Origin of the sequence: Hylemonella sp. W303a, from assembly GCF_046452315.1 — a bacterium.
In the GTDB taxonomy this organism is placed as follows: domain Bacteria; phylum Pseudomonadota; class Gammaproteobacteria; order Burkholderiales; family Burkholderiaceae_C; genus Hylemonella.
Genome location: NZ_JBKFDG010000002.1, coordinates 1 through 56,175, shown reverse-complemented (window position 1 = coordinate 56,175; position 56,175 = coordinate 1). Strand labels below are relative to the sequence as shown.

Genomic DNA, 56,175 nt, shown 5'->3' with positions numbered 1-56,175 from the left:
GTGCTGCTGGATGCAGGCGCGGGGCCGGACTGGTCTTATCAGGAAGCGGGCGGCGGGCCTGGCAACGCACCCGCCGTTTATGCGCGCTCAGAAGGCCTGGGCGTGGCGAGCTTCCATGCCTTCATGGCGGGGCTCTTCTCCAGCGACCACGACCATCCCTTGCAAGCCGATGCCGTCGGATTGCAGCGTGTGACGGCCGAGACCCTGGGCGCCGCCTTCCAGGTGTCCGAGCGCAACCCCTTGGTTGGACTGGAAGGCCGCGCCGCCTTGCTGCGTCGCCTGGGCGAGGTCATGGCGGCCAACCCAGCCGTGTTCAATGCGCCGGTGAAGTCGGGCGCGGCGAGCATCTCCAGCGTCCCTGCATTCATGGCCCGCCCGGGCGGTCTGTTCGATCTGCTGATGACGCAGAAGAACGGCCAGGTCCAAGCCCATGACATCCTGAGCGCCCTGCTCGCGCACCTGTCCCCCATCTGGCCCGCGCAAAATCGCATCGGCGCCATCGCCCTGGGCGATTGCTGGCGGCACCCGGGTGTGGACGGTCCGGGACGCAGCCACGGTTGGATGCCTTTCCACAAGCTTTCGCAATGGCTCACCTATTCGCTGCTGGAGCCCTTTGAATGGGCCGGGGTCACCGTGACCGGACTGGATGCCTTGACCGGCCTGCCCGAGTACCGCAACGGCGGCTTGCTGTTGGACGCAGGCGTGCTTCAGCCCCGCGCCAGCGTGCCTACCAGCCGCGCCTGGCAAGCGGGGGATGAATTCATCGTCGAGTGGCGCGCCCTGACAGTGGCCTTGCTGGACGAACTGGCCCCGCGCGTGCGCGACGTGCTGGGCCTCACCCCAGCACAAATGCCGCTGGCCTGCGTGCTCGAGGGCGGAACCTGGGCAGCAGGCCGGGTACTGGCACGGCGCTTGCGGGAAGGTGGCACGCCACCGCTTAACATCGTGAGTGACGGCACCGTCTTTTAAGCATCAACGAGAGCACAGAACCATGAGCACGCCCAGCGCCCTTCCCGACAACGTTCACCTGATCACGCACCCCCTGGTCCAGCACAAGCTCACGCTGATGCGCAAGAAGGAGGCCAGCACCAACAGCTTTCGCCGCCTGTTGGGCGAACTGGCCAGCCTGATGGCCTACGAGGTCACGCGCGACATGCCCTTGCAGGACGTCGAGATTGAAACCCCGCTGGAAACCACCATCGGCAAGGTCATCGACGGCAAGAAGCTGGTCTTCGTCTCCATCTTGCGTGCTGGCAACGGCTTGCTGGATGGCATGCTCAACGTCGTGCCCGGCGCACGCGTGGGCCACATCGGCCTGTACCGCGACCCCAAGACCCTGGTGGCGGTGGAGTACTACTTCAAGATGCCCCAGAGCATGAACGAACGCGACATCGTCGTGGTCGACCCCATGCTGGCCACCGGCAACTCCGCCATCGCCGCGCTGGATCGACTGAAGGAACTCGGGCCCAAATCCATCAAGTTCGTCTGCCTGCTGACCTGCCCCGAAGGTGCCTCCGCCCTTCACGCAGCCCACCCCGACGTGCCGATCTACACCGCCGCCGTGGACCGCGAACTCAATGACCATGGCTACATCCTGCCGGGCCTGGGCGACGCGGGCGACCGGATCTACGGTACGAAATGACGATCACCCCCAGGCTGCGCTCTCGTCGTTCGCTGCGCCACCCCCCCCTGCCGGGGGCGCTCCCAGCAGCCTGGCAAAGCCAGCTCCGCGGGAGCCCGCGAACGGGCTTTGCAGCGCTGGCCCTGGGTACCTGCAGAGGCACTGTTTTTGCTTGTCTGTTCCCCGTTCATCCCTCTCTTTGATCAGGAGCATTTCCATGTCGTTGCATCGTCGTCCCCTGTTGATCGGCGTCGCGCTGGCCGCGCTGACCGCTGTCTTGTCCACTGCCGCTTACGCCCAAGCCAAGCTCAAAGTCGCTGCGGTCTACACCGTCCCCTTCGAGCAGCAATGGGTCAGCCGCATCCACAAGGCGCTCAAGGCCGCCGAAGCGCGCGGTGAGATTGAGTACAAAGCCAGCGAGAACGTGGCCAACGCCGATTACGAACGCGTGCTGCGTGAGTACGCCACGGCGGGCAACCAGTTGATCGTCGGTGAGATCTTTGGCGTCGAGACCGCGGGCCGCAAGGTCGCCAAGGACTTCCCGAAAACGTCCTTTCTCTTCGGCTCCTCGGGCAAGGCCCAGGCACCGAACATGTCGGTGTTCGACAACTACATCCAGGAGCCTGCCTACCTGACCGGCATGATCGCGGGCGGCATGACCAAGAGCAACAAGATTGGGCTCGTGGGCGGCTTCCCCATCCCTGAAGTCAACCGCCTGATGAACGCCTTCATGGAAGGCGCCAAGGAAGTGAACCCCAAGGTTGAATTCACGGTCAGCTTCATCAACAGCTGGTTCGATCCGCCCAAGGCCAAGGAAGCCGCTTTCGCGATGATCGACAAGGGCGCGGACGTGATGTACGCGGAGCGTTTCGGTGTTTCCGACGCGGCCAAGGAACGCAAGGTGCTGGCCATCGGCAATGTGATCAACACCCAGGCGGACTACCCGGACACGGTGGTCGCCTCCGCGCTCTGGCACATGGAGCCCAGCATCGACCGCGCGATCAAGCTGGTCAAGGAAGGCAAGTTCGCCGCCGAAGACTACGGCGTCTACTCGTACATGAAGCACAAGGGCAGCTCGCTCGCGCCTCTGGGCACTTTCGAGAAGAAAGTGCCCACCGAGCTTGCGGCCAAGGTCCGCGCCAAGGAAGCCGCCATCTACGCGGGCAAGTTCGAGGTCAAGGTCAACGACGCTCAGCCCAAATCCAGCAAATAAGCTCACCCCCAGGCTGCGCGCCTCTTTGGGCGCTACGCCACCCCCCCTTGCAAGGGGGCAACAGCAGCGGACCGGCAAAGCCGGCTCCGCGGTGTCCCCCGATTGATGACCGGTACATTCGGGCGTGTCGGCGTTGAACCTTCTCATGCAGCAAACATCGACCCCAGTCCTCCGTCTCTCCGGCATCAGCAAGCGTTTCGGCGCGTTGCTTGCGAACGACCGCATCTCGTTGGAGCTGAAGGCGGGCGAGGTGCTGGCCCTGCTCGGGGAGAACGGCGCCGGCAAGTCCACCCTCGTGTCCATCCTGTTTGGGCACTACGTGGCCGATGAGGGTCACGTTGAAGTTTTGGGCCAGCGCCTGCCACCTGGCAAGCCGCGGGCGGCCCTGACGGCGGGGATCGGCATGGTGCACCAGCACTTCACGCTGGCGGACAACTTGTCGGTGCTGGACAACGTGATGCTGGGCACCGAGCCCCTGTGGCGGCTGCGCACGCGCCGTGCGGCCGCGCGGCGCAAGCTGCTGGAGACGGCCGAGCGTTTCGGCCTGCCAGTGAACCCAGAGGCCCGTGTTGGCACGCTCTCGGTCGGTGAACGCCAGCGGGTCGAGATCCTCAAAGCCTTGGTGCGCGGCGCGCGCATTCTGATCCTGGACGAGCCGACGGCCGTGCTCACGCCCCAGGAAAGCGAGGCTCTGTTCGCGACGCTCGGGCAGATGGTCGCGCAAGGCCTGTCCATCGTGTTCATCAGCCACAAGCTGGGCGAGGTGCTGCGCGTGTCCCACCGCGTGGCCGTGCTGCGTGCGGGCAAGCTGGTGGCCGAAGCGCCGACGCGTGAGACCACTCAAGCTCAGCTTGCGTCATGGATGGTCGGGCGTGACGTCGAGATCGCGAGGCGGCGTCCGGCCGCCCGCCCGGCGGGTGCGGCGATCTGCGTGCTGGACCGGGTTCACAGCCAGGACGGATTGCGCGATGTTTCGCTGCGTTTGCAGGCCGGGGAGATCGTCGCGGTCGCGGGTGTGTCTGGCAACGGGCAGGCGGCCCTGGCCGACCTGTTGTGCGGCGTGGGCCGCGCGGACCGCGGCACGGTCACACTGCGAGGCCAAGCTCTGCGACCTGAGCCAGGCTGGCTGGTGCGCCAGGGCGTGGCTCGCATTCCCGAAGACCGGCATGCGGCGGGTGTGGTCGGTGACCTGCCCTTGTGGGAAAACGCCGTCTCGGAGCGGCTGCGCGCAAGCGGCTTCAGCTGGCGCAAGTTCTGGGTGCGCCGCGGCGCGGCGCGTGCCCATGCGCGGCGATTGATCGAAACCTACGACGTGCGGGGCGGCGGTCTGGACGTGCCGGCGCGCGCGCTGTCGGGCGGCAATATGCAAAAGCTCATCCTCGGGCGCGCCCTGCTTTTGCCCGATGGCTCCGCCCGTCGCCTCTGTGCCGGGCCGCTGCAAGATGAGATCACTCCCTCGACGCGCGGCGAACCCCACGCAGCAGGGAGCATGGAGTCGCCTGTGCTGATCGTCGCTCATCAGCCCACCTGGGGACTGGACATCGGCGCGGTGGCCTATGTCCACGATCAACTCATCGCCGCGCGCGACGCGGGCGCGGCCGTGCTGCTGATGTCCGACGATCTGGACGAGGTCCTGACCCTGGGTGACCGGGTGGCCGTGATGCACGCGGGCCAATTGAGTGCAGCGCGCGCGACCGAGGACTGGACGCGTGAAGCCATCGGCCTGGCCATGGCGGGTGTGAGCGAGGAGCGGGATCGGGCATGAGACTCGAAAAACGCGTACAGGCGTCGGTCCTTGCCCTGATGCTGGCCCCTTGCGCCGCCATCGCCGTCACCCTGGCCGTCAGCAGCCTGCTGGTGCTGTGGGCCGGTGCTCCGGTGGCGCAGACGTTTGGCTTGTTGTTTCAGGGCGCCTTCGGCTCGGTCTTCGCCTGGAGCGAAACCCTGACTCGGGCGATTCCGCTGATCTTGACCGGCCTGTCGGTCACCGTGGCCTTCAAGGCGCGGCTCTTCAACATCGGCGCGGAGGGGCAGCTCTACGCCGGGGCGCTCGCGGCCATCGCCGTGGGCGGGTTGCACGGCGGCACGGGCTTCGCGCTGTCGCTGTGGCTGCTGTTCCCGCTGATGTTGCTCGCCGCGGCGTTGGCGGGCGCCCTGCTGCTGCTCGGCCCCGCGCTCATGAAGAACAAGCTGGGGGTGGACGAGGTCGTCACCACCTTGCTGCTGAACTTCATCGTGCTGCTGGGCGTTTCTGCCTTGCTCGACGGTCCGATGAAAGACCCTCTCGCCCTGGGTTGGCCGCAGAGCGTCGCCTTGCAAGGCGACCTGGAATTGGCCAAGTTGATTCCCCAGACCCGTGTTCACACCGGACTGCTGCTCGGGCTGGCGCTGGCCGGTCTGACCTGGGCGTTTTTCAAGTACACGGTGCCCGGCTTCGACATCCGCGCCGTGGGGGCCAACCCGCGCGCCGCGGCCTTCGCGGGCGTGCGTGTCACGCGCACGGTGGTGCTGACCGCCCTGCTCTCGGGCGCGCTCGCGGGCCTGGCCGGAGCGATCGAGGTGGCGGGCCGCACCAGCTACGTCACGCTCGACATGTCACCCGGCTACGGCTACAGCGGCATCGTGATCGCCATGCTGGCGGGCCTGCACCCACTGGGCGTGGTGCTCGCTAGCCTGTTTGTCGCGGGCGTGCTGGTCGGCGCGGACAGCATGAGCCGCGCCATCGCCGTGCCCACCTACATCGCTGACGTGATCGTCGCGACTGCGCTGCTGGCCGTACTCGTCGCGGCACTGTTCACGCAGTACCGAATCCGCTGGAAAACGCGGAGCACCGTCGGGCCGTCCCAAGGCTCCCGAAGCGTCACCCCGAGCGAAGCGCAGGACCAGCCTGCGCGGGGGGGCAGCGATTCACTCGCCGTGCGGGAGCGTGGGGGCTGACCATGGACCTGCTGCTGAACCCAGACTTCTGGAGCGCGGTGCTGCGCATCGCCACCCCTCTCATCTTGGGCACCTTGGGTGTGCTGCTGTGCGAACGCGCGGGCGTGCTGAACTTGGGCATCGAGGGCATCCTGGTCGCGGGCGCCTTCACGGGCTGGCTCGCTGTCTACCTGGGCGCGCCGCTGTGGGGTGGGGTACTGGTGGCCGCGCTCACAGGCATGGCCTTGGGCCTGCTGCATGCCTTGCTCACCGTGGGTTTGGCGCTGTCGCAGCATGTCTCGGGCCTGGGCATCACCTTGCTGGCAACTGCATTGAGCTATTACGGTTACCGCGTCAGTTTTCCGCAGGTCAGCACCCCACCCACGGTGACGCCGTTTGGCCCGATGCAGGATTGGCCTCTGATCGGGCAGATTCCCGCGCTGTCCGCGCAAACGCCCCTGACCTTGCTCGCCCTGGCGCTCGTCCCAGTATTGGCCTACGGCTTGTACCGCACGCCCCTGGGCCTGGCGGTGCGCATGACCGGCGAGAACCCGCAAGCCGCCGAGGGCCAGGGCATCCCTGTGTTGGCGGTGCGCACGGGCGCCATCGTGATCGGCTCAGCGCTGATGGGCGTGGCGGGCTCATTCCTGACCCTGTCCGCGTTCAACGCCTTCTACTTCAACATGGTCAACGGACGCGGCTGGATCTGCGTGGCCCTGGTCGTGTTCGCGTCGTGGCGGCCTGGCAAGGCCTTGCTCGGAGCCCTGCTGTTCGCCTTCTTCGACGCCCTGCAACTGCGCCTGCAGCAGTCCGGTGACGCCTGGTTGCCCTACCAGCTCTACCTGATGCTGCCCTACGCCCTGTCCATCCTCGCGCTGGTGCTGGTGGCGCGCAGGGCGGCTTATCCTCAGGCCTTGATGAAGCCCTACCGCAAGGGAGAGCGATGAGCAGGGCCGACACGCAAGCCAGCGCCCTGCCCACCACCGTGCTGGCGCGTTGGCAGTTCACCGCGGTCGACGACCGCAGCACCACCGTGCTGCCGGACGGCTGCCGTGACCTGATCCTGAATGTCGACGCGCTCGGTCGGCCTCAATGGCATGTCTCTGCTTTGACCGATGCCACTGTCGATGTGCCAGGCCATGCGGGTGAACATTGGCTGGGCTACCGACTGCAGCCAGGCGCCCTCCTGAATGAAGACGGGCTGTTGCGGGCAATGCGCTCCATGAGGGCTTCTGGCCATGACGGGCTTGCGCAGCGTGGTCAGCGCAAGCTCTCGTCTGAGCCATGGTCTGGCACAAGTTGGCATCCCCCCGATTGGATGAATGCCGAACTGGAGCGTCGCGTGCTGGCAGCCTTGGAGGAGCACACGCGACTAGACCCCTGCGTGCAAGAAGCGCTGCACACCCTGGCGCACGCTCACAGCGTGCGGCACGCCGTCAAGGCGCTGGGCGTCTCGCAGCGGGGCCTGGAACGGCTGACGCAGCAGGCCACCGCGCGTCCGCCACGTTTCTGGCTGGCTTTGGCGCGGGTGCGCCGGGCGGTTCGCGACCTGGGCACCGCACGGCCCTTGGCGGAGATCGCGGCGGACCATGGTTACGCCGATCAGGCACATTTCAGCCGGGAGTGTCGGCGTTGGCTGGGGCAATCCCCGTCGATGCTACGCCGTCACCCGCTAGGACTGATGACCGCGACCGAGGCCGGCTATGGCTGAAGCTAAGGCTGAGGCGGTGTTCTGGCACTACGGCGCCCCGCGTGAACAAGTCCCTGGACTGGGCTACAGACAGGGTCTTGGGCCGTGGTGTCCCAGTGCCGCGTCAAACAGCCGCTGGAGGGGCCATGGGTGTGCACAACTCGACCAAAATGCCATTCAGGTCGGCCACATAAGCCATGGTCTGCCCCCAGGGCATGCGCTGCGGCGCTTGCACCAGGCGCGCGCCAGCGTCGACGGCACGCCGCACGGCGGCAGCGACGTCGGGCGTGGTGAACGCAATTTCGAAGCTGGGCGCGTCGGCCGAGGCTGGCTGGGGGTTCTTGCCCAGCTCCCTCATCAGACGCAGGGACGAGAACGCCAGGGCGGTCGCACCGGTTTCGATCTCGCCATAGTCGCCCGCCTCATGCAGGAAGCGGCGAGTCAAGCCAAAAGCGGCCTCGTAGAAATCCAAGGTTCTGGGGACGTCTTCCACATAGAGAATGGTGTAGCCGAATTGCATGATGTTGGCTTTCGCAAAAAAATCTGGGCCCACGCGCTGACGCGAAGGATGAGCCCGCCGAGATTGGCGCCGTTCGCACCCCGTTCGCACCCCGTTGGCATGTGAGAAATGAGTGTGAACAGGCCCTAGCTTAGGCGCTTGCCGCCCACGCGTCTTGAACAAACCCGACAACGGACACCCGCCATGCTTGATCTGCTCATCACCCACGCCCGTTTGCCCGATGGGCGACAGAACGTCTCCGTTGCCGTGCACGACGGCAAGATCGTCGAGGTCAGCGAGGGGCTCAGCGCCGTCCAGGCGCCCGCGCATGAGACCGTGGACGCCGCGGGCTGGTTGCTGTCGCCGCCCTTCGTGGACCCGCATTTCCACATGGACGCCACGCTGTCTTATGGCCTGCCGCGTGTCAACGCCAGTGGAACGCTGCTGGAGGGCATCGCCCTCTGGGGCGAACTCAAGCCCCTGTTGACCGAGGAGGCCCTGGTCGAGCGCGCGCTGGCTTACTGCGATTGGGCGGTGGCGCGCGGCCTGCTGGCCATCCGCAGCCACGTCGACACCAGCGACCCCAGCCTGCTGCCCGTGCGTGCGATGCTGGAAGTCAAGAAGCGCGTCGCGTCTTACCTGGACCTGCAGCTGGTGGCCTTCCCCCAGGACGGCGTGCTGCGGACCCCGGGAGGTTTGAACAACCTTCGACGGGCGCTCGACTTGGGCGTGGACGTGGTGGGTGGCATCCCGCATTTCGAGCGCACCATGGCCGATGGCGCGGCCAGCGTGAAACTGCTGTGCGAACTCGCCGCCGAGCGCGGCCTGCTGGTGGACATGCACTGCGACGAGTCGGACGACCCGCTGTCACGGCACATCGAGACCCTGGCCTACGAGACCCATCGCCTGGGTCTGCAAGGCCGCGTGAACGGCTCGCACCTGACCTCCATGCACAGCATGGACAACTACTACGTGAGCAAGCTGATTCCGCTGATCGCGCAAAGCGGGGTGAGCGCGGTGGCCAATCCCTTGATCAACATCACGCTGCAAGGCCGACACGACAGCTATCCCAAACGACGCGGCATGACCCGCGTCCCCGAGCTGATGGCCGCGGGCGTGACCGTGGCCTTTGGCCACGACTGTGTGATGGACCCCTGGTATTCCTTGGGCAGCGCCGACATGCTGGATGTCGCCCACATGGGCCTGCACGTGGCGCAGATGACCAGCCAGGAGGGCATGCGCGCCTGCTTCGACGCGGTGACCGCGAACGCCGCCCGGGTCTTGCACCTGAGCGACTACGGGCTGGCGCCGGGGTGCGACGCCAGCTTCGTGCTGCTGCAGGCACGCGACGTGATCGAGGCCATCCGCCTGCGCCCCGCCCGTCTCGGTGTTTGGCGCAAGGGCGTGCTGCTGGCCCGCACGCCGGAGCAACTTTCCAGCCTGACCCTGCCTGGCCGCGGGCCCACGACGCTGTCGCCCGGTCTGCGCGCCTGAATGCGCCTTAACACGCGTGTCCAAGCTCGGTGCCCAACGCGGCGTTCCGGGTGCTGGCCGGAACGCGGGGCTCTTTGTTGACTTGTCGTGAAATATTCACGGTCCTGAGTGTTCGCACCCTCAATCGGCGCATTCACGTGAGCGGGCTTGGATGCGCGGCGCTGATGAGTGCACAATCCGACAGCGCTGTCCATACAGGCGCGTACCGGGCGTTTTCGCCTGGAGTTTTTCCTGCTTCGCTTGCGGTTTTTCCATGGTCCCCTCGCCTGATCTGCTCATGCCCAGCTACGACCCCTGGGTCGTGGCGCTGTCCTACCTGATCGCGAGCTTTGCCTCCTACACCGCGCTGGATCTGGCGCGCCGCGTGCGCACGCCCCACCTCTCGGTGGCGCGAGGCTGGTGGCTCAGCGGCACCATCGTCATGGGCACCGGCATCTGGGCCATGCATTTCGTGGGCATGCTGGCCATGGACCTGCCCATCACCATCGGCTACGACTACGCCATCACCTGCCTGTCCTGGCTGGCCGCGGTGGCGGCTTCGGGCGTGGCGCTGCACATCGCCAGCGATCCCGTTCTCAGTTGGGGGCGGGTGACACGCGGCGCCTTGATCATGGGCGGCGGCATCTGCGCCATGCACTACCTGGGCATGCAAGCGCTGGTCATGGCACCACCCATCCAGTGGTCGGTGCTCTGGGTGACGATCTCCATCGTGATCGCGATCGGCGCCTCGGCAGCATCCCTGCTGATCTTCTTTGGCCTGCGCAAGCTGCAAGGGCGGGCTGCCTTCTTGGGGCAAGTCGGTGCCGCCTTGCTGATGGGCTTGGCAATCTTCGGCATGCACTACAGCGGCATGGCGGCGGCGTCCTTTCCCGCAGGTGCCATCTGCCTGAGCGCTGACCAACTGGGCGGCATGGGACTGAGCGCAGTCATCGCCGCCGCCACGGGCGTGTTGCTGCTGCTGGCGACCATCACCTCGATGATCGACGCGCACATGCAAACCCAAACCGCGCTGCTGGCCGCCTCGCTCAAGAACAGCCACAACCAGCTCAAGGAGCAGTCGCTGCGCGACGGACTGACCGGGCTGCCCAACCGACGCATGCTGGACGAACGTCTGCGGCTGGCGGTCGAGCGCAGCGAACGCGACGGGCACAGCTTCGCCCTGCTCTTCGTGGACCTGGACGGGTTCAAGCCGGTCAACGATTCCTTTGGCCACCGCTTTGGCGACGACGTGCTGCGCGAGATAGCGCGTCGCTTGACGACTCAACTGCGCGCCATCGACGCCGTGGCGCGGGTGGGTGGTGATGAGTTCGTGATCCTGCTGGACAACCAGGGCGACGCCGATGCCATCGCGCGGATCGCGCGCCGCATCATCGACGATGTCTCCGCCGTGGTGCGCGGCGGCGACGAGGACAGCCCGCAGGAGGTGCGCCTATCCTGCTCCATCGGCATCGCCCGTTTCCCGCGTGACGGCGCGGCCGACCAGCTGCTCGTTCAAGCCGACGCGGCCATGCATGCGGCCAAGCGCGCGGGTGGCGCGCATTTCGTCTTCTACGAACCGCACATGAGTGCGCGGGCCAAGGAGCAGCTCGAACTGCAGCGCGACCTGCGCCAGGCCCTGGCACACGAGGGTGAACTCGAACTGCATTACCAGCCCAAGATCAGCGCGCGCGATGGCAGCCTCACTGGGGTCGAGGCGCTGACGCGTTGGCGCCACCCCCAACGCGGCCTGCTGGGGCCGGGCGTCTTCATCCCGGTGGCCGAACGGTTCGGCCTGATCAACGCCCTGGGCGACTGGGTGATTGAGCAGGCCTGCATCCAGGCCGTGGCATGGCGGGATCAGGGCCAGCCCTTGGCCGTGGCTGTCAACCTGTCGGTGCACCAGCTGCGCCAAGCCGACCTGGCCGAACGCACTGCGGAACTGCTGAAGAAACACGGGCTGGACCCCGCCTTGCTGAGTTTCGAGGTCACGGAATCCGTCGCGATGGAAGACACCGGGCACACGCTGCGCATCTTCGAGCAACTGGGCGAGATCGGCATCCAGCTGTCCATCGACGACTTCGGCACAGGTTATTCCAGCCTGTCCTACCTGCGCCAGCTGGACGCCGACCAGTTGAAAATCGACCAGAGTTTCGTGCGAGACCTGGAACACAGCGCGGACGCCCGCGCCATCGTGCAGGCCGTGGTCAGCCTGGCGCATGCGCTGGGACTCACCGTGGTGGCCGAAGGCGTGGAAACCGCGGGCCAGCGCGACATCCTCGCGGGCCTGGCGTGTGACGAGCTGCAAGGCTATTTCTACGCGCGCCCGATGCCCGCGACGGCGCTCGAGGATTGGCGCCAAACCCGTGGAGCACCGATGCCGGGAGACGCAGGCTCCCACCCTTGACCCTCTGACGCACTGAACCCCGCCGTTCAATCGCGTCAACGCAGGCGCGCGTCCTCCCGCAGCTCCTGCCGCAGTTTTTCTCCGAGGTCCGGCCGCGCCGCGAAAGGGTCCGGCGGATTGTGTTGGCCCACGATGGCTTCCATGCGTTCACGCACATGGCCCAGCGCCTGCGGATGGCTGTAAATGTAGAAGGCGCCGCTGGCCACGGCGTCAAAGACTGCGGCCGCGACTTGCGCCGCGCTCACCTTGCCCGAGTTGACGGCCTTGTCGTTCATGGCCTGCCCAATGCGCTGGCTGCGCGTGGCCTGGCCAGCAGCCAGGTTGTGCGGCCGGTTGCGCTCGCTGCTGTTGATGCCGGTGGGCACGAAGTACGGACACAGCACCGACGCGCCGACCTGATCGGTGACCAGGGCCAGATCCTGGTACAGCGTTTCGGTCAGCGCCACCACGGCATGCTTGCTCACGTTGTAGACACCCATGTTCGGCGGCGTCAGCAGGCCCGCCATGCTGGCCGTGTTCACGATGTGGCCCCGCCAGTTGGGGTCCCGGCCTGCGGCATCCAGCATCATGGGCGTGAAAACGCGCACACCGTGGATCACGCCCCAAAGGTTCACCCCCAGCACCCACTGCCAATCGGCCACGCTGTTTTCCCAGACCAGGCCGCCCGCGCCCACGCCTGCGTTGTTGAAGACGAAATGCGGCGCGCCGAAACGCGCCTGCACGGCCTGGGCCAGGGCTTCCATCTGGGCCGCATCGCTCACATCGACCTTGCGCGCCAGCACCTCGGCCCCCGCGCCTTGCAGTTCGGTGGCGGCTCGGTCCAGTGCGTCCTGCTGCACGTCGACCAGCACGAGCTTCATGCCACGCGCCGCGCCAATGCGGGCGCATTCCAGGCCGAAGCCCGACGCCGCGCCGGTCAGCACGGCCACCTTGCCCTTGAAATCCGGAATCATGTCGCAGTCTCCTTGTGGTTGTACGCGCCCATCATCCGACAGACCACCGCGCTACGCAGTCACCTGCGTTTCCTGTCCTTGGTTTTCCAGCAGCTTCACCAACGTCCACAGAGCGCGGTTCACCGGCGTGGGCACGCCCAGGGCAGCGCCGCGGCGCGCCACGTAGCCGTTGAGGTGGTCGATCTCGCTGAGCTTGCCGCGCATCAGGTCCTGAGCGGTCGATGAATACTGGCCAGGCATGGTCTCGGCGATGCGGCGCACGGCAGCCTCGGTCGCGGCCTTGCCTCCTGGGATCACGACGCCATCGGCCGACGCGACGGCCAGGCATTCGGCCACCAGATCGGCCATCACGTCCTGCACGCCCGCGCCCTGCACCATCACACCATAGGGCCGGCGGGTGATGGCCGAGAGCGCGTTGTAGGCGCAATTGAGGATGAGTTTGGCCCAGAGCGCGCCACGAACGTTGTCGTTGACCTCCACCGCAATGCCAGCCGCGATCAATGCGGGCGCGACGGCCGCGGCCGAGGGCTCGATCACCAGTTCCCCGCGTCCATGGTGCTTGACATGACCGGGACCCGCCATCTCGGTGGCCACGTAGACCACAGCGGCGGCCACGTTGTGCTTCGGCAGCACGGCACGCAGGCGTTCGGCGTTGTCCACTCCGTTCTGGAGGCACAGCAGCAAGGCGCCGGGCTTCAGGTGCGGCTTGATCTGCGCGCCTGCCTGCTCCGTCGCGCCGGACTTGACGCTGAACAGCACCAGATCGGCGCCCGCCACGGCGGCGGGATCACTGCTGGCATGCAGGCGCACCCGCTCGTCGAAGCCCTGGGTTTCCAGTCGCAGGCCCGTGCGCTGGATGGCTTCCACATGCGCGGGTCGCGCGATCAGCGTCACATCGTGCCCGGCTCCGCGCACAGCGCGCGCCAGCAAACCGCCGTAATAACAACCCACGGCGCCCGCGCCCATCACAGCCACTTTCATGATTCGTCCCTCCTGGTCCTGGTCAGACGGATGAAGCAGCGCGGGGACCGTAGGCCACCGCCAGCGCTCGCAAAGCCGGCCCGACCGACTGCTCGACTTTGAGCGCGAACAGATCGTCTGCGCGCGTGCGCCCCAGATTGAGCGCTGCGACCGGCTGGCCCGCCGCCACGGCGGCCTGCACAAAGCGCAAGCCGGAATAGACCATGAGCGAGGAGCCCACGACCAGCATGGCGTCGGACCGCGCCAGCGCGTCGAAAGCGGCTTGCACCCGCGCACGCGGCGCGTTCTCACCGAAGAACACCACGTCCGGTTTGACGATGCTCACCCGCCCTTCGGCCGTGCAATGCGGGCACGGTGGTACGACCACGGTGCTGAAATCCACGCCGTCCAGATCGGCGTCGCCGTCCGGCGCAGCCGGGGCGTGCAGGGCCACCCAATCCGGATTGGCCTGGCGCAAGGTTTCCTGCCACTCGGCGCGCGGCCAGCGGCGCGCGCAGGCCATGCAGCAGACGGTGTCGATGCGACCGTGCAGATCGATCACCTGGCGGCTGCCCGCGGCCTGGTGCAGGCCATCGACGTTCTGGGTCAGCAGCAGTTCGATGCGGCCCGCCGCCTCCAGCACGGCCAGCGCGTGATGCGCTGGTCCTGGCCGCGCCTGCCCGATCGTGCGCCAACCGATCAGGCTGCGTGCCCAGTAACGCTGACGCGTCGCGAGCTCGCCCATGAAGGCTTGGAAGGTCACGGGTGGCGGGCGTTTCCAGTCGCCATTGGCATCGCGGTAGTCGGGAATGCCGCTGTCGGTGCTGACACCCGCGCCCGTCAGCACAAAGAGGCGTGGATAACGGGCGGCGAAATCAACCAGGGTGTCGATGTCAGCCATGCGGGGGGCTCTCCTGCGAACTCAGGCCTCAGGGGCAATGTGCTCTGCGTAGGCATACAAGGCTTCCAGGATGGCCTCGCCGCGTTCATCGCCCTGTTCCGTCGCGTCCTGACCCAGGCGGTCGAGTTCGGCGAACAAGGCGTCCAGGTTGCGCGCGCCCCCTTCACCCTCGACCAGGCGCGCCACGCGGTGGGCCAGCCAGCGTGCCTGCTCGTCCTCGTTCAGTGTGTCCGGGAAATTGCGCGCGCGGTAGCGGAACAGGATGTCGCCCAGACGCGCGTCGTCGAAACCGGTGCGGCTGGTGGCCAGCTCCTGGGGCGAGAGTGCGCGCAGGCGTGCCAGGCGGCGTCGGTCTTCGTTGCCGACGAAACCACCGTAGAGGTCTTCGTCCACGTCGGGGTTGCCGGTCTCCGCAGGCCGCTGGAACACCTGGGGCCAGATGGCGCTCATGTCCGGCAGTTCACGCGCGACGGCCGCGTTGCGCAGCGCGGTTTCGAGGTCCAAGCCCCAGCGCTGAGCCAGCTCCGGGCGCAAGGTCTTGAGATGGCTGACCACCATCGGCGACTTGTTGAGGTGCACGCTCTTGATGGGCAGGCGGCTGACGCCTTCTGGCAAGTCGTCCGTGCGGGTGTAGAGGCGCTGGCGAATCTCGTCCGCGCTCAGTCCAGCGAGTTCGCGCGGGTCGGCGCTCAAGTCCCAGGCGATCAACTCGTTCTTGTTCGTGGGATGCGTGGCCAGGGGCCACATCAGCGCCAGGCACCCGCGATCCGCCGGGAACATGCCTGACACATGCAGGAAAGGCCGGGCCTGGGCTTGTGATGTGGGCAGGCCCAGCTCGGCCGCCACGGCGTCCTTCTTGCGCAGGGCCAGGGCGAATTCAAAGAGACGCGGTTGCTTGTCCTTGATGAGTCGGGCCAGGGCGATGGTGGCGCGCACGTCACTGAGAGCGTCGTGCGCGGCATCGTGTGTGAGGCCGTTCGCGGCCGTCAGGTGCTCGAGCTTGAAGCTGGGCTTGCCTTTCATTTCGCCGTCGCGGTGCAGCGGCCATTCGATGCCCTCGGGTCGCAGGGCGCGGCACAGGCGCACGACGTCAAGCAGGTCCCAGCGGCTGCACTCGTTCTGCCATTCGCGGGCGTAGGGGTCGATGAGGTTGCGCCAGAAGAGGAAGCGGGTGACTTCGTCGTCGAAGCGGATGGTGTTGTAGCCCACGCCGATGGTGCCGGGCTGGGCGAGTTCCTGTTCGATGCGAGCGGCGAATTCGTGCTCGGGAACGCCGCGTTCGAGGCAGGTCTGGGGTGTGATGCCGGTCAGCAGGCAGGCACCGGGGTCGGGCAGGTAGTCGTCGGCGGGCCGACAGTAGATCATGACGGGTTCGCCGATTTCATTCAGGTCGGCGTCGGTGCGGATGCCGGCGAATTGGGCGGGGCGGTCGCGGCGAGGGTTGACGCCGAAGGTTTCGTAGTCGTGCCAGAAGAAAGTCAGAGCCATTCGTGGATTATCGCCAGCACGGCTGGCGTGCGCCGGTTATGCGTGCATGTGTCAGGGCACGCAGGCCCACTGGCTGGGACGAACCTTCCTCATACGATTTTGCTGAACGCAAAATCCAAATCGTCGGGTCCGCCCCAGCCAGTGAACCTGCTGAAACCGGCCTATTTGACGCTCCAACAGATTCATCATGCCGGCAAGGCGCGTCGCAAGATCGCGTCGAAATCGACGCCATTGCTCAGGCTGCCGTAGGTCTGGCCCCAGGCACCGCCGAGGCGGGATTCGCAGAAGGCGCTGAACACGAAACCCGGCGCACTCTGCGCGAGCAAGGCGGCCTGCACGGCCAGGGCCACGTCCTGGGCCAGTCGGCGCGCTTCGACCTCGCTGCCCATGACTTCCACGCGCAGGGGCAGGCTGCGGGCCATGCGGTCGAGCGCGGCGTGCTGGCCCAGGGCAGGCTTCAGTTCCTGCGCCAGGGCGCTGGCAGCGTCGGCCTTGCGCAGGCCGCGCAGCAGGTCCAGCGCCATGATGTTGCCCGCGCCTTCCCAGATGGAATTGACCGGCATCTCGCGGTAGATGCGCGCCAGCACGCCTTCACCGCCCTCCTCCACGTAGCCGTTGCCGCCCAGGCATTCCATGGCTTCCTGCGCGAAGCCGGCGCCACGCTTGCAGATCCAGAACTTGGCGACAGGCGTGAGCAGACGGGCCATGATCTTCTCGTGCGGGTCGTCGGGCTGGTCGAAACAACGCGCGATGCGCAGGGCCAGCGCGGTGGCGGCCTCGCTTTCCAGCGCCAGATCGGCCAGCACGTTTTTCATCAGGGGTTGCTCGATCAAGGTCTTGCCGAAGGCCATGCGCTGGCGTGCGTGGTGCAGGGCTTGGGTCAAGGCCTGGCGCATCAGCCCGCTGCTGCCCAAGGCGCAGTCCAGCCGGGTCATCGTGCCCATTTCCAGGATCTGCGGCACGCCCCGCCCCTCCTCACCCACCAGCCAGGCCAGCGCGCCTTCAAATTCCACCTCGGAACTCGCGTTGGCCTTGTTGCCCAGTTTGTCCTTGAGGCGCTGGATGCGCAGCGCGTTGTGCTGGCCCTGGGTGGAGCCGCCGGACAGGGCCTCGGGCAGCACACGCGGCAGGAAGAAGCAACTCAGGCCATTCGCCGTCTGCGCCAGCACCAGAAAGGCATCGCTCATGGGCGCGGAGAAAAACCATTTGTGGCCGGTCAGGCGGTAACGCGCGCCCCAGGCATCGTGACCATCGGGCTCGGCGCGCGTGGTGTTGGCCCGCACATCGCTGCCGCCCTGCTTCTCCGTCATGCCCATGCCCATGGTCAGCCCGCTCTTGTGCTTGTAGAGCGTGAGCGCCGGATCGTAGGCGCGCGCGCCCAGGCCGGGTGCCCATTCCTGGTGAATGGCCGCATTGGCGCGCAGCGCAGGCGTGACGGCGTAGGTCATGGAGATCGGACAAAGAATGGAGGGCTCCAGCTCGGTGAAGAGCATGAAGCCCGCGGCACGCTGGACGTGAGGCGACGCCACGAGCGGCGACGGGCCGCCCCTGGCCGCGAGCGCCCCCTCGGGGGGCAGCGAGGACACGTCAGTACCGAGCGTGGGGGCCCATGGCGTGCCATGCAGGCCCGCCTTCATGGCCGCCGACATGAGGATGTGGTAGCTCGGGTGGAACTCCACCTCGTCGATGCGGTAGCCCTGGCGGTCGTGCGTGCGCAGCTGCGGGCCATGCGCATTGGCCAAGCGCGCGTGCACCTGCATGGTGGCGTTGCCCGCCAGTTGCCCCAGCGCTTCCAAGGGCTTGAGGTCCAGCATGGGTGCGTGGACCTTGAGCGCATCGCGCATCGCCAGATTGCCGTCGAACAGATTGAGATCGACCAGCGGCGCGGGCTGGTTGAACACGTCATGGGTCTGGTGCATGGCGCTCTCCTCGGAGGATGGGCCGCGCGACGTGCGGCTGCGCGACTATATGAGTTTCACGAGCTGCTTGCCGAAATTGCGGCCTTTGAGCATGCCCAGGAAGGCCTCGGGCGCCGCAGCCAAGCCCTGTGCCACAGTCTCGCGCGGGCGCAGCTTGCCACTGGCGACCAGGGCCACCAGCTCCTTGAGCGCCTCAGGCCAAACCTCCATGTGCTCGCTGACGATGAAGCCTTCGAGGCGGATGCGCTGGGTCAGCAGCAATTGCGGATACGTCAGCGGGATCGGTGCGCCGTTGTAGCCAGCGATCACGCCGCACAGGGCGATGCGCCCATGCGCGTTCATACGCGAGAGCACGGCATCCAGCACCATGCCCCCCACATTCTCGAAGTGGCCGTGGATGCCATCCGGGCAGGCCGCCTTGAGCGCCTTGGACAGCGAACCCGCGTCGGCGTGCTGCTTGTAGTCGATGCAAGCGTCGAAGCCCAGGTCCTTGACCACGTAATCGCATTTCTCCTTGCCGCCCGCGATGCCCACCACACGGCAACCCCTCGCTTTCGCCAACGCGCCGTAGGCACTGCCCACGGCGCCACTGGCGGCGCTGACGGTCACGGTCTGACCTGGCTTGGGTTCGATGATCTTGACGAGGCCATACCAGGCCGTGACGCCCGGCATGCCGGCCGCGCCCAGATAATGCGACAGGGGCACCTGGCCGGGCCCGTCACCGGCCTGCACCTTGCTCAACACCCCCGGCTGCGCGGCGTCCACCACGGCATAGTCCTGCCAGCCACCCATGCCCACGACCTTGTCGCCGGGGGCGTACTTCGGGTGACGGCTTTCGACCACCTCGCCCACCGTGCCGCCGATCATCACCTCACCCAGCGCTTGCGGTGCAGCGTAACTCTTGGCATCGCTCATGCGCCCACGCATGTACGGATCGAGACTCAGGTAGTGGTGGCGCACCAGCACTTGGCCATCGCGCAGCGGCGGTGTATCGACACTGACGAGCTTGAAATTGGCCGTTGAGGCCTCGCCCTCGGGGCGGCTGGCAAGCAGGATCTGTTGATTGCGGGGCATGTGGGTCTCCTCTGGTGTTGTGCCCGCTGGCAAACCCAAGCGGGCTCGATGTGGACTCAGTCGGTTGAAATCTGATCGTCGAGTTTCTTCAAACTCGGCGGCAGGCGTTTGACGTACTTGAACGTCCCTGTGGCGTGGGCGCAGGGCTGGCCCTCACCGTCGTACACCGTGCCCTCGGTGAAGGCCATGGTGGTGCTTCGGTGCATCAAACGGCCCTTGGCGGTCAGAGGTCCCAGTTCGGGCTTGGACGGCCGCATGAAACTGGTCTTCATCTCGATGGTGACCACGCCCATGGCCTTGTCCACGCTGCGCGCCGCGCTGGCCATGGTCACGTCCAGCAGGGTCATCAACGCACCGCCATGCGTCACGGCGAAGGAATTCAGGTGCTCGGGCCGGGGCGTGAAGAAGAGTTCGGACTGACCGTCCTCGAACTTCACGAGTTCGAAGCCCAGGTGGTTGACAAAGGGAATTTCGGCGCCGAAGGGAATGCTCATGGTGTTGTGGAATGGTTCAATGATTTCGGGTGCGTGGGGCTTGGGGAACCCGACGATTTCGATTTGCGCAGCAAATCATATGAGGAGTGGTCCCCAAGCCCCACGCACCCGAAATCATTCCCCGCCAACTCGCCGCACATGCAACGATCACACCACCGCACTCACGCCGCCATCCACCGCCAACCACTGCCCCGTGATGTGCTTGCCCGCCGCCGAGGCGTACAACAGCGCCACGCCCTTCAAATCCTCATCGTCACCCAGACGCCGCAACGGCGCGTGCGCCGCCATCTTGTCCTCGCCCAGCTTCTCGATCAGCGCGGTCGCCATCTTGGTCTTGAAGAAGCCCGGGCAGATCGCGTTCACCGTGATCCCATGCACGCCCCACTCCGCCGCCAGCGCGCGCGTGAAGTTGATCACCGCGCCCTTGGACGTGTTGTAGGCGATGGTCTTCATCTCCACCGGATTGCCGCCCAGACCCGCGATCGACGCCACATTGATGATGCGTCCCTGCTTGCGCGGGATCATGCCGTGCTTGGCGATGGCTTGGCTCAGCAGGAAATAGCCGCGGACATTGAGGTTCATCACCTTGTCCCAGGCAGCGGTCGGGTGATCTTCCGCCGGAGCGCCCCAACTCGCGCCCGCGTTGTTGACCAGGATGTCCACATGACCCAGGCGATGCAGCGCTTCCTGCGCGAGGCGCTGGACATCGGCTTCCTGCGCGCAATCGGCCGCGATCCAGCGGGCGTCAATGCCGGCGGACTGCAATTCCTGCACGGCCCCTTCCAGCTCATCCGCCTTGCGGGCGCTGAGCAGGACCTTGGCGCCGGCTTCTCCCAAGGCATGTGCGATTTGCAGGCCCAGGCCGCGCGAGCCGCCGGTGATGAGGGCCGATTGGCCTTGAAGGTCGAACAGTTGTTGTACGGTGCGGGTCATGCTTGTCTCCTCGTTGTTGTCATGCCGGCCGCGAGGCCGGGCCTACTTCATCACCGAGCGCAGCCAAATCAGGCCCGCGCCCGTGGCGGCGACCAAGCCGCCGACCACCAGAAATATGCCTGCCAGATCCGCCACTTCCGGCCCCTGGCGTTGAAAGACGACCCCCAGCACCACGGCCAGCAGGCCGCCGTACAGGCAGATCCAGGCGCCTTTTTCGACCCGTGTCTTTTGGCGTTCGTTGCTCATCACATTGCTCCTGAGTAGAGGTTAAACCGCATGCGCGGATCAAAGCGTAACGCGCGTTCGCGCGTGGCCGCTTCCCTCAGAAAGCGGCCTCCGGCATGGTGGCGCAAGTCAGGTCACGCGCCGCGACCACCTGCAACCAGGGCTTGATTTTCGTCAATTCGTAATGGAAAAAGTACCGGGTCGCGTGCAGCACGCCCGTGCGGCGATCGGCGGCCACCGTGTCCGCGCGCGCGGTACAGGCCAGATCCAACCACATCCAGGCCAGCACCACATGGCCGAAGGCCTGCAGGTAGGGCACGGCGTTGGCCAGGGCCTCGGTCGGGTTCTCGGTGGCCCAGGCGGCCTTGGTGGCCGCGCCGACTTGCTGCAGGGCCTGCGCGAGCGCGTTGGCGTGCTCGGCCAGTTCGGGTTGCTGGATCGCGCGCTCGATGGTCGCGTTCATGCGCCCAGCCAGCAGAGACAGACCTCGCCCTCCCTCCATGCGCACCTTGCGACCCAGCAGGTCCAGGGCCTGCACGCCATGCGTGCCTTCGTGGATCATGTTCAGGCGCTGGTCACGCCAATACTGTTCGACCGGGAAGTCACGCGTGTAGCCATATCCACCGTGCACCTGGATGGCCAGCGAGTTTGCCTCCAGGCACCACTCGCTGGGCCAGCTCTTGGCGATGGGCGTCAGCACCTCCAGCAGCAGACGCGCTTCGTCCGCAACTTCGGGCGTACCGGTGCGCTGTTCGTCGACCAAGCGGGCGCAATACAGCTGCAGGGCCAGGGAGCCTTCGCAGTAAGCCTTCTGCGCCAGCAGCATGCGTTTGACGTCGGCGTGTTCGATGATGCGGACTTGCGGCTGGCTGGCATCTTTTCCCGCGCCGGTGATCGGCCGCCCTTGCGGTCGGTTCTTCGCGTAGTCGAGCGCGGCCTGATAACCCGCCATGCCCAGCATGGTCGCGGCCATGCCGATGCCAATGCGCGCCTCGTTCATCATGTGGAACATGCAGCGCAGGCCCTCGCCCGGCTGACCGACGAGGTAGCCCACGGCGCCCGCACCCTTGCCGTCATATCCGCCTGACGCGCCAGGCACGGGGAACTGGCCCTCGCCGAAGTTGAGCAAGGTGTTGGTCGTGCCGCGCCAGCCGCATTTGTGGTTCAACCCGGCCAGGGCCACGTCGTTGCGCTGGCCCGTCAATTCGCCGTCGGCATTCACGAGCTTTTTGGGCACGATGAAGAGCGAGATGCCCTTCACGCCTGGCAGGGTCTTGCCGTCCGGCCCCGGGATCTTGGCGAGCACGAGGTGGACGATGTTCTCGGTCAGCTCATGCTCGCCGGCCGAGATCCACATCTTGTTGCCGCGCAGGCGGTAGCGCGGACCCAGCGGGTCGCTGGCGTGGTCGTCCCCATCGGGGATGGCCTTGGTCACGATGTCCGACAGTGAGGAGCCGGCCTGCGGTTCGCTCAGGCACATGGTGCCCGACCATTGGCCAGAAAACTCCTTGAGCGCGAACACCTGTTTCTGTTTTTCGGTGCCGTGCACCATCAGCAGGTTGGCGTTGCCCACCGTGAGCAGGCCCGAGCCCATGCTGATGGACGCCAAGCCGAAGAAGCTGTTGGCGGCGGCCTCGACCAGGTAAGGCAGTTGCATGCCGCCGATGTCGTAGTCCTGCGCGGCGCTGAGCATGCCGGACTCGGCGTAAGCGCGCTGCGCCTCGTGCGTGGCCTGCGGTAGCACGACACGCAGGCTGCCGTCGGCTTCGGTGACGGTGCGGGGTTCTTCGGTGTCGATCAGGCGGTTGAAGGGGGCGTACTTCTCGCGGGCGATGCGTTCGCAGGTGTCGAGCACGGCGTCGAAGGTTTCGCGGCTGTGTTCGGCGTAACGCGTGCGTTGCGTCAGCGTGTCGGCGTGCAGCCAGTCATGCAAGAGGAATTCGAGTGTTTGCCGGTAGCTCATGTCTCGCTCGTTGTGATGCGTGAGTATGTTTTGCAACTTTTCTCAAGCCCGCCCTGGCTTCCATCGCCTGATGAAGCGGGCTGACCGCTCCGCGACTGTCCTCCTTCAAGGGCCTTCCGGCCCTTGAATTCCCCCTTCATGTCGCTGCGCAGTCACCCCGCTTCATCAGGCTCCACCTGCGTGGTTGGCTTGCCTCTTACCGTGTGCACGGCAAAAAATCCGTTGAACCGGGAGGCGGTGTGCGCGGGCGCAGGCTCCATTCGCGGTCGCCACGCAGCAGGCGCGCCAGGCGCCTTGGCGCAGGGTGTTCATGGGGTGACCATGGTGTGCAACGGTGCTCGACCGCGAGGTGAGCCGGAGAACGCGCACACCGCCTCCCGGTGATGCCAAGAACGCAGGCATGCAAGATTCCCGCCGGCCTATACCGCCCCAAAATCAGAGCACCTCAAACACCCCAGCCGCCCCCATGCCACCGCCGATGCACATGGTCACCAGCACCTTCTTCGCGCCGCGGCGTTTGCCTTCGATCAGCGCATGGCCGGTCAGTCGCTGGCCGCTGACACCGTAGGGATGCCCCACGGCGATGGCGCCGCCGTTGACGTTGAGGCGGTCGGCCGGGATGCCCAGCTTGTCGCGGCAGTAGATCACCTGCACGGCAAAGGCTTCGTTCAACTCCCAGAGGTCGATGTCACTCACCTTGAGTCCTAGGCGCTTCAGCACCTTGGGCACGGCGAAGACGGGGCCGATGCCCATTTCGTCCGGTTCGCAGCCCGCGACCGCGAAGCCCAGGAAACGGCCCAGGGGCTTGAGGCCCTTGCGGCTGGCGTAGTCTTCATGGACCAGCACGCAGGCGCCCGCACCGTCTGAAAACTGGCTGGCGTTGCCCGCCGCGATCACACCGCCGGGAATGGCGGGCTTGATGCCGCTGATGCCGTCCTTGGTGGTGCCGGGGCGGATGCCTTCGTCCTGGCTCACGGTGACTTGCTTGCTGATCATGCCCAGGGTCTTGTCGGCAACGCCGGCGGTGACCGCGATGGGCACGATTTCGTCGCTGAACTTGCCGGCCGCGAGCGCGGCCTCGGCCTTCTGCTGGCTGGCCGCGCCGTATTCGTCCATCGCGTCACGGCCAATGTGGTAGCGCTTGGCGACCTGTTCGGCCGTCTGCAGCATGTTCCAGTAGATCTCGGGCTTCTTGGCCTTGAGCGCCGGGTCATGCAGCATGTGGATGTTGGCCTCGTTCTGCACGCAGGAGATGCTTTCCACGCCGCCCGCCACGTACACATCGCCCTCACCCGCGATGATGCGCTGCGCGGCCATGGCGATGGTCTGCAGGCCGCTGGAGCAGAAACGGTTGACCGTGACGCCCGACACCGAAACCGGCAGGCCCGCGGCCAGCGCGATCTGGCGCGCGATGTTGGAACCGGTCGCGCCCTCGGGCGTGGCGCAGCCCATCAGCACGTCCTCGACATCGGCACCGTCGATGCCCGCGCGCGCGATGGCGTGCTGGACTGCGTGCCCGCCCAGGGTGGCGCCATGGGTCATGTTGAAAGAACCGCGCCAGCTCTTGGCGAGCGGGGTGCGGGCGGTGGAAACGATGACAGCCTTGCTCATAACATCTTCCTCAGGGTGTACTTGCTCATGGGGCCACGCTGGCCTCAGACGTTGTTGAAGGTCTTGCCATCGGCCACCAGCTTCTGCAGCAAGGGCGCGGGCTGCCAGAACTGGGCATCGTCCAGCGGGTTCTTCGCGTAACGCTTCATGCTCTCGGCCACGTTGAACAGGCCCACGGTGTCGGCGTACTGCATGGGGCCGCCGCGCCACAGCGGGAAGCCGTAGCCCGTGAGGTACACCATGTCGATGTCGCTGGCCTTGGACGCGATGCCCTCCTCGAGGATGCGCGCGGCCTCGTTGACCAGGGAATAGACCAGGCGCTCGACGATTTCCTGCTCGGAGATCTTGCGCGGCGTGATGCCGAGTTCCTTGCGGTGGTTCTCGATCATGGTGTTGACCAACTCGCTGGGGATGGCGTCGCGCTTGCCCGGTTTGTAGTCGTACCAGCCCGCGCCCGTCTTCTGGCCGAATCGGCCCAGCTCGCACAGCTTGTCGGCCGTCTTGCTGTACTTCATGCCCGGCTTTTCGACGTAACGGCGCTTGCGGATGGCCCAGCCGATGTCATTGCCCGCCAGGTCGCCCATGCGGAAGGGCCCCATGGCGAAGCCAAACTTCTCAATGGCCTTGTCGACCTGCTCGGGCGTCGCGCCCTCCTCCAGCAGGAAGCCGGCCTGGCGGCTGTACTGCTCGATCATGCGGTTGCCGATGAAGCCGTCCGTCACGCCCGAGACCACAGCCGTCTTCTTGATGGTCTTGGCCAGGGCCATCACGGTGGCCAACACGTCCTTGCCGGTCTTGGCGCCGCGCACCACTTCCAGCAGCTTCATCACATTGGCCGGGCTGAAGAAGTGCAGACCGACCACGTCCTGCGGACGCTTCGTGAAGGACGCGATCTTGTTGAGGTCCAGCGTCGAGGTGTTGGAGGCGAGGATGGCCCCCGGCTTCATCACCTCGTCCAACTTCTTGAACACGGCTTCCTTGACGCCCATTTCCTCGAACACGGCCTCGATGACCAGATCGGCGTTCTTGATGTCGTCGTAGCTCAGCGTGGTGCTCAGCAGGGCCATGCGTTGCTCGTACTTGTCTTGCTTGAGCTTGCCTTTGCCGACCTGGGCTTCGTAGTTCTTGCGGATGGTGGCGATGCCACGGTCCAGCGCTTCCTGCTTGGTCTCCAGGACCTTGACCGGGATACCGGCGTTCAGGAAGTTCATGGTGATGCCGCCGCCCATGGTGCCCGCACCGATCACGGCCACGGACTGGATGGCGCGCTTGGGCGTGTCTTCCGGCACGTCGGCGATCTTGCTGGCGGCGCGCTCGGCAGCGAACACGTGGCGCAGGGCCCGGCATTCGGGTGTCCACATCAGGTTGATGAAGTGCTCGCGCTCGTAGGCGATGCCGTCGTCGAACTTCTTCTTGGTGGCGGCTTCCACCGCGTCCACGCACTTCAGCGGCGCGGGGAAGTTCTTGGCCATCGCACCCACGGTGTTGCGCGCGAACTGGAAGTAGGCATCGCCCAGGGGGTGCTTCGCAGGCAAATCACGCACCTTGGGCAAAGGACGGACATCGGCCTTTTCACGCGCCAGTGCCAGGGCTTCGTCCAGCAGCGTTTCGGCCGATTGCGCCACCTTGTCAAACAGCTTCTGCCCCGGTACTTGGGCCAGCATTTCGGCGGGCACCGGCTCGCCGCTGACCATCATGTTCAAGGCAGGCTCGACGCCGAGCGCGCGTGGCAAGCGTTGCGTGCCACCAGCACCGGGGATCAGGCCCAGCTTGACCTCGGGCAAGGCCACCTTGGTGCCCGGCGCGACGATGCGGTAATGGCAACCCAGAGGCAGCTCCAAGCCGCCGCCCATGGCAATGGTGTGCAAGGCAGCCACGACGGGCTTGGCCGAGTTTTCGGCGGCGGCGATCACGCTGAGCAGATTGGGCTCTTGCCAGGCCTTGGGCGTGCCGAATTCGCGGATGTCAGCACCACCCGAGAACGCGCGGCCGGCGCCGGTGATCACAATGGCCTTGACCTTGGGGTCGGCATTCGCCTTCTCCAGGCCGTCGGTCACGCCCTTGCGGGTCGCATGGCCCAGGCCATTGACCGGCGGGTTGTTGAGGGTGATGACGGCCACGTCACCGCGCACTTCATAGTCAGCACTCATGCTTGCCTTCCTCTGTCGAATCGAAAATAGAACGACCGTTCGATAGTGACCGATTGTAGGGCGCGCACGGGTGGCCGGTTTGTCACTGCAGGGACAAAACGCAGGGACTCAAGGAATACCCTAGGTCCTCGCCGCGTACCCCGGTCATGAGATCGTGGTCGTACGCAGGCGCAGGGCGTTTGCGATCACGCTCACCGAGGACAGCGCCATGGCCGCGGCGGCGACCACGGGCGAAAGCAGCAGGCCGAAGGCCGGGTACAGCACACCCGCCGCCAGCGGGATGCCAGCCACGTTGTAGGCGAAACTCAGCACCAGGTTCTGCCGGATGTTGCGCATGGTCGCGCGCGACAGCGCCCTCGCCCGCACGATGCCCATCAGATCCCCGTGCAGCAGGGTGACGCCCGCACTTTCCATCGCCACGTCGGAGCCAGTGGCCATGGCAAGGCCGATGTCGGCGGCGGCCAGGGCCGGCGCGTCGTTGACGCCATCACCGGCCATGGCCACCACCCGGCCCCGTGATTTCAGGTCTCGCACCACGGCGGCCTTGTCCTCCGGAAACACGTCGGCGATCACCTCCGCGATGCCGAGCTGGCGCCCCACCGCCTCGGCCGTCGTCCTGTTGTCACCCGTGAGCATCACGACCCGCAGGCCCGCGGCCTGGAGCGCCCGCAAGGCCTGTGGCGTCGTGGGCTTGACCGGATCGGCCACCGCGACGAAACCGGCCAGCCGGCCCGCCACGCCCACGTAGATGACGGTGGCCGCCCGCTCGCGCTGCGCCTGCGCCAACGCCGCCAGGCCGGCCACGTCCAGCCCTTGCTCGGCCAGGAACCTGGCGCTGCCCGAGACGATGCGCTGGCCCTCCACCGTGCCCACCACACCCTTGCCCAGGGGCGAGTCAAAATCTGTCACGGGCAGCAAGGGCCATTGACGCGCCTGCGCGCCCGCCACGATGGCCAGGGCCAGCGGATGCTCGCTCGCGCGCTCCACGCTGGCGAGTTTCTGCAGGACCTCCTGCGTCGTGAAACCTGGCGCGGCTTCGATGTGCACGATCTCGGGCCGCCCCGCCGTCAGCGTGCCGGTCTTGTCCACCACCAGCGTATCGACCTGCTCCATGCGCTCCAGCGCCTCGGCGTCACGGACCAGCACGCCCTGCTGCGCGCCGCGCCCCACGCCGACCATGATGGACATGGGCGTGGCCAGACCCAGCGCGCAGGGACAGGCAATGATGAGCACCGCCACGGCGTTGACGAGCGCGTGGCCGAACGCGGGCGCCGGCCCCCAGGCCAGCCAGGCCGCGAAGGTCAGCGCGGCGATGCCGAGCACCACGGGCACGAACCAGCCCGAGACCTGGTCCGCCATGCGCTGGATGGGCGCACGACTGCGCTGGGCCGCCGCGACCTGATGGACGATCTGCGAGAGCAAGGTGTCCGCCCCCACCTTCTCGGCCTGCAACACGAAGCTGCCGGTCTGGTTGAGCGTGCCCGCCGTCACCTTGGCGCCCACGGTCTTGGCCACGGGCAGCGGTTCGCCCGTCACCATGGACTCGTCGACATTGCCCTTGCCCTCGACAAGCTCGCCGTCCACCGGCACCTTCTCGCCCGGACGCACGCGCAGCCGATCGCCGACCTGGATGCTGTCCACGGACACGGTTTCATCGCTGCCGTCGTCCTTGACCTTGACGGCCATCTTGGGGGCCAGGTTCAACAAGGCCTTGATGGCACCAGACGTCTTCTCGCGCGCCCGTAGTTCCAGCACCTGACCCAGCAGCACCAGCACCGTGATGACGGCCGCCGCCTCGAAATAGACGGCGACGGCGCCCGCTTCGCCAGCCGTGCCGGGCGTGCCCCGCATGGCTGCGGGAAAGAGGCCTGGCGCCAGCGTGGCCACGATGCTGTGCAGCCAGGCCGCGCCCGTGCCCAAGGCGATCAAGGTGAACATGTTGAGGCTGCGGTTCCTGAGCGAGGCCGCCGCCCGCACGAAAAATGGCCCCCCAGCCCAGAGCACCACCGGCGTGGCCAAGGCGAGCTGCACCCAGTTCGAGGCCTGCTGGCCTATCAGGTGGTGGATGTTGAACAGGTGGCCGCCCATCTCGAGCACGAACACCGGCAGCGTCAGGGCCAGTCCAATCCAGAAGCGCCGTGTCATGTCGCGCAGTTCCGGACTCTCGGCGTCTTGCGCGCCCGCCAGCACCGGCTCGAGCGCCATGCCGCAGATCGGACAGGTGCCCGGCCCCGGCTGGCGCACCTGCGGGTGCATGGGACAGGTGTAGTCCCCGGGCCGAGCCGCCGGTTCCGAGCCCGAAGCGACGGCGGGCCGAACCAGCGGCGCCTGCGCGGGAGGGTGCGCAGGGCGCGCTGGTCCCCCGTGACCGGCATGGCCAGGGTGTGCGTGATGGTGTTCGTGATTGGATGCGGTCATGGATGTCACCGGTAGGCCTGGAACACGGTCGACGCGCCGCCGCGCTGGACCAGCAGCACATCGTAGGGATCCCTGCGTCCACCATACTCCGGGCCGTCCATGCCGGGCGACCCCACGGTCATGCCCGGGACGGCCAGGCCCAGGGCCACGGGCCGGGTCTGGAGCAGGCGGCGGATGTCGCGGGCCGGCACATGGCCCTCGATGAGGTAGCCCTGCACCAGACCCGTGTGGCAGGAGGCGAACTCATCGGCCAGGCCCATGCGGCGACGGTAGTCGTTCTTCACCGCCTCCCGGACATCATGGGCCGTCACCGCGAAGCCTTCGGCTTCCAGGTGACGCAGCCAGTCCTTGCAGCAGCCACAGCTGGAAGTCTTCCAGACCTCGATCGCCGGCCGGCCCTGGACCGGCTGGGCAGCCGCCAGGCCGAACGACAGCGTGCCCAGTGTCGAAATGCCCGCAAGCAGGCAGGTGCGTCGTTGCATGGTCTTCTCCTTCGTGGATCAAGGCTGGACGGTGATCGTGCCCACCATGCCGGCCTCCTTGTGGCCAGGCACGAGGCAAGCGAAGGCAAAGGTCCCAGCCTTGTCGAAGGTCCAGACGATGCCGCCGCGCTGACCCGCCTTCAGGTTGATCTGGTTGGGCTCGTCATGCTGCATGCCGGGCATTTTCTTCATCATCTCGGCGTGTTCGTCCAGCTCCGCGCGGGAGCCGATCACCATCTCGTGCACGAGCTGGCCCTGGTTGACGACGAAGAAACGGATGGTCTCTCCCGCCTTGACGGTGATGTCCGCCGGTGTGAAGCGCATGGTGTCGCCCATCTGGATCGGAATCGTGCGGGTGACCTGGGCCGGATCGCCCGGGCGACCAGCTGCCGAGGCATGGGCCGGCATGCCACCATGGTGCATGCCGGCCATGTCGTGGCCGCCGTGCGCACCCGGCTGGCCATGTCCACCTTCATGGGTGCCCGCCGCGAGCAAGAGGGTGGGCGCGGCCAGCGCCGTGGCCAGGGCGATTTTCAGGGTGATCGTGTTCATGGGATTTGCCTTTCGAGTATGTATGTGTGTGATGAATTGAATTCAGAACCAGAAGCGCAGGCCCGCCAGGGCGCGCGTCTCGCGCACGGGCTCGTCCGCCGCGCGCCGCAGGTCGGCCGTCTCGCCGAAGTGCCCGGCCCATTCGACGCCGAGGTAAGGCGCGAACTGGCGCGAGAACTCATAGCGCAGACGCAGCCCCACCGTGGCATCGGACAGCCCCTGGCCGATGCCGTTGACGGCATCGCGTCGGCCATGGACCTCGGCTTCCAGGCGTGGCTGCAGCACCAGGCGCTGGGTGAGCAGCAGATCCTGCTCGACGCTCAGGCCCAGGGCCGTGCGCCCGCCTTCGCCCAGGTAAGCCGTCAGACCGACCTCGAACCAGTACGGCGCCAACCCGTCGATGCCCATGGCCAGCCAGTTGCGGGCCTGGCCGCCTTGCGCCGTGTCGTGGCGCAGACCGAGTTGCGCGTCCCAGTACGGCGCCACGGCATGACTCCACAAAACCTCGGTGCTGGACGCTTCGAGCTCGCCTTGCGCCAGCTCGCCCTCGGCCTTGAGCACCAAGCGGTTGTGGTCATGGCCCCAGCGGGCCAGGAACTCGTAGGCGCCCGTGGTGGCGCCGCTGTCTCCGTCGCGCACGGCCTCCAGCCGGTCGGCCAGGAACAGGCCATGGCTGTGCTCGTCGCCCATGAACAGGCTGCGTTCGGGGCCAAGCGCATACGGCCCGCTGGACAGGGTGGTTCCGCCCGCGTAGGCATGCGGGTCGCGCGCGTCGGCCGGCGCGGAACCGCCTTGCATCTGCATGGCGCCATGGTCCATGCCCTGCGGCGCGACGGTGGTCTGGGCCATCGCCAGCGGACTGCCCAGTAGGGCCAGCAGCAGCGCTGCCGGCGTAAGAAGGAAAAGACTTCTGAATGCGTTCATGGTCCATTCCTCCTTCACGCCACCACGACTTCGCGGAACATGCCAGCGTGCATGTGCAGCATCAGGTGGCAGTGCCAGGCCCAGCGACCCGGCGCATCCGCGGTGACGAGAAAGCTCACCCGCTGCGCGGGCTGCACCGGCACGGTGTGCTTGCGCGCGACGAAACGCCCGTCAGCATCCTCCAGCTCGCTCCAGAGGCCGTGCAGGTGCATGGGATGGGTCATCATGGTGTCGTTGTGCAGGATGACGCGCAGGCGCTCGCCGTAGTTCATGCGCACGGGCGTGGACTGGCCGAATGCCAGTCCGTCCAGCGACCAGGTGTAGCGCTCCATGTGGCCGGTCAAGTGCAGCTCGATCTCGCGTTCAGGGCCGCGCGGGTCCAGCGGCCCGCCCAGCGTGCGCAGATCGGCCAGGGTCAGCACGCGCCGGCCGTTGTCGCGCAGACCGACACCGGGGTCGTCGAGGTTGGTGCGCGCCGTGTCCACGCGCATGTCGGTGCTGGGTCCGTACTCGGTGCGAGCGTGACGCGCGAGGGTGCTCGGGCGAGCCAGCGGGTTCATGGCCGCCTGCATGGTTCCCTGGCCGTGGCCTGCGTGATCCATGCCGTCCATGCCTCGGCCGCCATGCCCCATGCCTGCGTGACCTCCTCCACCAGCCATCTCTCCATGCCCCTGTGCGCCGTGGCCCATCGCTGCGTGGTCCATGCCGCCCATCATGTCCGACATGCTCAGCCAAACGCGCGGGTCCAGGGCCGGTACGTCCGCTTGCATGCCAGGACGCACCGCCAGCGTGCCGCGCGCGTACCCCGTGCGTTCCATGGACTGCGCGAACACGGTGTAGGCCTCGTCACGCGGCTGCACGATGGCATCGTAGGTTTCACCGGGACCACAACGGAATTCGTCCACCGTGACGGGCTCCACATCCACTCCGTCGGTCTGCACGATGGTGAGTTTCAGCCCCGGTATGCGCACGTCGTAGAAAGTGTGGGCCGAACCGTTGATGAAGCGCAGGCGCACCCGCTCGCCTGGACGGAACAGCCCCGTCCAGTTGCCCGCGGGGGTGTTGCCGTTCATCAGGTAGGTCAGCGTGTCGGCCGAGAGGTCGCCCAGGTCCGTGGGGCTCATGCGCATCTCGTTCCACATGCGTCGCTTGTCCAGCGCCGCATTCAGGCCGTCGTTGGATACGTCACGGAAAAAATCCACCACGGTAGGCTGATGGTGGTTGTAGTAGGCACTCTGCACCTTGAGCTTGCGCATGACGTGCATGAGGTCTTCATCGGTCCAGTCCGACAGCAGGACGACATGGTCTCGATCGGCGCGAACGCGTTCACCGCCGCGCGGCTCCACGATGATGGCGCCGTACATGCCCACGGCTTCCTGCATGTTGGAGTGCGAGTGGTACCAATAGGTGCCGCTTTGCGCCACCTTGAAACGGTAGGTGAAGGTGGCTCCGGGGGGAATCCCTGCGAAGCTGATGCCGGGCACGCCGTCCATCTGGTAAGGCAGGATGATGCCGTGCCAGTGGATGGAGGTGTCCTCGCGCAGGCGGTTGGTGACGCGGATCGTCACCTCCTCGCCCTCGCGCCAGCGCAGCGTGGGCGCAGGGATCGAGCCGTTGATGGCCACGCCCAGGCGTGTGTTGCCGGTGTAGTTGACGGGCAGCTCGGCCACTTCGAGGTGGAATTCCGTGCCGCGGAGTTCGGGCGCGGGTCGGCCCGCCTCGGCAGCGCGGGCCTCTCGCAACAGCGAAGATGAGGTGAAAGGCGACAAGCCGAGCAGCACGCCGCCAGCAGCCAGGCCCTGCACGAAGCGGCGGCGGCCATGCGGTGGCGCATACGCGTAAGGATTCGATGGAATGTTCAAGACCAACTCCTGAGTTCAATGCACGAGAGCCACCGCGCCACGGGGACGCGGCGGACGGACTTCGGGTATGAAAACTCAGGCGATGGGGGGTTTGTCGCCCGGCAGCGGCGTGGCGCTGAGGTCGGCCGGCAGATCGACCCAGGGCAAGGACGCGCTGGCCCAGGACAGGCCCAGGCCATTCAACGGCGGCGCCAAGGCCACCGTGTGGCAGGTCTGGCAATACACGCAGCTGGCGCAACTGCTGCTGTCGTGCTGCGTGTGCGACGTGTCCTGCGCCACGTCGTGCGCGATGACCTCATGCAGGCCATGGTCGATGGGCCCCCGATGATCGTTGACTGCGGGCGTCGCACCGTGGCCGCCATGGCATTCCTCGGCAACCGTCGCGAGATCACCAGGCAGGGCCTGCACCAGGGTTGTCGGGGGCATGGGCAAGGCCGCCGCCATCTCCGTCGCCATGACCATGCCTGCCCAGCCGCGCAAGGGCAGCAGAACGAGCAAGGCCAGCAGGAGGCAGCGGCGAGGCATCATGGCGCGCATCATACGCCCGCCTTGCCAGCGGACAACCCCGTGGGGGTCTGTCACCAGCGCAGCAAACGGGGGCCGAGCAGCGCGCCCGCCAGCGCGGGCAGCAGCATGCCCAGCAAGTACCAGAGGGCCCAGAAAGGCACTTCCATCTCGGGGCAATGCAGGCAATAGGCCACGGTGGCCACCGAACCGGCCAGCAGGCCGGCCATCGACCCGGCCAGGCGCAGCCGCGTGGGCGCCAGGCCCCGCATGGCCCACATCACGGCGATGAACCCCGGCACCGACAGGCACGCGATGTTGAAAGGACATTCCTTCCAGCTCAGGCCCAGCATCAGATTCAGACGCTCGGACGCGGGCGCCAGCCACAGCACGACCAGCGCCGCCGCCCAGAGCAGCACCACCGGCGCGATCAAGACGGTCCAGCCCGGGCCACTGACCGGCACGCCCGGCCGCGCAAGCCGCGTCGCCGCGAGCAAGGCGCCCAGGGCCAGGCCCAGGGGAAGGGCCATCTTGATCCAGAACAGCGGCACGCTCAGCATGGGCGCCAGGTCGGGGCGCAGGCCAAAGCGCCACAGCATCAGCAGCACGGCGCCCGTGCCGCCGATGAGCAAGGCGGCGGCGAAGCGCTTGGCCACCACGTGGCGGTCCACCGGCGCCACGTCCGCGGCCAACAGGGTGATCATGTCCTTGGTTTTCATAACTCGCTTCGCATCCTCGCCGCCAAGGCTTTCAGCCCGCGGTGCACCCCCACCTTGACCGCCGACTCCGACAAGCCCGTCAGTCGCGCGGTCTCCACCACCGACAAACCCTGCAGCTTCACGTGCAGGATGGGCAAGCGCTGCTTGTCGGGCAACTCCTCCAGCAGCTTGAGCACGTCGCGGCGCGCCTCGCCGGACTCATCCTCGGCGGCGGCGAACAACTCGGACTCCTCGTCCAGCGGATCGTTCAAGTCTTCACGGCGCGCACGGCCCCGCAGGAAGTCGGCCAGCTTGTAACGGGCGATCGCGTGCACCCAGGCCGTCAGTGGCTGCCCGGTCTGGTAGGTGTGACGGCCGTTGTGCACGGCGATGAGGATTTCTTGCACGATGTCCTCGACTTCGTCCTGGAGTCGGAACAGGCGCTTGCGCACGAAGGCGCGCACATGACCGCTCAGATCATCCAGGAAGGCATGGTAGGCCGCCGAATCACCGTCCAGGCCCCGCAGCAGCAGAGCCTTCAGGCGAGCCTCGGCAATCTCGACAGAGGTCTTTCCTGTCATTCGTTCCGTGCAGCGTTCGGGTTACAGGGAGCGTGAAATATTTTTCCCGGCGCGCTCCCCAAGCGGCGCATTCTATTTCCCTGACCGACTCGCCACCCACCATCGGTCGCGGTGCCCTGCCCCGGCTTGGCGGAGGCACCCCACCCGCGCAGATTTTTTTCAACGCTGCTGTAACCCGCGTTCGCCTCGTGGCGAATTAACTCTCGGACCGCCAGCGGACGCGATCAACGCGCAGCGCGGCGGACCGAACATTTCCAACCATTTCAAGGAAACCGACACCATGAACGCACGCAATCTCGCCACCGTTGCCGTCTCCCTCTCCGCCTTGGTCGCGGGCGTGGCGCTGGCCCAGTCCTCGCAAATGCCTGACAAGAAAACGACCGCCGTCGAAAAATGCTACGGCGTTTCGAAGGCGGGTCAGAACGACTGCAAGGCGGGCGCTGGCACCACCTGCGCGGGCACGGCCAAGATGGATTACCAGGGCAATGCCTGGAAGAACGTGCCCGCAGGCACCTGCACCTCGATCAAGACGCCCAAGGGCATGGGCTCCTTGACGCCGACGATGTCCTGATGCAGAGACGCGAGGCCCCACACCATGGCGAACAGCAGCATGCTCGGCGCGGGCCTTGGCCTGAAGCCGCAGCATTACGAGGAGGCTCGGGACGCGGATGACCCCGGCCTGTGGTTCGAGGTTCACCCCGAGAACTACCTGATGGAGGGTGGGCCGCGCCTGGCTTGGCTGCAGGCGGTGGGCGAGCGCCATCCGCTGTCTCTGCACGGGGTCTCGCTGTCGCTGGCGGCGGACACGCCGCCTGACCCAGCACAACTGGCGCGACTCGCACGCCTGGCTGCGCGGGTGCAGCCGGCGCTGGTGTCAGAGCACTTGGCTTGGTCGACGTGGAACGGACACTACCACCCAGACCTGCTGCCCTTTCCGCGCACGCAAGCCGCTCTGCAACGCATCGCGAGCAACATCTCGCTGGTGCAGGACGCGCTGGGCCGTCGCATCGCGGTGGAAAACCCGGCGCACTACCTGCGCATCGAAGGTCACGAATGGGGCGAAACGGATTTTCTCGCGGAGCTGACGCGGCGCACGGGCTGCGGGCTGCTGCTGGACCTCAACAACGTGCTGGTTGGTGCGCACAACCTGGGGTACGACGCTCAGGCCTACCTGGACAACTTTCCAACCCATGCCGTGATGGAAATCCATCTTGCTGGACACCGCCTGGACGAAGCCCACGCGGAGAACTCGGTTGCAGGCAGGGCCGAGGTCACTCGAAACCCTCTGCTGATTGACAGCCACGACAGCCCTGTCGCCGAGCCGGTATGGGCGTTGTACGACAGACTGATCGCACGGACAGGTCCGCGCCCGACGCTCATCGAGCGCGACGACAACATTCCGCCCTTCGCCGAGTTGCTGCGCGAAGCCCGGCACGCCGCGGCACGGATGTCCGGGCTGAGCAAGGCCAGCCACCCCACTCTGAAGGAGCTTGTGGCATGAGCCCCGTGGTGACCCGCGACGATGGGCTGGGTGACGAACTGGGAGATGAGCTGGCCCGCTTCCAGAACGACTTCCTGCTCGCGCTCTACCACCCGGTTTCGGCCAGCGGTACCGCGACCGCCGTGTCGAAGCTGGTGCATCAGCCCGGTTTCGCGGTCTATCGCAACACGGTCATCAAGACCTGCATCGACGCCTTGGAAGCGAATTTTCCATGCGTCGCGAGGCTCGTCGGCAGGGAATGGTTCCGCGCCGCAGCCTTGCCTTACGTCCGCGCCACACCGCCTACGTCGGTGATGCTGATGGAGTACGGCGCGGACTACGCAGACTTCCTCGCCGATTTCGCGCCCGCGCGCGCACTGCCTTACCTGCCCGGGGTTGCGCGACTCGACCGGCTCTGGACCGAGGCGCACCTGGCCGCCGATGCGCCCGCGCTGGACGCCCACGCCCTGGCGGCCCTGCCTGCAGAGGCCTTGGGCGCGCAACGGTTGCGCCCCCACCCGGCCACGCGCTGGGCCTGGCACTCGGACCAACCCATCTACACCCTGTGGCACGCCAACCGCGCGCAACAGCCCTTACCGGACAACCTGCCCTGGACCGCCGATGGCGTCCTGCTGACCCGCAGCGGGTTGGATGGCGCGGTGCGGTGGCAAGCCGCGGGGCCAGGCCTGTGCGCTTTTCTGGACGCTTGCGCTTCGGACCGCACGCTGGCCGAAGCGGCTGAAGCGGCGCTGAACGTTGAACCCAGCCTCGACCTGCCCGGCTTGCTCGCCGATCTCCTCAACGCGGGCGCGCTCACCGCGGCAAAGACCCGCTGACATCCCCCCAGCCCCAAGGACTTGCGCATGCCCACGCCCATCGCCCCCTCTCACCGCGGCCCATCGTCTGAGTCGCGCCCCCTGACCTCGCGAACCGAGCGCCTGCGCGCGGGCTGGAACGCCTGCGCGGGGCAATTGGATCGACGCATTGGTCATGCGGCGATCGCGTTGGCCGCCCGCCTCGCACTGGCCGCCCTCTTTTTCCTGTCCGGCCGCACCAAGGTGACGGGGCTGATCACGGTCAGCGAGGGCACCTACACGCTGTTCCGCGAGGAGTATCGGCTGCCTCTGCTGCCCCCGGAGTGGGCCGCGCACCTGGCCGCTTACGCCGAGCATTTGTTTCCCCTGCTCTTGCTGCTGGGTCTGGCCACGCGCCTTTCGGCGTTGGCGCTGCTGGGCATGACGGCCGTGATCCAGGTCTTCGTCTACCCCGATGCCTGGCCGACCCACCTGTCCTGGGCGGCTATGCTGCTCTACCTCGTTGGGCGCGGTGGCGGTCCCTTGTCGGTCGACCGCGCCCTGGGCATACGCTGAGGTCGCGCGCCACCCCAACCCGTCCCCTTCCCTGTCAACTTGGACCGCGTTTTCCAAGACGCAGATCACAGAAAGCAGAAAGACCGCCGCCATGTTCTCCCGCTTGCAGATCCGCACCGGCCTGTGGCTCGTGTTGGGCATTTTTTCCTTGGCCCTCTGGGCCTCGGCCGGATTGGCCTGGTTGGGTGCGCGCCAAGCCGCGCGCGACATCGATGCGACGGCCGTGTTGGATCAGCGCATACGGCCACTGCACGAGACGGGCAGGCTGCTGCTCACCGCCCTGGTCGGCATGAACAACGCTTACATCCAACTGCAACGCGGAGACCAGATCGCCTCCACCGATGAGGTGCGCAAAGCGTCGGCCGCGGTTCAAGCCGCCGCGAAGTCCTTTGAGACCTACCGCGCCGCAGTGCCGGCCGACGACCCGCTGGCGCGGCGCGCGGCGTTGGCTTATGAGCGCTACGCACGTGTGTTGGGCCTGCGCGAGGAGGCGCTCTACGAAGTCTCGCTGGATCGCTATGTGGCCGCCGCGGGCGAGGCCGAGCAGGCCGACCGGGACTTCGACACGGCCCTGCGCGCCGCGATCGCCGAAGGCGAGGCCCAACGCGAGGCATTGCGGCTCGGTTCCGAGGCCCGCGCCGCGCGCTTGGGCGGCATGGCGCTGGGTCTGTTCGGTCTTTCACTGGCCCTCGCTGCGCTGTGTTTGCTGTTCTTCCGCCAGCGCTTGCTGGGGCCTCTGGACCTCACCGGCCGACATTTCGACCGCATCGCGGGGGGCGACCTGAGCGGCGCCGTGGCAAGCCAGCGGGAGGACGAAATCGGCGCGCTGCTGACCGCGCTGGAGCGCATGCAGAGCGGCCTGGCACGCACGGTCGCGGCCATCCGGCAGGGGGCATCGTCCGTGGACCAGGGCACGCGCGGCATCGCCGACGGCAATGTGGCCTTGTCGGCGCGCACCGAACAGCAGGCTGCCGCGCTGGAGCAAACGGCCGCCACCCTGGAGGAGTTGTCGGCGGCGGTGCGACAGAACGCCGAGCAGACCCGTCAAACCCGGGACCTCGCGCGCACGGCGTCCGCGCAAGCCTCACTGGGAGGCAATGCGGTCGCCCGCATCGCGGAGACCATGCAGCAGGTTTCCTCCCACGCGCAGCGCATCGTGGACATCGTGGGCATCATCGACGGCATCGCCTTCCAAACGAATCTGCTGGCGCTGAACGCCTCGGTGGAAGCCGCGCGCGCGGGCACGCAGGGCAAGGGTTTCGCCGTGGTGGCCACGGAGGTGCGCTCGCTGGCGCAGCGCAGCGCGCGCGCGGCCGCCGAGGTCAAGGACCTGATCGGTCAGTCCTCGGCCAGCGTGGCCTTGGGCGCCGAGCAGGCCACCGAGGCCGACCGCACCATGCGGCAGATCGTGAAGTCCGTCGAGCAACTGATGCAGACCTTGGACCAGATCGCGCTGGCCACGGCCGAACAGTCCGATGGCATCCAGCAGGTGAGCCTGGCCGTCACCGAGATGGACCGCGCCACGCAAGAGAACGCCGGCCTGGTCGAGCAGACGGCGCGCTCGGCCAAGGCGCTCAAGTCGCAATCCGACCAGCTGGTGGAGACGGTGTCGGTCTTCCGCTTGGAGCCTGGTGCATCGGCGGCCGCGCCACCCAAGCGCCTGCCTGACTCAGACTTCCAGCCACTCCTTGCGCACCGAGGCGTTGGCACGCAGCGCCTCGGGCGTGCCCTCAAAGACGATGCTGCCGTGCCCCATCACGAGCACGCGGTCTGAGATCGTCATCGCGATGGTGAGCTTCTGCTCGATCAAGAGCACCGACACGCCCCGCGCCTTGAGCGTCTGAAGGTACCGCCCCACCAGCTCCACGATCTTGGGTGCCAGACCCTCGGTGGGCTCGTCGATGATGATGAGGTCAGGGTCGCCCATCAAAGTGCGGCACAAGGTCAGCATCTGCTGTTCGCCGCCAGACAGCACGCCGCCCGGAGTGTGCTGGCGTTCGCGCAGGCGCGGGAACAGCGTGTACATGTCCTCGTAGGACCAGCGGCTTTTCGCACCACTCCCTCGTTTCTCGCCCAGCATCAGGTTCTGGTGCACCGTGAGGTCGGGGAAGATGTCGCGGTTCTCGGGCACGTAACCCAGGCCCAGGTGCGCGATCTCGTAGGCCTTGCGGCCCTGGATGGCCTGCTGCTTCAAGCGCAAATCGCCCGTGCAGTCCACCAGACCCATGATGGCCTTGGCCGTGGTGGAACGCCCCGAGCCATTGCGCCCCAGCAGAGCCACGATCTCGCCCTCACCCACGGTGAAGTTCACGCCATGCAGCACATGGCTCTTGCCGTAGTAGGCGTGCAGGTCTCGCACCTGCAGCAATGCGGGGTTCGGCGTGCTCATGCCCTGCCCTCCGCCTGCGCGTCGGCGACGACCGAACCCAGGTAGGCCTCCTGCACGCGCGCGTTGGAGCGCACGGCCTCGGGCGCGTCGAAGGCCAGCAGCTCGCCGTAGACCACGACGGCGATCTTGTCGGCCAAACCGAAGACCACGCCCATGTCGTGCTCCACGGTCAGCAGGGTCTTGCCCTCGGTCACCTCCCGGATCAGGGCGACGAAACGCGTGGTTTCGCTTTGGCTCATGCCAGCGGTCGGTTCGTCGAGCAGCACCACCTCGGCGCCTCCGGCGATGGTGATGCCAATCTCCAGCGCGCGCTGCTCGGCGTAGGTGAGGTTCATCGCCAGCGTGTCGCGCCGCTTGTCGAGTCGGATCATGAGCAGTAATTCGTCCACGCGGGCATTGACCTCGTGCAAGCCCGCCAGAAAACGCCAAAAGGTGTAGCGGTAACCCAGGCTCCACAACACCGCGCAGCGCAGGTTTTCCTTCACACTCAGCTTCGGGAAGATGTTGGTGATCTGAAAGCTGCGCGCCAAGCCCTTGCGGTAGATCTCGTAAGGCTTCAAGCCGTCAATGCGCTCGCCCTTGAGCAGGATTTCGCCGGAACTCGGACCAAAGCGCCCACTGATCAGGTTGAACAAGGTGGACTTGCCCGCGCCGTTGGGGCCGATCACGGCCACCCGCTCGCCCTGACGCACCGTCAGGTCGATGCCACGGATGATCTCGGACTTCCCGAATCGCTTGGTGACGCCCTTCAACTCCAGGGCGAACGGTGAGGACGTGGATGTCATGGCGAGGGTCATGGGGCTCACAGCCCTTCCCTGTGTTGGATGATGCGCTCAATGCGCGACTGAACCTCGCTCCAGCGGCGCGCGTAGTCGCGACGCGCCACCATGAAAAGCGCGATGCTCACCAAGGTGAACGCCAGAGCGCCCAGCCAGGTGCTGATTTGACTCACGTCCAGCACCCAACCCAGGAAGACAACCTCCGAACCCAGGGTCACGTTCAGTTGGCGGTGGTAGACCATCTCGATCAACACCGCGGCGCCCAGCAAGGCCAGCGCGCCGCTGAGGGTGATGGCCAGCGTGCTCTTGGCGATTCGGTTCCAGAAGCCGAATTTCGCCACACGCAGGTTCATCAGCACCAGGCTGGCCACGCCACCCGGGGCGTACATCACCATGAAGAGGAAGATCAAACCCAGGTAGAGCAACCAGGCCTTGGTCAATTCGGACAACATCACGGAAGTCAACACCAGCAGCACGCCGCCGATGATGGGGCCAAAAAACACGGTGGCGCCGCCGAGGAAGGTGAACAGCAGGTAACCGCCCGAGCGCAGCGGTCCCACCACCTCGGCCGTGACGATCTCGAACAGGATGGCGCCCAGCCCGCCCGCGATGCCTGCGAAAAACCCCGCCACCATGAAGGCGAGGTAACGCACCCGCTGCGTGCTGTAACCGATGAACTCCACGCGCTCCGGGTTGTCGCGCACGGCGTTGAGGATGCGCCCCAGGGGCGTGCGCGTGAAGGCGTACATCAGCGCGACGCAGACGAAGGTGTAGACCGCGATCAGGTAATACACCTGGATGCCCGGGCCGAAGTTGATGCCTTTGTCGAGAATGCCTTGCAGCGCCGGCTTGCCCACCACGCGGTTGGCGGTGATGCCCGCCTCGCCGCCGAAGAACTCCGCGAACATCAGCGACATGGCGAAGACCAGCTCGGCCATGCCCAGCGTGATCATGGCAAAGGGCGTTCCGGCCTTCTTGGTTGTGACGTAACCAAACAGGCTGGCAAAGAACAGACCCGCCAGCCCGCCCACCAGGGGCAGCAGGCTCACCGGCACGAAGGGTTGCCCCGCCTTGGCCAGGCCGCTCATCAGGTTGAGCGCATGGATGGTCATGTAGGCGCCGAGGCCGGAATAAACGGCATGGCCAAAGCTCAGCATGCCGCCCTGCCCCAACAGCATGTTGTAGGACAAACAGGCGATGATGGCGATGCCCATCTGCGACAGCAGGCTGACTGCCAGACTGCTGCTGAACAGCCGGGGCATGGTCAACAGCACGAGGGCGAACAAACCCCAGATGATCCAGCGGCCCCAGTTGAAAGAGGGTGTAGTCACGGTGCTCAAGTTGCTCATGGTGGGAACCTCACTCTTCACGCGTGCCCAGCAGGCCCTTGGGCCTGAAGATGAGGATCAGCACCAGGAACAAGTACGGCAGGATGGGTGCCACCTGAGCCAGCGTGAGCTTGAGCAGCGAGTTGTTGCGCGCGGCCGCGCTCAGCTCCATGCCCAGCGCCTGCAGAAGATGGACGAGTGAATAATCAAAGGCCACGGCGAAAGTCTGGATCACGCCGATCAGCACGGAGGCCAAGAAGGCCCCCGAAAGCGACCCCAGGCCACCCACGACCACGACCACGAAGATCACCGACCCCACGGTGGCGGCCATGGCGGGCTCGGTCACGAAGGTGCTGCCACCGATGACACCGGCCAACCCGGCCAAGGCCGCCCCCGCGCCAAAGACCAGCATGAAGACGCGCGGCACGTTGTGCCCCAAGGCCTCGGCCATCTCCGGGTGGCTGAGCGAGGCGCGGATGACCAGGCCGATGCGGGTCTTGGTCAGCATCAGCCACAGCGCCACCAACATCAGCAAGGCGACCACCATCATGAAGCCGCGCGTGGCCGGAAACGGAGAGCAGGCCGCCACCGCGCAGGCCTCGGCCGAGGCCCGTCCCCAGACCAGGTGCATGCCGCTCATGGCACCGGCGCCTGCGTCATGCACCAGCGTGAAAGCCGGTCCCTGCAGCAACTCGGGGGGACGAAACTCCAGCGGCAGTCGGCCCCAAATCAACTGCACCAGCTCCAAGATGATGTAGGACAAGCCAAAGGTGATCAGCAGCTCGGGCACGTGCCCGTAGGCATGCACCTTGCGCAGTGCCAAGCGCTCGAACAAGGCCCCCAGAGCACCGACCAGCAGCGGCGCGACGATCAGACCCAGCCAAAAGCCCGTGAAATCCCGGGCCACGGTGTAGCCCAGGTAAGCGCCCAGCATGTAGAAGCTCGCATGGGCGAAATTGAGCACGCCCATCATGCTGAAGATCAGCGTGAGGCCGGAACTGAGCATGAACAGCAACAGCCCGTAGCTCAAGCCATTGAGCATGGAGATGAGAAAGAACTCCATCGCGTCCTGAATCGGTGTGTCAACGAAACCGCCACCCGCTGGCGGAAAAAGGGCCCGATCTCACGTGGCAAGACCGGGCCCGCGAACCCATCAGCGAATCATCGCATCATGGACGCTGCATCTGGCACACCGTGGGGGTGCTCGTCTGGGCCGAGGTGAACTCGCGCACGGGCGCGAAGGTCATGTCGGTGGCCTCAGCGGTGTACTTGAACTTCTTGTCGGCCTTCTGCCAGACCGTGATGAACAAGGGCTGCTGGAGCTGGTGGTCCGTGGCGCGCATTTCAACATCGCCGTTGTAGCTCTTGAACTTCAAGCCCTCGAGCGCCTTGGCCACCTTCACCGGGTCGGTGGATTTGGCCTTGGCCATGGCCTCACCGAGCGCGCGGAAGATGTGGTAGACCGAGCCCGTGTAGTAGTCGTCCTTGAACTTTTCCTTGTACTCCTGCTGCCACTTCTCGTAGTCGCCGCCCATGTAATAGGTGTTGTAGGAGACTTGGTAGACCTTGCCCGCGCCGCCATTGCCCAGGGCCGTGGGCGTGCCAGTCACACCAGCGTAGTAGGTGTAGAACTTGCCGTTGTACCCCCCTTCGATCGCGGCCTTGACCAGCAGCGACAGATCGGAGCCCCAGTTGCCGGTGATCACGGTGTCCGCACCCGAGGCATTGATCTTGGCGATGTAGGGCGAGAAGTCCCGCACCTGGGCCAAGGGGGTCAGATCCTCGCCCACGATTTGCACGTCGGGGCGTTTTTCCGCCAGCAGCTCCTTGGCGTACTTGGCCACCTGATGCCCGTGGGCATAGTTCTGGTTCATCAGGTAGACCTTCTTGACGTCCTTCTGGTCCTTGATGAAGCTGGTCATCGCGCCCATCTTCATCGACGTGTCGGCATCAAAGCGGAAATGCCAGTAGTTGCACTTGACGCCGGTGAGGTCGGGGTCGATGGCGGAGTGATTCAGGAACACCACCTCCTGCCCTGGGTTGCGCTCGTTGTGCTTGGCGATCGCATCGATCAAAGCGACCGCGACCGAGGTGCCATTGCCCTGCGTGATGTAGCGCACGCCTTGGTCGATGGCGGCCTTGAGCTGGTTCACGCTTTCCTGCGGACTCAGCTTGTTGTCCAGGCCGATCACCTCGAACTTCACACCCGCCGGATTGCCCGCGCCACTGAACTTCTCGCCAAAGAACTGAAAGCTGCGCAGCTGGTTGCTGCCCACCGGCGCCATCAGGCCGGACAGCGGATCAATCCAGGCGATCTTGACGGTCTGGCCCTGGGTTTGCGCCAAGGCCGTTGATATTCCCAAGCCGCTCAGCAGCGCGGCCGTAGCCGCGAAACCGCCGAACGCCGAGCCGAGTTTGCGCACACGATTCATGGTTGTCTCCTGTTCGTGGATGTCGTCCCCAGTCGGGGAAGCTTGCGAGGCCTGCACGGCCTTGTTGTTTTCTCGAAGCCGAGTCAGCGTAACAAGGCTGAGTGCCTGAGCGCTCTAGGGAATGCCCGTAACAGGGTTCGCAGGCGTCACCCAAGTGACGCGGGTGATGTCCGGTGGCGACAAGCCCGGCGGAGGTGGTGCGCAAGCGATCAAAGACCCGGCAACTTGTAGTCCTTCAATTGCTCGCGCAGGCGCGTCTTGAGCATCTTTCCGGTGGCGCCCAGGGGAATCGCGTCCACGAAGATCACGTCATCGGGGATTTGCCACTTGGCCACCGTCTTGTCCGCGTAGAAGCCGAGCAAGGCTTCGCGCGTCAGCTCCGCGCCCGGCTTCTTCACCACGACGACCACGGGCCGTTCGTCCCATTTCGGGTGCTTCATGCCCACGCAGGCAGCCAGGGCCACCGAGGGATGGCCCATGGCGATGTTCTCGATGTCGATGGAACTGATCCACTCGCCGCCGGACTTGATCACGTCCTTGCTTCGGTCCGTGATCTGCATGTAGCCATCGGCATCGATGGTCGCGACATCCCCCGTGGGGAACCACCCGCGCCCCTCGGCGTCTCGCACCAGTGGGTCACCGCCCTCGCCCTTGAAGTACCCCCGCACCACCCATGGCCCACGCACCAACAGGTCGCCGTAGGTTTTGCCATCCCAGGGCAAGTCCTGCCCATCGCCACCGACGATCTTCATGTCCATGCCGAAGATGGTGCGGCCCTGCTTGAGGCGAATCTTCTTCTGTGCTTCGGGGGGCTGGGCCAGGTGCTTGTTCTTGAGCGTGCACAGCGTGCCCAGCGGCGACATTTCCGTCATGCCCCAAGCGTGCAAGACCTCGACGCCGAACTCGTCGCGGAAGGTGTCGATCATCGCCGGCGGGCAGGCCGCGCCACCAATCACCGTGCGCTTGAAACTGCTGAACTTGAGGTTGTTGGTCTTGACGTGGCCCAGCAGCATTTGCCAGATGGTGGGCACGCCAGCGGCGTAGGTCACGCCCTCCGCCTCCATCAGCTCGTAAAGCGACTTGCCGTCCAGCGCCGGGCCTGGCAGCACCAGCTTGCAACCTGTGAGTGCCGCGGAATAAGGAATGCCCCAGGCATTGACGTGGAACATGGGCACCACGGGCAGCACACTGTCACGCGCGCTCATGCACATCACGTCCGGCAGGGCCGCCGCGTAAGCGTGCAGGATGGTGGAGCGGTGGCTGTAAAGCGCGCCCTTGGGGTTGCCGGTGGTGCCGCTGGTGTAGCAGATGCTGGATGCGGCGTGCTCGTCCAGTTCAGGCCAGGGGTAGGTCGTGGGCTGCTTCGCGATCCAGGCTTCGTAACTCGCCAGAGCGGGAATGCCGCTGTCGGCTGGCAGCTTGTCAGCGTCGCACAAGGCCACCCACTGCTTCACCGTGGGACATTTCGCATGGACGGCCTGAATCAGGGGCAGGAAGGTCAGGTCGAAACACAGCACCTGATCTTCCGCATGGTTGACGATCCAGGCGATCTGGTCCGGATGCAGGCGCGGGTTGATGGTGTGCAGCACACGGCCCGAGCCACTGACGCCGAAATACAGCTCCAAATGGCGGTAGCCGTTCCAAGCCAAGGTGCCCACGCGATCACCCAATCGCAGCTTCGCGCTGTCCAGCGCGTTGGCCAATTGGCGCGAGCGCCTCGCCACATCGGCCCATCGGTAGCGGTGGATGTCTCCCTCCACGCGGCGGGAGACGATTTCGCCATCACCGTGGTGACGCTCCGCGAAGTCGATGAGGGAAGAAATCAGCAAGGGCTGGGTCTGCATCAATCCAAGCATGGACGGTCTCCTGTTTTTGTGGTCCGAGTTTGCGCGCGAGTATCCCGCAAGCCTGTGAGACCGCCACATGGGGAAACACCCGGGCGGTACAAGGCAAGCCCCGTACGACAGCATCTGTGGCGCGGCGTGTGTGCGGACAGGCTCATCGTCATCGGGTCTTCGGTTGAAGTTCCATCCACACATTTGATCGTTTCAATAATTCAAGTATTATTGAAACATGAAGAAGGAAAAGACCCCTCCAGCGCCACTGGAGGAAAACGAAGCCGTCGCCGCCCTGTCCGCACTGGCGCAAGCCCAACGCCTGCGCGTCTTCCGCGCCCTGGTGGTGGCAGGGCCGCAGGGCCTGACACCTGGCACCCTGACCGCCGAACTGGACATCGCACCCAGCGCCCTGTCCTTTCACCTCAAGGCCTTGCTGCATGCGGGCCTGGTCGGCAGCGAGCCCGATGGCCGGCACTTGGTCTACCGCGCCGACTTCTCCCGCATGAACAACCTGCTCGACTACCTCACCGAACACTGCTGCCAGGGCGTGGCCTGTGAGGTCGCCCCCGCGGGTAAAACGACGTCCTCCGCCAAAGGCGGTCGCAAAACCATGTGTTGCTGAACCAGTGAGACCAGCGAGAAAGACGAACATGACCTCGGCTATGCCCTCCGTGTTGGCGCTGACCACCCAGGACCATGCGACCGTCCAGACCCTGTTGGCGCAAGCCCATTTGCCCTGCGAAGACCTGTCACCCGAGGCCCTGCGCCTGTTCCTGGGCGTGTACGACCAGGACGCCCCGCGCGAACCCACACAGGACAGACTGATCGGCATCGTTGGCCTGGAAGCGCACGGGGGCGATGGTCTGCTGCGTTCCCTGTTCGTGCTGCCAGAACACCGTGGACGAGGCCTGGCGCACGCGCTGGTGCTTGCGCAAGAGGCCCAGGCGCGCCGCCTCGGGCTGAGCCGCCTCGTGCTGCTGACCGAAACCGCAGCCGACTTCTTCCGCACGCTGGGCTACCGCGACACAGACCGCGACACGCTGTCGGCCGGCCTGCTGGCTTCGACCCAGTTCCAGCAGCTCTGCCCCGCCTCGGCGCGCTGCCTGTCCAAGACACTCTGAGCCCCACCCGTCCCCACCACACCAGGAGATCCCATGAAACGCTTCCACGTCCACCTGCATGTCCAGGATCTGAACCAGAACATCAACTTCTACAGCACCCTGTTCGGGCAAGCCCCAACCCGCACGGAAAGCGATTACGCCAAATGGATGCTGCAGGACCCGCCGGTCAACTTCGCCATCTCCACGCGCGGTACGCAGACGGGCCTGGATCACCTGGGCTTCCAGGTCGAGTCGGACGAGGAACTGCAGGCGCTCAAGGTTCGGGCGAAGCAGGCAGAACTGGCCATGCACGATGAAGGTGAAACCACCTGCTGCTACGCCCGCAGCGACAAATACTGGCTGACCGATCCTCAAGGCGTGGCCTGGGAACAGTTTCACACCCTGGACCACATCCCCACGTTCAGCGAGACTACCGGCGCGGCCAGCAGCCAGGCCACTGCCTGCTGCCCCCCCACGGCCCATGCCGCGCCACGCGGCAAGCCCGTCGGCATCGCGGTCAAATCCACTTCTTCCTGCTGCTGAGGCCCCACCATGAACGACAAAAGCTACAACGTGCTCTTCATCTGCACCGGCAATTCGGCCCGCTCCATCTTGGCCGAAGGCATCCTCAATGAAATGGGGCGAGGCCGTTTCAAGGCCTATTCCGCCGGCAGCCATCCCAAGGGAAGCGTCCATCCCCTGAGCCTGAAGACCCTGGCCGCCCACCGCATCCCGACCGGAGGTTTTCACAGCAAAAGCTGGGAGGAATTCGCACAGCCCGGCGCGCCCGTGATGGATTTCGTCTTCACGGTCTGCGACCAGGCTGCGGGCGAAGTCTGCCCGGTCTGGCCCGGGCAGCCGGTATCGGCGCACTGGGGACAGCCCGACCCGGCGGCGGTGGAAGGCAATGAGGAAGCGCAAGAGCGCGCTTTCCGCGCGGCCTTCGTGACCATGAAACGGCGCATTGAGCTGATGCTGGCCTTGCCCCTGGACAAGCTGGATCGGCTGGCGATCCAGCAGGAAGTGCGGGCCATCGGCGCTCCCGCGCGGGAGGTCGCCTGAGATGAACACCCACGTCCTCATCCTTTGCACCCACAACTCGGCGCGCAGCGTGCTCGCGGAAGGCATGCTCAATCACTGGGCACAACGGCTCGGCAAAAACATCCAGGCGCACAGCGCGGGCAGCACGCCCAGCGGACGGGTGAACCCCCATGCGCTGGCGGTGCTGGCGCAGGCCGGCGTGGACACGTCGGGCGCGCGTTCCAAGACCTGGGACGAGTTCGCCCAGCCCGACGCGCCCCCCATGCGGGTGGTCATCACCGTTTGCGATCAGGCCGCGGCCGAGCCCTGCCCCTACTGGCCTGGCAGCCCAGTGCAGGTGCACTGGGGCTACGCCGACCCGTCCAAGGCGCCCGAGGACCAGAAGCGCGCGGCCTTCGAGTTGACGCGGCAGGCCATCGGCTACCGCATGCTGCAACTGGCGCAGTTGCAGTTCGACACCATGAGCAACGCGGAACTGCAAATGGCCTTGGAAGCCATCGAAAAGAGCTGACATGAAAAAAACAGACATGAACCTGTTCGAGCGCTACCTGACCTTGTGGGTGGCCCTGTGCATCGTGGTCGGCGTGGCGCTGGGCCAATGGCAACCCGAGCTGTTCCAGGTCGTCGGTCGCATGGAAATTGCGCAGGTCAACCTGCCTGTGGGCCTGCTGATCTGGGTGATGATCATCCCCATGCTGGTCAAGGTGGACTTCGGCGCGCTGCGCGAGGTGCGCTCGCACTGGCGCGGCATGGGTGTCACGCTCTTCGTGAACTGGTTGGTCAAGCCGTTTTCGATGGCGCTGCTGGGCTGGCTCTTCATCCGCGAGCTGTTCGCCCCCTGGCTGCCCGCCGACCAGATCGACAGCTACATCGCGGGGCTGATCCTGCTGGCGGCCGCGCCCTGCACGGCCATGGTCTTCGTCTGGAGCCGCCTGACCGGTGGCAACCCGCTGTTCACGCTGACGCAGGTCGCGCTCAACGACGGCATCATGCTCATCGCGTTCGCGCCCCTGGTGGCGCTGCTGCTGGGTCTGGCGTCCATCACCGTGCCCTGGGACACGTTGTTCATTTCGGTGCTGCTCTACATCGTGGTGCCGCTGCTCATCGCCCAGCTCTGGCGGCGTGCGCTGCTGGCGCGCGGACCGGCCGCATTCGACGCCGCCATGCGGAGGATCGGCCCGTGGTCGATGGTGGCCTTGCTGCTCACGCTGGTGCTGCTGTTTGCCTTCCAGGGTGAGGCCATCCTGCGCCAGCCGCTGATCATCGCCCTGCTGGCCGTTCCCATCCTGATTCAGGTCTTCTTCAATTCGGCGCTGGCCTATGTCCTCAACCGCGCCGTGGGCGAAAAACACGCCATCGCCTGCCCCTCGGCGCTGATCGGTGCGTCCAACTTCTTCGAGCTGGCCGTGGCCGCCGCCATCAGCCTGTACGGCTTCGACTCCGGCGCTGCGTTGGCCACCGTGGTCGGCGTGCTGATCGAGGTGCCCGTGATGCTGCTCGTGGTGCGCCTGGTCAACGCCAGCCGGGGGTGGTACGAGCGCGGCGCCGTCCCATCCGACCAACCATAACCTCACCGGGCCAGGGGCGGGACGGCTGCGAGACAATCCGCCCATGTCCGCCGTCCTTGACACCACCTCCCACGCACGCAGTGAGGCTGCCCCGGTGCAGACCGGCTTGCGCTGGATCAACCGCTACGCCCAGCTCGGTCCGGCCTATGTGACGGCGCTGGCGCCCCAGGCCCTGCCCGCCACCCATCCGCCGTATTGGGTCGGTCAGAGCCGTGCGGTGGGCGACTTACTGGGCTTGACGCCTGACTGGACCCAATCCGACGAACTGCTGGCCGCGCTGACGGGCAATGCGCCGCTGGCCGGCAGCGCCCCCGTGGCCACCGTGTACAGCGGCCACCAGTTCGGCGTCTGGGCCGGACAACTGGGCGATGGGCGGGCCTTGCTTCTGGGTGAAGCACAAGGCATAACCGACCAAGGTCTTGAAGTGCAGTTGAAGGGCGCGGGCCGCACGCCCTATTCCCGCATGGGTGACGGCCGGGCCGTGCTGCGTTCCAGCATCCGCGAGTTCCTGGCCAGCGAAGCCATGCACGCGCTGGGCGTGCCCACCACGCGCGCGCTGTGCGTCACGGGCTCGGACGCCCCGGTGCGCCGGGAGGAGATCGAGACCGCCGCCGTGGTCACCCGCGTGGCGCCCAGCTTCATCCGCTTCGGCCATTTCGAGCATTTCGCCTCGCGCGAGCAATTCGATGAACTGCGCGTGCTGGCCGACTACGTGATCGACCGTTATTATCCCGAATGCCGGACGACCGACGCCTACCAGGGCAACGCCTATGCCGCGCTGCTGGCCGCCGTGAGCGAGCGCACCGCGGTGCTGCTGGCGCATTGGCAGGCCGTGGGCTTCTGCCACGGCGTGATGAACACCGACAACATGAGCATCCTGGGCCTGACGCTGGACTATGGCCCCTACCAATTCTTGGATGGCTACAACCCGGCTCACATTTGCAACCACAGCGACAACCAGGGCCGCTATGCCTACGCGCGCCAGCCCAACGTCGCTTACTGGAACCTGCACGCCCTGGCCCAAGCGCTGTTGCCACTGATCGAAGACGAAACCTTGGCGCAAGCCGCCGTGGACGTGTACCGCGAGCGCTTCCCGCTCGAACTCGACGCCCGATACCGCGCCAAGCTCGGCCTGCATACGGACCAGCCGGACGACCGAGCCTTGCTGGAGGCCACCTTGCGCCTATTGGCCCAGGAACGCACCGATTACACGATTTTCTGGCGTCGCCTGAGCCGATTTGTGGCGGAGCGCGCGCAACTGACTGCGGGTGCGGAAGGCTCTGAGAGCACGAAAGTCGGAGCCGCCGCGCAAAACCTGCGCGATCTTTTCATCGACACCACAGCCTTTGACGCTTGGCTGCGCGGCTACGAGGCGCGCCTGTCCCAAGAAAACGTGCAGGCCAGCGCGGCGCTGATGCTGAGCGTGAACCCGAAGTTCGTGCTGCGCAATTGGCTGGGCGAGCAAGTCATCCGCCAGGCACGCGGCAAGGATTACAGCGGCGTCGCTCGGCTGCTTGCCCTGTTGGAGCGCCCCTATGAAGAACATCCAGGCTTTGAGGCGGAGGCAGGCTTTCCGCCCGATTGGGCTGCTTCCATCGAAATCAGCTGCTCGTCCTGAGCGGCTGCCTGTCGGCAGGCGCCTAAGGTCCCCTCACGGTTCTCTCTTGCTTCTCTCCTTTTTCTCTGCTGTTTGATTGTTGGTTTGCCTCTTCTTGATTTGATTTTCTAGCGACACCATGAGCTACGCCATCCAGAAAACCGCCGCCGAATGGCAGGCCCTGCTCGCCGCCAAGCACGCCGAACCCGGCGCCTACCAGGTCACGCGCCACGCCGCGACCGAGCGCCCCTACACCGGCAAGTACGAGAACTTTTGGGAGGCCGGCAGCTACCACTGCATCTGCTGCGGCGCGCGCCTGTTCGAGTCGGACACCAAGTTCGACGCAGGCTGCGGCTGGCCCAGCTTCTCCGAGCCAGTCACCCCGCAGGCCATCGAGGAACGCCGGGACCTCAGCCACGGCATGGTGCGCGTGGAAACGGTGTGCTCCCAATGTGGCGCGCACCTCGGCCATGTTTTTGAAGATGGCCCCACACCCACCGGATTGCGCTACTGCATGAACTCCGCAGCCCTGGAACACAAGCCCTGATTCACGGAGAGTAACTTTCGCGCTGGCTGACCCAGCCACCTGCTTCGGCGCGGGGCATGGGGGAACCCGACGATTTGGATTTGCGCAGCAAATCGTATGAGGAGCGGTCCCCCATGACACGCACCGAAGCCGCCACGTCCAGCGCCGACACCGAACCAGCGCCGACACCGAACCAGCGCCGGCCGAATGAGAAAATCCCCCGCATGAAACTCCTGCTCGACTTCCTCCCCCTGCTCTTCTTCTTCGGGGCCTACAAGCTCTACGGCATCTACACCGCCACCGCCGTGCTCATGGCCGCCACGGTCGTGCAGATGGCCATCATCTACAGCATCGACCGCAAGCTGCAGGCCATGCACAAGATCACGCTGGTGCTGATCCTGATCTTCGGCGCGCTCACCCTGACCCTGCACGACGATCGCTTCATCAAATGGAAACCCACCGTGCTCTACGCCGCGCTGGCCCTGGCCCTGGGCGTGGCCGTCTGGGGCCTGCGCAAGAACTTCCTCAAGCTGCTGCTGGGCAGCCAGCTCACCCTGCCCGACGCTGTGTGGATGCGGCTCAACGGGGCCTGGGTGGTGTATTGCGCCTTCATGGCGGCCATCAACGGCTACGTGGCGGCCTATTTCAGCACCGAGGCTTGGGTCAACTTCAAACTCTGGGGCTACGCTTTCCCCTTGATCTTCATCGTGGCCCAGGGCTTCTACGTTGCGCGCCACCTCAAGACCGACACGGCGTCCGGCAAGGACGCTGACGCAGCATGAGCCACCGTCAGGCCGCTCCCGGCAAGCGTCGCGCAGCTTTAGACTGCGCGGGGACTTGCACCGCAGTGCCCAGCACGGAGCTTGCGCCATGACCGAGCAAGACATGGCCGCGCGCATGCAGGCCGTGCTACAGGAACGCTTGCAGACCACGACCCTGGAAGTGCTGGACGAAAGCGCCGCTCACTTGGGCCACGCGGGCTCCAACGGCACGGGTTATGGCACGCACTTTCGGGTGCGCATCGCCAGCCCGCTTTTCACCGGCCGCAGCCGCGTGGCGCAACATCGCCTTGTGTATGATGCGCTGCAGGATTTTTTCGACCCCTACAACAAGCAAGGTGCCGCCGCAGGCACCATCGGCGAACCCAGAGGCAGCGTGCATGCGCTGGCCATCGAGATCCTCTGAAATTCGCCCCTGCGCTCGCCCTGCTTTCACCGCCCCCCCATTTTTCCCTCCTTCTGAATCATCATGAAGAAAACGCTTTCCGTGACCACCACGGCCCTGTCCACCGCCCTGCTGCTTGGCGCGCTGGCCCTGCCCGCATCCGTCGCCCAGGCCCAGAACCTGGCCGTCGTCAATGGCAAGCCCATCCCCTCGTCGCGCGTGGATGCCCTGGCCCGCCAGGTGCTGCGCGGCCAGCCGCCGACGCCAGAAATCATGGAAGAGCTCAAGCAGGCCGTGATCGACCGTGAACTGCTGGCGCAGGAAGCGCGTCGCCAAGGCTTGGCGGCCACGCCCCAGTACCGCGCGCAAATCGAGTTCGCCCAAGAGTCGCTGCTGATCCGCGAGCTGGTCGCCCACTTCCAGGAAACCAACCCCGTGACCGACGCCGACTTCCAGGAGGGCTACCAGCGCTTCGTGGCGGCGAACGGTGGCAAGGAGTACCGTGCTCGCCACATCCTGGTGCCCACCGAGGCCGAGGCCCAGTCCCTGCTGGCCCAACTCAAGAAGGGCGCGAAGTTCGACGCGCTGGCCAAGCAGCACTCCAAGGACCCGGGCTCCGCCGCGCGGGGGGGTGATCTGGATTGGGCTCCCGCCCAAGGCTACGTGCCCGAATTCGCCGCCGCGCTGCAAGCGTTGGGCAAGGGCCAAACCAGCGAGAAGCCGGTCCAAACGCAATTCGGCTGGCACCTGATCCTGGTGGACGATGTGCGCGACATCCAGCTCCCCTCGCTCGACGAAGTCAAACCCCAACTGGCCCAGGAAATCGGCCAGCGCAAGTTCGAGGAATTCCAGAAGAACCTGCGCGCCAACGCCAAGATCAAATAAGCAGGCGGGCTGCCCTCCAACCAGGACGGCACCCCCATCCCTGCGGACACCCAGCAAACGCGGCTTCGGCCGCGTTTGTTGTTTCAGGCTGGGATAATCCCGCCCCATCATGTCGTCCCGCCTCGCCCAGCACCTCGAACTCCTCGCACCCGCCCGCGACGCCGCCATCGGCATCGAGGCGATCAACCACGGCGCGGACGCCGTCTACATCGGCGGTCCTTCCTTCGGCGCGCGCGACAAGGCAGGCAACCCCGTCGAAGAGATCGAACGACTCTGCGCGCACGCGCATCGTTATGGCGCGCGCATCTTCGTCACGCTCAACACCATCTTGCGCGACGACGAATTGGAAGGCGCCCGGCGCATGGCCTGGCAGGTCTGGAACGCCGGCGCCGACGCCCTGATCGTGCAAGACATGGGTTTGACGATGCTGGACCTGCCGCCCATCCAGCTGCACGCCAGCACCCAGACCGACATCCGCACGCCGGAAAAAGCGCGCTTCCTGCAAGACGCTGGGTTTTCGCAGATGGTGCTGGCGCGCGAGCTGACGCTGCAGCAGATCCAGGCCATCCGGGCCGAGGTCCGGGACGCCACCTTGGAGTTCTTCATCCACGGCGCGCTCTGCGTGGCCTACAGCGGCCAATGCTTCATCAGCCACGCCGTCACCGGCCGCAGCGCCAACCGGGGCAGTTGCAGCCAGGAATGCCGCCAGCCCTGGACCGTGACGGACAGCCAGAACCGCATCGTCGCGCACGACAAGCATGTGCTCTCGCTCAAGGACAACGACCAGAGCGCCAACCTGGAAGCCCTGGTGGACGCGGGCATCCGCAGCTTCAAGATCGAAGGCCGCTACAAAGACATGGCGACCATCAAGAACGTGACGGCGCATTACCGGCAACTGGTGGACCAGCTGTTGGAGCGCCGTCCCGAATTCGCCGCCAGCTCCGACGGCCACTGCCGCTACACCTTCGCGCCCGACCCGGAGCGCGGTTTCAACCGCGGCGGCACGGACTACTTCGTCAACGGCCGCCGGGACGACATCGGCGCCTTCGACACACCCAAGCACGCGGGCATCGCCATCGGCCACGTCACGCGCGTCAACGCCGACAGCTTTGACGTGGAGTTGAACAGCGCCGAACTGGCGCTCAACAACGGCGACGCGCTGACCTGGTGGGACCGCCAGGGTGAACTGCAGGGCGTGCCGGTGAACGTGGCCAAGCCTCTTTCGAATTCTGGCGGGCGGCTCTGGCGCGTCTTCCCCAACATGCCCAAGGAGATGCAGGGTCAGGCGGTGTCCGCGCTCAAGGACCTGCGCAAGGACGCTGAAGTCAGCCGCAACCGCGACATGGCCTGGGAACGCCTGCTCGACAAAAAATCCGCCGAACGGCTGATCCCCGTTGCGCTGACCCTGCGGGACACCGACAGCGGTTTTTCCCTCACCCTCAGCGATGGCCACCACAGCGCCAGCGCGCAGTTGCAACACCCGCACGAACGCGCCAAGGACGCCACACGCGCCGAAGCCACGCTGCGCGAGCACCTCGGCAAACTGGGCGGCACGCTGTTTGAAGCCCAGAGCATCACGCTGGAGCTGAACCAGCCTTGGTTCATCCCCGCCAGCCTGCTCAACGCCCTGCGCCGCGACGCTGTGGCTGCGCTTGAATCAGCCCGGGCCGCAGCCTGGCAACGCCTGCCGAAAGCCCAGCCGGTGGAACCACCCGCGCCCTACCCCGAAGACACGCTGAGTTATCTCGCCAACGTCTACAACAGCCAGGCCGCTGCCTTCTACGCCCGCCACGGCGTGAAGGTCATAGCCGCCGCCTACGAAAGCCACGAGGAACTGGGCGAAGCCAGCCTCATGATCACCAAGCACTGCGTGCGTTTCTCCTTGAGCCTCTGCCCTAAGCAGGCCAAAGGCGTCACAGGCGTGCAAGGCACCGTGCGCGCCGAGCCCATGACCATTACCCAGGGCAAAGAAAAGTTCACCCTGCGCTTTGACTGCAAGCCCTGCGAAATGCACGTCGTGGGCAAGATCAAACCCTCGGTGATCAAGCAGCAGGCGCGGGAAGTGCCGTTGACGTTTTATCGGACGAGGCCAGGGGTGTCGGGTTAGTTGCGCAGATAGTTCAAGCTTAACTACCTACCGGAAGCAGTCTGTACATCATCTTTGAATAAC

Annotated in this window: 53 protein-coding genes (1 of these 53 only partly in view); 26 read left to right on the top strand and 27 right to left on the bottom strand. The window is 66.1% G+C overall.

The genetic code is table 11. The features are described from left to right. The 7 genes from ACLBKS_RS03920 to ACLBKS_RS03890 form a co-directional block, all read left to right on the top strand. Positions 1-969, top strand: the 3' portion of a protein-coding gene (locus ACLBKS_RS03920) for a URC4/urg3 family protein (protein WP_410191498.1). The gene continues 378 nt to the left of window position 1, outside the view; only the last 969 of its 1,347 coding nucleotides appear in the window; its start codon lies off the left edge, out of view; it ends in the stop codon at positions 967-969. A 22-nt stretch (positions 970-991) separates the two neighbouring features. Next, on the top strand, positions 992-1,642 hold the full coding sequence (gene upp, locus ACLBKS_RS03915; protein ID WP_410191497.1) for a uracil phosphoribosyltransferase: 651 nt from the start codon (positions 992-994) through the stop codon (positions 1,640-1,642). Positions 1,643-1,838: 196 nt separating this feature from the next. Next, the gene (locus ACLBKS_RS03910; RefSeq protein WP_410191496.1) at positions 1,839-2,834 is read left to right on the top strand and encodes a BMP family protein; all 996 of its coding nucleotides are present in this window, start codon (positions 1,839-1,841) and stop codon (positions 2,832-2,834) included. 145 nt (positions 2,835-2,979) lie between these two features. Further along, positions 2,980-4,599: an ABC transporter ATP-binding protein gene (locus ACLBKS_RS03905; protein WP_410191495.1), complete on the top strand. Its 1,620-nt coding sequence runs from the start codon at positions 2,980-2,982 to the stop codon at positions 4,597-4,599. Beyond that, positions 4,596-5,771 carry an ABC transporter permease gene (locus tag ACLBKS_RS03900; RefSeq protein ID WP_410191494.1) on the top strand — a complete coding sequence of 392 codons (1,176 nt, stop codon included), beginning with the start codon at positions 4,596-4,598 and terminating at the stop codon, positions 5,769-5,771. The genes ACLBKS_RS03905 and ACLBKS_RS03900 overlap by 4 nt, the downstream gene beginning before the upstream one ends. A gap of 2 nt (positions 5,772-5,773) precedes the next feature. Continuing rightward, positions 5,774-6,697 carry an ABC transporter permease gene (locus tag ACLBKS_RS03895; RefSeq protein WP_410191493.1) on the top strand — a complete coding sequence of 308 codons (924 nt, stop codon included), beginning with the start codon at positions 5,774-5,776 and terminating at the stop codon, positions 6,695-6,697. Further along, positions 6,694-7,461, top strand: coding sequence for a helix-turn-helix domain-containing protein (locus ACLBKS_RS03890; RefSeq protein WP_410191492.1), 768 nt, complete (start codon positions 6,694-6,696; stop codon positions 7,459-7,461). The genes ACLBKS_RS03895 and ACLBKS_RS03890 overlap by 4 nt, the downstream gene beginning before the upstream one ends. Before the next feature lie 103 nt (positions 7,462-7,564). Here ACLBKS_RS03890 and ACLBKS_RS03885 read toward each other — a convergent pair whose 3' ends face one another. Then, a complete protein-coding gene (locus ACLBKS_RS03885) occupies positions 7,565-7,960 on the bottom strand; it encodes a VOC family protein (RefSeq protein ID WP_410191491.1) in 396 nt (131 codons plus the stop codon). A 183-nt stretch (positions 7,961-8,143) separates the two neighbouring features. On the opposite strand from ACLBKS_RS03885, the gene ACLBKS_RS03880 reads away from it, so the two are divergent. Continuing rightward, entirely contained in the window at positions 8,144-9,433 is a 1,290-nt protein-coding gene (locus tag ACLBKS_RS03880) for an amidohydrolase family protein (RefSeq protein ID WP_410191490.1), read from the top strand. Positions 9,434-9,686: 253 nt separating this feature from the next. Beyond that, positions 9,687-11,816 (top strand): putative bifunctional diguanylate cyclase/phosphodiesterase, encoded by a 2,130-nt coding sequence (locus tag ACLBKS_RS03875; RefSeq protein WP_410191489.1) that lies wholly within the window; start codon positions 9,687-9,689, stop codon positions 11,814-11,816. Positions 11,817-11,851: 35 nt separating this feature from the next. Here ACLBKS_RS03875 and ACLBKS_RS03870 read toward each other — a convergent pair whose 3' ends face one another. From ACLBKS_RS03870 to ACLBKS_RS03775, 20 genes are all read right to left on the bottom strand, one after another. Beyond that, on the bottom strand, positions 11,852-12,769 hold the full coding sequence (locus ACLBKS_RS03870) for an SDR family oxidoreductase (RefSeq protein WP_410191488.1): 918 nt from the start codon (positions 12,767-12,769) through the stop codon (positions 11,852-11,854). Between the two features lie 51 nt (positions 12,770-12,820). Beyond that, the gene (locus ACLBKS_RS03865; protein ID WP_410191487.1) at positions 12,821-13,750 is read right to left on the bottom strand and encodes a ketopantoate reductase family protein; all 930 of its coding nucleotides are present in this window, start codon (positions 13,748-13,750) and stop codon (positions 12,821-12,823) included. A 22-nt stretch (positions 13,751-13,772) separates the two neighbouring features. Further along, positions 13,773-14,630 (bottom strand): NAD-dependent protein deacetylase, encoded by an 858-nt coding sequence (locus ACLBKS_RS03860; RefSeq protein WP_410191486.1) that lies wholly within the window; start codon positions 14,628-14,630, stop codon positions 13,773-13,775. 21 nt (positions 14,631-14,651) lie between these two features. Continuing rightward, a complete protein-coding gene (gene sbcB, locus ACLBKS_RS03855; protein WP_410191485.1) occupies positions 14,652-16,118 on the bottom strand; it encodes an exodeoxyribonuclease I in 1,467 nt (488 codons plus the stop codon). Positions 16,119-16,303: 185 nt separating this feature from the next. Continuing rightward, a complete protein-coding gene (locus ACLBKS_RS03850; RefSeq protein WP_410191484.1) occupies positions 16,304-18,037 on the bottom strand; it encodes an acyl-CoA dehydrogenase family protein in 1,734 nt (577 codons plus the stop codon). Between the two features lie 45 nt (positions 18,038-18,082). Continuing rightward, complete coding sequence (locus ACLBKS_RS03845) at positions 18,083-19,111, bottom strand: NADP-dependent oxidoreductase (protein WP_410191483.1); 1,029 nt, start codon at positions 19,109-19,111, stop codon at positions 18,083-18,085. Positions 19,112-19,167: 56 nt separating this feature from the next. Continuing rightward, a complete protein-coding gene (locus ACLBKS_RS03840; protein ID WP_410191482.1) occupies positions 19,168-19,605 on the bottom strand; it encodes a PaaI family thioesterase in 438 nt (145 codons plus the stop codon). Positions 19,606-19,752: 147 nt separating this feature from the next. Continuing rightward, entirely contained in the window at positions 19,753-20,538 is a 786-nt protein-coding gene (locus ACLBKS_RS03835; protein WP_410191481.1) for an SDR family oxidoreductase, read from the bottom strand. 42 nt (positions 20,539-20,580) lie between these two features. Then, on the bottom strand, positions 20,581-20,784 hold the full coding sequence (locus ACLBKS_RS03830; protein ID WP_410191480.1) for a hypothetical protein: 204 nt from the start codon (positions 20,782-20,784) through the stop codon (positions 20,581-20,583). Positions 20,785-20,860: 76 nt separating this feature from the next. Then, a complete protein-coding gene (locus ACLBKS_RS03825) occupies positions 20,861-22,726 on the bottom strand; it encodes an acyl-CoA dehydrogenase (protein ID WP_410191479.1) in 1,866 nt (621 codons plus the stop codon). A 435-nt stretch (positions 22,727-23,161) separates the two neighbouring features. Continuing rightward, the gene (locus tag ACLBKS_RS03820; protein ID WP_410191478.1) at positions 23,162-24,337 is read right to left on the bottom strand and encodes an acetyl-CoA C-acyltransferase; all 1,176 of its coding nucleotides are present in this window, start codon (positions 24,335-24,337) and stop codon (positions 23,162-23,164) included. A 44-nt stretch (positions 24,338-24,381) separates the two neighbouring features. Next, positions 24,382-26,487 (bottom strand): 3-hydroxyacyl-CoA dehydrogenase NAD-binding domain-containing protein, encoded by a 2,106-nt coding sequence (locus ACLBKS_RS03815; protein ID WP_410191477.1) that lies wholly within the window; start codon positions 26,485-26,487, stop codon positions 24,382-24,384. Between the two features lie 144 nt (positions 26,488-26,631). Then, positions 26,632-28,905, bottom strand: coding sequence for a copper-transporting P-type ATPase (locus ACLBKS_RS03810; protein ID WP_410191476.1), 2,274 nt, complete (start codon positions 28,903-28,905; stop codon positions 26,632-26,634). Between the two features lie 5 nt (positions 28,906-28,910). Continuing rightward, positions 28,911-29,387, bottom strand: a complete 477-nt coding sequence (locus ACLBKS_RS03805; RefSeq protein ID WP_410191475.1) for a DUF411 domain-containing protein — start codon at positions 29,385-29,387, stop codon at positions 28,911-28,913. Positions 29,388-29,405: 18 nt separating this feature from the next. Beyond that, positions 29,406-29,939, bottom strand: a complete 534-nt coding sequence (locus ACLBKS_RS03800) for a plastocyanin/azurin family copper-binding protein (RefSeq protein WP_410191474.1) — start codon at positions 29,937-29,939, stop codon at positions 29,406-29,408. Between the two features lie 42 nt (positions 29,940-29,981). Then, positions 29,982-30,863, bottom strand: a complete 882-nt coding sequence (locus tag ACLBKS_RS03795; RefSeq protein WP_410191473.1) for a copper resistance protein B — start codon at positions 30,861-30,863, stop codon at positions 29,982-29,984. 14 nt (positions 30,864-30,877) lie between these two features. Beyond that, a complete protein-coding gene (locus tag ACLBKS_RS03790) occupies positions 30,878-32,725 on the bottom strand; it encodes a copper resistance system multicopper oxidase (protein ID WP_410191472.1) in 1,848 nt (615 codons plus the stop codon). 75 nt (positions 32,726-32,800) lie between these two features. Continuing rightward, a complete protein-coding gene (locus tag ACLBKS_RS03785; protein WP_410191471.1) occupies positions 32,801-33,253 on the bottom strand; it encodes a hypothetical protein in 453 nt (150 codons plus the stop codon). A 50-nt stretch (positions 33,254-33,303) separates the two neighbouring features. Further along, positions 33,304-33,948: a DUF1109 domain-containing protein gene (locus ACLBKS_RS03780; RefSeq protein WP_410191470.1), complete on the bottom strand. Its 645-nt coding sequence runs from the start codon at positions 33,946-33,948 to the stop codon at positions 33,304-33,306. Beyond that, positions 33,945-34,508, bottom strand: coding sequence for a sigma-70 family RNA polymerase sigma factor (locus tag ACLBKS_RS03775; protein WP_410191469.1), 564 nt, complete (start codon positions 34,506-34,508; stop codon positions 33,945-33,947). Before ACLBKS_RS03775 ends, ACLBKS_RS03780 begins: the two co-directional genes overlap by 4 nt. 280 nt (positions 34,509-34,788) lie before the next feature. Between ACLBKS_RS03775 and ACLBKS_RS03770 the strand changes: the two genes are divergently transcribed. The 5 genes from ACLBKS_RS03770 to ACLBKS_RS03750 all read left to right on the top strand — a co-directional run bounded on the left by ACLBKS_RS03770 (position 34,789) and on the right by ACLBKS_RS03750 (position 39,132). After that, the gene (locus ACLBKS_RS03770) at positions 34,789-35,079 is read left to right on the top strand and encodes a DUF2282 domain-containing protein (protein WP_410191468.1); all 291 of its coding nucleotides are present in this window, start codon (positions 34,789-34,791) and stop codon (positions 35,077-35,079) included. A gap of 24 nt (positions 35,080-35,103) precedes the next feature. Further along, positions 35,104-36,009, top strand: coding sequence for a DUF692 domain-containing protein (locus ACLBKS_RS03765; protein WP_410191467.1), 906 nt, complete (start codon positions 35,104-35,106; stop codon positions 36,007-36,009). Then, entirely contained in the window at positions 36,006-36,824 is an 819-nt protein-coding gene (locus tag ACLBKS_RS03760; protein ID WP_410191466.1) for a putative DNA-binding domain-containing protein, read from the top strand. Before ACLBKS_RS03765 ends, ACLBKS_RS03760 begins: the two co-directional genes overlap by 4 nt. Before the next feature lie 27 nt (positions 36,825-36,851). After that, a complete protein-coding gene (locus ACLBKS_RS03755) occupies positions 36,852-37,358 on the top strand; it encodes a DoxX family protein (protein WP_410191465.1) in 507 nt (168 codons plus the stop codon). 91 nt (positions 37,359-37,449) lie between these two features. Continuing rightward, complete coding sequence (locus ACLBKS_RS03750) at positions 37,450-39,132, top strand: methyl-accepting chemotaxis protein (protein ID WP_410191464.1); 1,683 nt, start codon at positions 37,450-37,452, stop codon at positions 39,130-39,132. Here ACLBKS_RS03750 and ACLBKS_RS03745 read toward each other — a convergent pair. The 6 genes from ACLBKS_RS03745 to ACLBKS_RS03720 all read right to left on the bottom strand — a co-directional run bounded on the left by ACLBKS_RS03745 (position 39,028) and on the right by ACLBKS_RS03720 (position 46,142). Then, on the bottom strand, positions 39,028-39,747 hold the full coding sequence (locus ACLBKS_RS03745; RefSeq protein ID WP_410191463.1) for an ABC transporter ATP-binding protein: 720 nt from the start codon (positions 39,745-39,747) through the stop codon (positions 39,028-39,030). The two genes, ACLBKS_RS03750 and ACLBKS_RS03745, sit on opposite strands and share 105 nt — an antisense overlap. Beyond that, positions 39,744-40,532, bottom strand: a complete 789-nt coding sequence (locus tag ACLBKS_RS03740; RefSeq protein WP_410191462.1) for an ABC transporter ATP-binding protein — start codon at positions 40,530-40,532, stop codon at positions 39,744-39,746. The genes ACLBKS_RS03745 and ACLBKS_RS03740 overlap by 4 nt, the downstream gene beginning before the upstream one ends. Before the next feature lie 17 nt (positions 40,533-40,549). Continuing rightward, positions 40,550-41,875: a branched-chain amino acid ABC transporter permease gene (locus ACLBKS_RS03735; RefSeq protein ID WP_410191461.1), complete on the bottom strand. Its 1,326-nt coding sequence runs from the start codon at positions 41,873-41,875 to the stop codon at positions 40,550-40,552. A 10-nt stretch (positions 41,876-41,885) separates the two neighbouring features. Continuing rightward, positions 41,886-42,917 carry a branched-chain amino acid ABC transporter permease gene (locus ACLBKS_RS03730; RefSeq protein ID WP_410191460.1) on the bottom strand — a complete coding sequence of 344 codons (1,032 nt, stop codon included), beginning with the start codon at positions 42,915-42,917 and terminating at the stop codon, positions 41,886-41,888. Positions 42,918-43,023: 106 nt separating this feature from the next. Beyond that, a complete protein-coding gene (locus tag ACLBKS_RS03725) occupies positions 43,024-44,286 on the bottom strand; it encodes a branched-chain amino acid ABC transporter substrate-binding protein (protein ID WP_410191459.1) in 1,263 nt (420 codons plus the stop codon). 209 nt (positions 44,287-44,495) lie between these two features. Beyond that, on the bottom strand, positions 44,496-46,142 hold the full coding sequence (locus ACLBKS_RS03720; RefSeq protein WP_410191458.1) for a 3-(methylthio)propionyl-CoA ligase: 1,647 nt from the start codon (positions 46,140-46,142) through the stop codon (positions 44,496-44,498). 217 nt (positions 46,143-46,359) lie between these two features. On the opposite strand from ACLBKS_RS03720, the gene ACLBKS_RS03715 reads away from it, so the two are divergent. From ACLBKS_RS03715 to ACLBKS_RS03660, 12 genes are all read left to right on the top strand, one after another. Then, positions 46,360-46,746 (top strand): ArsR/SmtB family transcription factor, encoded by a 387-nt coding sequence (locus tag ACLBKS_RS03715; protein ID WP_410191457.1) that lies wholly within the window; start codon positions 46,360-46,362, stop codon positions 46,744-46,746. Between the two features lie 28 nt (positions 46,747-46,774). Next, entirely contained in the window at positions 46,775-47,245 is a 471-nt protein-coding gene (gene arsN2 / locus ACLBKS_RS03710; protein ID WP_410191456.1) for an arsenic resistance N-acetyltransferase ArsN2, read from the top strand. A gap of 33 nt (positions 47,246-47,278) precedes the next feature. Continuing rightward, entirely contained in the window at positions 47,279-47,767 is a 489-nt protein-coding gene (locus ACLBKS_RS03705; protein ID WP_410191455.1) for an ArsI/CadI family heavy metal resistance metalloenzyme, read from the top strand. A 9-nt stretch (positions 47,768-47,776) separates the two neighbouring features. Next, a complete protein-coding gene (locus tag ACLBKS_RS03700) occupies positions 47,777-48,286 on the top strand; it encodes an arsenate reductase ArsC (protein ID WP_410191454.1) in 510 nt (169 codons plus the stop codon). A gap of 1 nt (position 48,287) precedes the next feature. Beyond that, positions 48,288-48,776 (top strand): arsenate reductase ArsC, encoded by a 489-nt coding sequence (locus ACLBKS_RS03695; protein ID WP_410191453.1) that lies wholly within the window; start codon positions 48,288-48,290, stop codon positions 48,774-48,776. A gap of 1 nt (position 48,777) precedes the next feature. Then, positions 48,778-49,833: an ACR3 family arsenite efflux transporter gene (arsB, locus tag ACLBKS_RS03690; protein WP_410191452.1), complete on the top strand. Its 1,056-nt coding sequence runs from the start codon at positions 48,778-48,780 to the stop codon at positions 49,831-49,833. Positions 49,834-49,876: 43 nt separating this feature from the next. Continuing rightward, complete coding sequence (locus tag ACLBKS_RS03685) at positions 49,877-51,451, top strand: protein adenylyltransferase SelO (protein ID WP_410191451.1); 1,575 nt, start codon at positions 49,877-49,879, stop codon at positions 51,449-51,451. A gap of 118 nt (positions 51,452-51,569) precedes the next feature. Further along, entirely contained in the window at positions 51,570-51,977 is a 408-nt protein-coding gene (msrB, locus tag ACLBKS_RS03680) for a peptide-methionine (R)-S-oxide reductase MsrB (RefSeq protein ID WP_410191450.1), read from the top strand. 203 nt (positions 51,978-52,180) lie between these two features. Continuing rightward, entirely contained in the window at positions 52,181-52,738 is a 558-nt protein-coding gene (locus ACLBKS_RS03675) for a septation protein A (protein WP_410191917.1), read from the top strand. 88 nt (positions 52,739-52,826) lie between these two features. Next, positions 52,827-53,141, top strand: a complete 315-nt coding sequence (locus tag ACLBKS_RS03670; RefSeq protein ID WP_410191449.1) for a BolA family protein — start codon at positions 52,827-52,829, stop codon at positions 53,139-53,141. Between the two features lie 63 nt (positions 53,142-53,204). Then, positions 53,205-54,005 (top strand): peptidylprolyl isomerase, encoded by an 801-nt coding sequence (locus ACLBKS_RS03665; RefSeq protein WP_410191448.1) that lies wholly within the window; start codon positions 53,205-53,207, stop codon positions 54,003-54,005. A gap of 109 nt (positions 54,006-54,114) precedes the next feature. After that, complete coding sequence (locus ACLBKS_RS03660; RefSeq protein WP_410191447.1) at positions 54,115-56,112, top strand: peptidase U32 family protein; 1,998 nt, start codon at positions 54,115-54,117, stop codon at positions 56,110-56,112. Positions 56,113-56,175 lie beyond the last annotated feature (63 nt).

Bases quoted from the DNA above. Each gene is read 5' to 3' on its own strand.
- upp (WP_410191497.1), top strand. From the start codon at position 992: ATGAGCACGCCCAGCGCCCTTCCCGACAACGTTCACCTGATCACGCAC.
- ACLBKS_RS03910 (WP_410191496.1), top strand. From the start codon at position 1,839: ATGTCGTTGCATCGTCGTCCCCTGTTGATCGGCGTCGCGCTGGCCGCG.
- ACLBKS_RS03905 (WP_410191495.1), top strand. From the start codon at position 2,980: ATGCAGCAAACATCGACCCCAGTCCTCCGTCTCTCCGGCATCAGCAAG.
- ACLBKS_RS03900 (WP_410191494.1), top strand. From the start codon at position 4,596: ATGAGACTCGAAAAACGCGTACAGGCGTCGGTCCTTGCCCTGATGCTG.
- ACLBKS_RS03895 (WP_410191493.1), top strand. From the start codon at position 5,774: ATGGACCTGCTGCTGAACCCAGACTTCTGGAGCGCGGTGCTGCGCATC.
- ACLBKS_RS03890 (WP_410191492.1), top strand. From the start codon at position 6,694: ATGAGCAGGGCCGACACGCAAGCCAGCGCCCTGCCCACCACCGTGCTG.
- ACLBKS_RS03885 (WP_410191491.1), bottom strand. From the start codon at position 7,960: ATGCAATTCGGCTACACCATTCTCTATGTGGAAGACGTCCCCAGAACC.
- ACLBKS_RS03880 (WP_410191490.1), top strand. From the start codon at position 8,144: ATGCTTGATCTGCTCATCACCCACGCCCGTTTGCCCGATGGGCGACAG.
- ACLBKS_RS03875 (WP_410191489.1), top strand. From the start codon at position 9,687: ATGGTCCCCTCGCCTGATCTGCTCATGCCCAGCTACGACCCCTGGGTC.
- ACLBKS_RS03870 (WP_410191488.1), bottom strand. From the start codon at position 12,769: ATGATTCCGGATTTCAAGGGCAAGGTGGCCGTGCTGACCGGCGCGGCG.
- ACLBKS_RS03865 (WP_410191487.1), bottom strand. From the start codon at position 13,750: ATGAAAGTGGCTGTGATGGGCGCGGGCGCCGTGGGTTGTTATTACGGC.
- ACLBKS_RS03860 (WP_410191486.1), bottom strand. From the start codon at position 14,630: ATGGCTGACATCGACACCCTGGTTGATTTCGCCGCCCGTTATCCACGC.
- sbcB (WP_410191485.1), bottom strand. From the start codon at position 16,118: ATGGCTCTGACTTTCTTCTGGCACGACTACGAAACCTTCGGCGTCAAC.
- ACLBKS_RS03850 (WP_410191484.1), bottom strand. From the start codon at position 18,037: ATGCACCAGACCCATGACGTGTTCAACCAGCCCGCGCCGCTGGTCGAT.
- ACLBKS_RS03845 (WP_410191483.1), bottom strand. From the start codon at position 19,111: ATGCCCCGCAATCAACAGATCCTGCTTGCCAGCCGCCCCGAGGGCGAG.
- ACLBKS_RS03840 (WP_410191482.1), bottom strand. From the start codon at position 19,605: ATGAGCATTCCCTTCGGCGCCGAAATTCCCTTTGTCAACCACCTGGGC.
- ACLBKS_RS03835 (WP_410191481.1), bottom strand. From the start codon at position 20,538: ATGACCCGCACCGTACAACAACTGTTCGACCTTCAAGGCCAATCGGCC.
- ACLBKS_RS03830 (WP_410191480.1), bottom strand. From the start codon at position 20,784: ATGAGCAACGAACGCCAAAAGACACGGGTCGAAAAAGGCGCCTGGATC.
- ACLBKS_RS03825 (WP_410191479.1), bottom strand. From the start codon at position 22,726: ATGAGCTACCGGCAAACACTCGAATTCCTCTTGCATGACTGGCTGCAC.
- ACLBKS_RS03820 (WP_410191478.1), bottom strand. From the start codon at position 24,337: ATGAGCAAGGCTGTCATCGTTTCCACCGCCCGCACCCCGCTCGCCAAG.
- ACLBKS_RS03815 (WP_410191477.1), bottom strand. From the start codon at position 26,487: ATGAGTGCTGACTATGAAGTGCGCGGTGACGTGGCCGTCATCACCCTC.
- ACLBKS_RS03810 (WP_410191476.1), bottom strand. From the start codon at position 28,905: ATGACCGCATCCAATCACGAACACCATCACGCACACCCTGGCCATGCC.
- ACLBKS_RS03805 (WP_410191475.1), bottom strand. From the start codon at position 29,387: ATGCAACGACGCACCTGCCTGCTTGCGGGCATTTCGACACTGGGCACG.
- ACLBKS_RS03800 (WP_410191474.1), bottom strand. From the start codon at position 29,939: ATGAACACGATCACCCTGAAAATCGCCCTGGCCACGGCGCTGGCCGCG.
- ACLBKS_RS03795 (WP_410191473.1), bottom strand. From the start codon at position 30,863: ATGAACGCATTCAGAAGTCTTTTCCTTCTTACGCCGGCAGCGCTGCTG.
- ACLBKS_RS03785 (WP_410191471.1), bottom strand. From the start codon at position 33,253: ATGATGCCTCGCCGCTGCCTCCTGCTGGCCTTGCTCGTTCTGCTGCCC.
- ACLBKS_RS03780 (WP_410191470.1), bottom strand. From the start codon at position 33,948: ATGAAAACCAAGGACATGATCACCCTGTTGGCCGCGGACGTGGCGCCG.
- ACLBKS_RS03775 (WP_410191469.1), bottom strand. From the start codon at position 34,508: ATGACAGGAAAGACCTCTGTCGAGATTGCCGAGGCTCGCCTGAAGGCT.
- ACLBKS_RS03770 (WP_410191468.1), top strand. From the start codon at position 34,789: ATGAACGCACGCAATCTCGCCACCGTTGCCGTCTCCCTCTCCGCCTTG.
- ACLBKS_RS03765 (WP_410191467.1), top strand. From the start codon at position 35,104: ATGGCGAACAGCAGCATGCTCGGCGCGGGCCTTGGCCTGAAGCCGCAG.
- ACLBKS_RS03760 (WP_410191466.1), top strand. From the start codon at position 36,006: ATGAGCCCCGTGGTGACCCGCGACGATGGGCTGGGTGACGAACTGGGA.
- ACLBKS_RS03755 (WP_410191465.1), top strand. From the start codon at position 36,852: ATGCCCACGCCCATCGCCCCCTCTCACCGCGGCCCATCGTCTGAGTCG.
- ACLBKS_RS03750 (WP_410191464.1), top strand. From the start codon at position 37,450: ATGTTCTCCCGCTTGCAGATCCGCACCGGCCTGTGGCTCGTGTTGGGC.
- ACLBKS_RS03745 (WP_410191463.1), bottom strand. From the start codon at position 39,747: ATGAGCACGCCGAACCCCGCATTGCTGCAGGTGCGAGACCTGCACGCC.
- ACLBKS_RS03740 (WP_410191462.1), bottom strand. From the start codon at position 40,532: ATGACATCCACGTCCTCACCGTTCGCCCTGGAGTTGAAGGGCGTCACC.
- ACLBKS_RS03735 (WP_410191461.1), bottom strand. From the start codon at position 41,875: ATGAGCAACTTGAGCACCGTGACTACACCCTCTTTCAACTGGGGCCGC.
- ACLBKS_RS03730 (WP_410191460.1), bottom strand. From the start codon at position 42,917: ATGGAGTTCTTTCTCATCTCCATGCTCAATGGCTTGAGCTACGGGCTG.
- ACLBKS_RS03725 (WP_410191459.1), bottom strand. From the start codon at position 44,286: ATGAATCGTGTGCGCAAACTCGGCTCGGCGTTCGGCGGTTTCGCGGCT.
- ACLBKS_RS03720 (WP_410191458.1), bottom strand. From the start codon at position 46,142: ATGCTTGGATTGATGCAGACCCAGCCCTTGCTGATTTCTTCCCTCATC.
- ACLBKS_RS03715 (WP_410191457.1), top strand. From the start codon at position 46,360: ATGAAGAAGGAAAAGACCCCTCCAGCGCCACTGGAGGAAAACGAAGCC.
- arsN2 (WP_410191456.1), top strand. From the start codon at position 46,775: ATGACCTCGGCTATGCCCTCCGTGTTGGCGCTGACCACCCAGGACCAT.
- ACLBKS_RS03705 (WP_410191455.1), top strand. From the start codon at position 47,279: ATGAAACGCTTCCACGTCCACCTGCATGTCCAGGATCTGAACCAGAAC.
- ACLBKS_RS03700 (WP_410191454.1), top strand. From the start codon at position 47,777: ATGAACGACAAAAGCTACAACGTGCTCTTCATCTGCACCGGCAATTCG.
- ACLBKS_RS03695 (WP_410191453.1), top strand. From the start codon at position 48,288: ATGAACACCCACGTCCTCATCCTTTGCACCCACAACTCGGCGCGCAGC.
- arsB (WP_410191452.1), top strand. From the start codon at position 48,778: ATGAAAAAAACAGACATGAACCTGTTCGAGCGCTACCTGACCTTGTGG.
- ACLBKS_RS03685 (WP_410191451.1), top strand. From the start codon at position 49,877: ATGTCCGCCGTCCTTGACACCACCTCCCACGCACGCAGTGAGGCTGCC.
- msrB (WP_410191450.1), top strand. From the start codon at position 51,570: ATGAGCTACGCCATCCAGAAAACCGCCGCCGAATGGCAGGCCCTGCTC.
- ACLBKS_RS03675 (WP_410191917.1), top strand. From the start codon at position 52,181: ATGAAACTCCTGCTCGACTTCCTCCCCCTGCTCTTCTTCTTCGGGGCC.
- ACLBKS_RS03670 (WP_410191449.1), top strand. From the start codon at position 52,827: ATGACCGAGCAAGACATGGCCGCGCGCATGCAGGCCGTGCTACAGGAA.
- ACLBKS_RS03665 (WP_410191448.1), top strand. From the start codon at position 53,205: ATGAAGAAAACGCTTTCCGTGACCACCACGGCCCTGTCCACCGCCCTG.
- ACLBKS_RS03660 (WP_410191447.1), top strand. From the start codon at position 54,115: ATGTCGTCCCGCCTCGCCCAGCACCTCGAACTCCTCGCACCCGCCCGC.